This window comes from Mesorhizobium sp. M0514 (genome assembly GCF_040321145.1).
Classification (GTDB): domain Bacteria; phylum Pseudomonadota; class Alphaproteobacteria; order Rhizobiales; family Rhizobiaceae; genus Mesorhizobium.
In genome coordinates, this window is sequence record NZ_JAMYQZ010000058.1 from 1 (window position 1) to 41362 (window position 41362).

General features: G+C 63.2%; 41 protein-coding genes, 1 other RNA gene and 1 pseudogene. 26 read left to right on the forward strand and 17 right to left on the reverse strand.

Features of this window, described 5'->3' with window-relative positions; all coding sequences use genetic code 11:
• Positions 1–863, reverse strand: an 863-nt coding sequence (locus NKI61_RS21860) for an ATP-dependent helicase (RefSeq protein ID WP_352840779.1), incomplete at its 3' end; no start/stop codon positions are given.
• 284 nt (positions 864–1147) lie between these two features.
• Between NKI61_RS21860 and NKI61_RS21865 the strand changes: the two genes are divergently transcribed.
• From NKI61_RS21865 to NKI61_RS21875, 3 genes are all read left to right on the forward strand, one after another.
• Positions 1148–3460: a glucose/quinate/shikimate family membrane-bound PQQ-dependent dehydrogenase gene (locus tag NKI61_RS21865; RefSeq protein ID WP_352840781.1), complete on the forward strand. Its 2313-nt coding sequence runs from the start codon at positions 1148–1150 to the stop codon at positions 3458–3460.
• A 236-nt stretch (positions 3461–3696) separates the two neighbouring features.
• On the forward strand, positions 3697–3900 hold the full coding sequence (locus tag NKI61_RS21870) for a hypothetical protein (protein WP_352840782.1): 204 nt from the start codon (positions 3697–3699) through the stop codon (positions 3898–3900).
• A 182-nt stretch (positions 3901–4082) separates the two neighbouring features.
• The gene (locus tag NKI61_RS21875; RefSeq protein ID WP_352840785.1) at positions 4083–4988 is read left to right on the forward strand and encodes a dienelactone hydrolase family protein; all 906 of its coding nucleotides are present in this window, start codon (positions 4083–4085) and stop codon (positions 4986–4988) included.
• Between the two features lie 3 nt (positions 4989–4991).
• On the opposite strand, the gene NKI61_RS21880 is transcribed toward NKI61_RS21875, so the two are convergent.
• From NKI61_RS21880 to NKI61_RS21895, 4 genes are all read right to left on the reverse strand, one after another.
• Complete coding sequence (locus tag NKI61_RS21880) at positions 4992–5441, reverse strand: response regulator (protein ID WP_023668313.1); 450 nt, start codon at positions 5439–5441, stop codon at positions 4992–4994.
• Entirely contained in the window at positions 5438–6586 is a 1149-nt protein-coding gene (locus NKI61_RS21885; protein WP_352840787.1) for a histidine kinase dimerization/phosphoacceptor domain -containing protein, read from the reverse strand. Before NKI61_RS21885 ends, NKI61_RS21880 begins: the two co-directional genes overlap by 4 nt.
• Positions 6587–6846: 260 nt before the next feature.
• The gene (locus NKI61_RS21890; protein WP_352770225.1) at positions 6847–7044 is read right to left on the reverse strand and encodes a hypothetical protein; all 198 of its coding nucleotides are present in this window, start codon (positions 7042–7044) and stop codon (positions 6847–6849) included.
• A 146-nt stretch (positions 7045–7190) separates the two neighbouring features.
• Positions 7191–7676 (reverse strand): thioesterase family protein, encoded by a 486-nt coding sequence (locus NKI61_RS21895; protein WP_023712460.1) that lies wholly within the window; start codon positions 7674–7676, stop codon positions 7191–7193.
• Between the two features lie 221 nt (positions 7677–7897).
• On the opposite strand from NKI61_RS21895, the gene NKI61_RS21900 reads away from it, so the two are divergent.
• The 3 genes from NKI61_RS21900 (at position 7898) to NKI61_RS21910 (ending at position 13914) form a co-directional block, all read left to right on the forward strand.
• Entirely contained in the window at positions 7898–9307 is a 1410-nt protein-coding gene (locus NKI61_RS21900; RefSeq protein ID WP_023741678.1) for an FAD-binding oxidoreductase, read from the forward strand.
• Positions 9308–9327: 20 nt separating this feature from the next.
• Complete coding sequence (locus NKI61_RS21905; RefSeq protein ID WP_023741677.1) at positions 9328–9807, forward strand: hypothetical protein; 480 nt, start codon at positions 9328–9330, stop codon at positions 9805–9807.
• Positions 9808–9960: 153 nt separating this feature from the next.
• Entirely contained in the window at positions 9961–13914 is a 3954-nt protein-coding gene (locus NKI61_RS21910; protein ID WP_352840790.1) for an AsmA family protein, read from the forward strand.
• Positions 13915–13921: 7 nt separating this feature from the next.
• On the opposite strand, the gene NKI61_RS21915 is transcribed toward NKI61_RS21910, so the two are convergent.
• The 4 genes from NKI61_RS21915 to NKI61_RS21930 all read right to left on the reverse strand — a co-directional run bounded on the left by NKI61_RS21915 (position 13922) and on the right by NKI61_RS21930 (position 15723).
• Positions 13922–14143 (reverse strand): ribbon-helix-helix domain-containing protein, encoded by a 222-nt coding sequence (locus NKI61_RS21915; RefSeq protein WP_023712463.1) that lies wholly within the window; start codon positions 14141–14143, stop codon positions 13922–13924.
• A gap of 13 nt (positions 14144–14156) precedes the next feature.
• A complete protein-coding gene (locus NKI61_RS21920) occupies positions 14157–14351 on the reverse strand; it encodes a DUF4169 family protein (protein ID WP_023667420.1) in 195 nt (64 codons plus the stop codon).
• Between the two features lie 18 nt (positions 14352–14369).
• Positions 14370–14909 carry an SspB family protein gene (locus tag NKI61_RS21925; RefSeq protein WP_023741675.1) on the reverse strand — a complete coding sequence of 180 codons (540 nt, stop codon included), beginning with the start codon at positions 14907–14909 and terminating at the stop codon, positions 14370–14372.
• A 130-nt stretch (positions 14910–15039) separates the two neighbouring features.
• A complete protein-coding gene (locus NKI61_RS21930) occupies positions 15040–15723 on the reverse strand; it encodes a TetR/AcrR family transcriptional regulator (RefSeq protein WP_023690901.1) in 684 nt (227 codons plus the stop codon).
• Between the two features lie 191 nt (positions 15724–15914).
• Between NKI61_RS21930 and NKI61_RS21935 the strand changes: the two genes are divergently transcribed.
• Positions 15915–17120, forward strand: a complete 1206-nt coding sequence (locus NKI61_RS21935) for a multidrug effflux MFS transporter (protein WP_023667417.1) — start codon at positions 15915–15917, stop codon at positions 17118–17120.
• Between the two features lie 212 nt (positions 17121–17332).
• Here NKI61_RS21935 and ssrA read toward each other — a convergent pair.
• Positions 17333–17691, reverse strand: a transfer-messenger RNA (tmRNA) gene (gene ssrA, locus NKI61_RS21940).
• 168 nt (positions 17692–17859) lie between these two features.
• Here ssrA and NKI61_RS21945 point away from each other — a divergent pair.
• The gene (locus NKI61_RS21945; RefSeq protein WP_352840804.1) at positions 17860–18171 is read left to right on the forward strand and encodes a DUF2853 family protein; all 312 of its coding nucleotides are present in this window, start codon (positions 17860–17862) and stop codon (positions 18169–18171) included.
• Between the two features lie 341 nt (positions 18172–18512).
• Positions 18513–19307, forward strand: coding sequence for a thymidylate synthase (locus NKI61_RS21950; protein ID WP_023682098.1), 795 nt, complete (start codon positions 18513–18515; stop codon positions 19305–19307).
• An 11-nt stretch (positions 19308–19318) separates the two neighbouring features.
• Here the strand turns inward: NKI61_RS21950 and NKI61_RS21955 are convergent.
• Positions 19319–19518: pseudogene (locus NKI61_RS21955) on the reverse strand (TOBE domain-containing protein).
• 156 nt (positions 19519–19674) lie between these two features.
• On the opposite strand from NKI61_RS21955, the gene modA reads away from it, so the two are divergent.
• The 4 genes from modA (at position 19675) to NKI61_RS21975 (ending at position 22712) form a co-directional block, all read left to right on the forward strand.
• On the forward strand, positions 19675–20472 hold the full coding sequence (gene modA / locus NKI61_RS21960) for a molybdate ABC transporter substrate-binding protein (protein WP_023735950.1): 798 nt from the start codon (positions 19675–19677) through the stop codon (positions 20470–20472).
• A 15-nt stretch (positions 20473–20487) separates the two neighbouring features.
• A complete protein-coding gene (modB, locus tag NKI61_RS21965) occupies positions 20488–21192 on the forward strand; it encodes a molybdate ABC transporter permease subunit (protein WP_023667413.1) in 705 nt (234 codons plus the stop codon).
• Positions 21189–22301: a molybdenum ABC transporter ATP-binding protein gene (gene modC, locus NKI61_RS21970; protein WP_023741674.1), complete on the forward strand. Its 1113-nt coding sequence runs from the start codon at positions 21189–21191 to the stop codon at positions 22299–22301. Before modB ends, modC begins: the two co-directional genes overlap by 4 nt.
• 69 nt (positions 22302–22370) lie before the next feature.
• Positions 22371–22712 carry a winged helix-turn-helix domain-containing protein gene (locus tag NKI61_RS21975; RefSeq protein WP_023667411.1) on the forward strand — a complete coding sequence of 114 codons (342 nt, stop codon included), beginning with the start codon at positions 22371–22373 and terminating at the stop codon, positions 22710–22712.
• 201 nt (positions 22713–22913) lie between these two features.
• Here the strand turns inward: NKI61_RS21975 and cobF are convergent, their stop codons facing one another.
• A complete protein-coding gene (cobF, locus tag NKI61_RS21980) occupies positions 22914–23687 on the reverse strand; it encodes a precorrin-6A synthase (deacetylating) (RefSeq protein ID WP_352840793.1) in 774 nt (257 codons plus the stop codon).
• A 147-nt stretch (positions 23688–23834) separates the two neighbouring features.
• On the opposite strand from cobF, the gene NKI61_RS21985 reads away from it, so the two are divergent.
• The 6 genes from NKI61_RS21985 to NKI61_RS22010 all read left to right on the forward strand — a co-directional run bounded on the left by NKI61_RS21985 (position 23835) and on the right by NKI61_RS22010 (position 29554).
• A complete protein-coding gene (locus NKI61_RS21985; protein WP_352537727.1) occupies positions 23835–24851 on the forward strand; it encodes a DUF4424 domain-containing protein in 1017 nt (338 codons plus the stop codon).
• Complete coding sequence (locus NKI61_RS21990; RefSeq protein WP_023667408.1) at positions 24851–25369, forward strand: dihydrofolate reductase; 519 nt, start codon at positions 24851–24853, stop codon at positions 25367–25369. Before NKI61_RS21985 ends, NKI61_RS21990 begins: the two co-directional genes overlap by 1 nt.
• Before the next feature lie 145 nt (positions 25370–25514).
• Positions 25515–26630, forward strand: coding sequence for an FtsH protease activity modulator HflK (hflK, locus tag NKI61_RS21995; protein ID WP_023696986.1), 1116 nt, complete (start codon positions 25515–25517; stop codon positions 26628–26630).
• Positions 26630–27607: a protease modulator HflC gene (gene hflC / locus NKI61_RS22000; RefSeq protein WP_352840795.1), complete on the forward strand. Its 978-nt coding sequence runs from the start codon at positions 26630–26632 to the stop codon at positions 27605–27607. Before hflK ends, hflC begins: the two co-directional genes overlap by 1 nt.
• A gap of 4 nt (positions 27608–27611) precedes the next feature.
• Positions 27612–27797, forward strand: coding sequence for a DUF2065 domain-containing protein (locus tag NKI61_RS22005; RefSeq protein ID WP_023668333.1), 186 nt, complete (start codon positions 27612–27614; stop codon positions 27795–27797).
• Positions 27798–28036: 239 nt separating this feature from the next.
• Entirely contained in the window at positions 28037–29554 is a 1518-nt protein-coding gene (locus NKI61_RS22010; RefSeq protein ID WP_352840798.1) for a DegQ family serine endoprotease, read from the forward strand.
• Positions 29555–29597: 43 nt separating this feature from the next.
• Here NKI61_RS22010 and NKI61_RS22015 read toward each other — a convergent pair whose 3' ends face one another.
• Together NKI61_RS22015 and serB are read right to left on the reverse strand one after the other, a co-directional pair.
• Positions 29598–30170 carry a GNAT family N-acetyltransferase gene (locus tag NKI61_RS22015; protein WP_352840799.1) on the reverse strand — a complete coding sequence of 191 codons (573 nt, stop codon included), beginning with the start codon at positions 30168–30170 and terminating at the stop codon, positions 29598–29600.
• A complete protein-coding gene (serB, locus tag NKI61_RS22020; RefSeq protein WP_352840800.1) occupies positions 30167–31054 on the reverse strand; it encodes a phosphoserine phosphatase SerB in 888 nt (295 codons plus the stop codon). The genes NKI61_RS22015 and serB overlap by 4 nt, the downstream gene beginning before the upstream one ends.
• Between serB and miaA the strand changes: the two genes are divergently transcribed.
• Together miaA and NKI61_RS22030 are read left to right on the forward strand one after the other, a co-directional pair.
• Complete coding sequence (gene miaA, locus NKI61_RS22025) at positions 31044–32027, forward strand: tRNA (adenosine(37)-N6)-dimethylallyltransferase MiaA (RefSeq protein WP_352840801.1); 984 nt, start codon at positions 31044–31046, stop codon at positions 32025–32027. The two genes, serB and miaA, sit on opposite strands and share 11 nt — an antisense overlap.
• A gap of 130 nt (positions 32028–32157) precedes the next feature.
• Entirely contained in the window at positions 32158–32949 is a 792-nt protein-coding gene (locus NKI61_RS22030; RefSeq protein WP_023668337.1) for a GGDEF domain-containing protein, read from the forward strand.
• Positions 32950–33173: 224 nt separating this feature from the next.
• Here NKI61_RS22030 and NKI61_RS22035 read toward each other — a convergent pair whose 3' ends face one another.
• A complete protein-coding gene (locus tag NKI61_RS22035) occupies positions 33174–35006 on the reverse strand; it encodes an ATP-binding protein (RefSeq protein ID WP_023668338.1) in 1833 nt (610 codons plus the stop codon).
• Positions 35007–35158: 152 nt separating this feature from the next.
• On the opposite strand from NKI61_RS22035, the gene NKI61_RS22040 reads away from it, so the two are divergent.
• Genes NKI61_RS22040 through NKI61_RS22050 form a run of 3 tightly spaced genes read left to right on the forward strand, consistent with a single transcriptional unit; the run spans position 35159 to position 36575 of the window.
• The gene (locus tag NKI61_RS22040) at positions 35159–35725 is read left to right on the forward strand and encodes a helix-turn-helix domain-containing protein (RefSeq protein ID WP_023668339.1); all 567 of its coding nucleotides are present in this window, start codon (positions 35159–35161) and stop codon (positions 35723–35725) included.
• Between the two features lie 4 nt (positions 35726–35729).
• Positions 35730–36038, forward strand: a complete 309-nt coding sequence (locus tag NKI61_RS22045; RefSeq protein ID WP_023682084.1) for a hypothetical protein — start codon at positions 35730–35732, stop codon at positions 36036–36038.
• 15 nt (positions 36039–36053) lie between these two features.
• Positions 36054–36575 carry a GNAT family N-acetyltransferase gene (locus tag NKI61_RS22050; RefSeq protein WP_023668341.1) on the forward strand — a complete coding sequence of 174 codons (522 nt, stop codon included), beginning with the start codon at positions 36054–36056 and terminating at the stop codon, positions 36573–36575.
• Here NKI61_RS22050 and NKI61_RS22055 read toward each other — a convergent pair.
• Together NKI61_RS22055 and NKI61_RS22060 are read right to left on the reverse strand one after the other, a co-directional pair.
• The gene (locus tag NKI61_RS22055) at positions 36572–38374 is read right to left on the reverse strand and encodes an NAD(P)/FAD-dependent oxidoreductase (RefSeq protein ID WP_023668342.1); all 1803 of its coding nucleotides are present in this window, start codon (positions 38372–38374) and stop codon (positions 36572–36574) included. The two genes, NKI61_RS22050 and NKI61_RS22055, sit on opposite strands and share 4 nt — an antisense overlap.
• Before the next feature lie 138 nt (positions 38375–38512).
• Positions 38513–39403, reverse strand: a complete 891-nt coding sequence (locus tag NKI61_RS22060) for a LysR family transcriptional regulator (protein ID WP_023682083.1) — start codon at positions 39401–39403, stop codon at positions 38513–38515.
• Positions 39404–39524: 121 nt separating this feature from the next.
• On the opposite strand from NKI61_RS22060, the gene tmpA reads away from it, so the two are divergent.
• Both tmpA and tmpB read left to right on the forward strand, forming a co-directional pair.
• Complete coding sequence (gene tmpA, locus NKI61_RS22065; protein ID WP_352840803.1) at positions 39525–40676, forward strand: 2-trimethylaminoethylphosphonate dioxygenase; 1152 nt, start codon at positions 39525–39527, stop codon at positions 40674–40676.
• The gene (gene tmpB, locus NKI61_RS22070) at positions 40673–41257 is read left to right on the forward strand and encodes a (R)-1-hydroxy-2-trimethylaminoethylphosphonate oxygenase (protein ID WP_023707734.1); all 585 of its coding nucleotides are present in this window, start codon (positions 40673–40675) and stop codon (positions 41255–41257) included. Before tmpA ends, tmpB begins: the two co-directional genes overlap by 4 nt.
• Positions 41258–41362: the final 105 nt, after the last annotated feature.

Here is a 41362-nt window from a genome sequence, read left to right on the forward strand (position 1 = left end):
GGCGCGACCTCCCCCATCGAGGGGGAGGTAGGTCTTTGCGCCAGGAGCCGCAGCCACATGTATTGCGCGGTGTTGGTGTCCTGGTACTCGTCGACGAGGATGTATTTGAAGCGCTTGTGGTAGTCCTTCAGCACGTCCGGATTGGCGCGAAAGATGCGGATCGGGTGGCAGAGCAGATCGCCGAAGTCGCAAGCGTTCAGGATCTTGAGCCGCTCCTGATAGGCCTTGTAGAGCTCGCGGCCCTTGCCGTTGGCGAAGCTGCGGGCATCGCCCTCGGCAATGTCGGCGGGGCCTTGGCCCTTGTTCTTCCAGCCGTCGATCATCTGCGCGAACTGCTTGGCCGGCCAGCGCTTGTCGTCGAGGCCTTCGGCCTGGATCAGCTGCTTGATCAGCCGTACGACGTCGTCGGTGTCGAGGATGGTGAAATCGGATTTGAGCCCGGCCAGCTCGGCGTGCCGCCGCAAGAGCTTGACGCCGATGGAGTGGAAGGTGCCGAGCCACGGCATGCCCTCGACGGCTTCGCCGACGAGATGGCCGATGCGCTGCTTCATCTCGCGCGCGGCCTTGTTGGTGAAGGTCACCGCCAGGATCTGCGAGGGGAAAGCCCTGCCGGTGGCCAGGATATGGGCGATGCGGGTGGTCAGCACGCGTGTCTTGCCGGTGCCGGCGCCGGCCAGCACCAGGACCGGGCCTTCGGTGGTTTCCACCGCCAGCCGCTGCTCGGGGTTGAGGCCGTTGAGATAATCGGGCCCGCTGTTGGGGCCGCTGCGGGCCGCCATGGCGCGCGCCGCTATGCCCGACGGGGCCGCGGGCCTCGCATTGGGTTCGTCAAAAAAGGGCATGTCTTCCGCAAAGCCGGACATCTCCCCCGAATGTAGTGATTCGGGAGCGAAAGACCAGAAGTGTCTACGTTTTGTTCTGGTTTGGAAGTGAGATTCTGGGGCGCAGTGCGAATTTCATCGTCCCGACGCCCGACAATGTCGTGGAGGTGCTGCAGCGTGGGAGCGGAATGAAGTCGAGCGTTTGCTCTCGCCTTATGCTGGCAGGGCCAGCTTGACACACGCGGCCTGGGGGAGAAAGCTGGCGACAGGGCAGGGGCGGCTGCCCGTGAGGCGCTGCAAAGCGCATCAGTCGAAGGAGTATCGTCTTGGCTGTCGTCATCACCTCCCTCATCCTGTTCCTCATCGGCCTCGCACTTGGCGGCGGCGGCGTCTGGCTCGCGATGCTGGGCGGCAGCTGGTACTATGTCATCACCGGTCTCGCCTTCCTGATCGCCGCATGGCTGCTCTTCCGGCGCAAATCGACGGCGCTCTGGCTCTACGCGGCGATCGTGCTCGGCACGCTGGCCTGGGCGGTGTGGGAAATCGGCTTCGACTGGTGGGAACTCGGACCGCGCGGCGGCATCATCGTGCTTCTGGCGCTGTGGCTGCTGACACCTTGGGCAAGGCGGGGCCTGACCGGCCCCGACGCGCGAGCGCCGCTCATTCTGGCCGTGCTCGCTTCGCTCGCCGTCGCCGGTTATTCGATGACGGCCGATCCCAAGGACATCGCCGGCGACCTCAGCGCCGACAAGGTGACGCCGACTGCCGATCTCGGCGGCAATGTGCCTCCGGGCGAATGGCATTTCTACGGCCGTACGCAATTTGGCCAGCGCTATTCGCCGCTCGACCAGATCACGCCCGACAATGTCGCCAAATTGCGGCCGGCCTGGACCTACCAGACCGGCGACGTGAAAGGGCCGGACGATGTCGGCGAAACCACCTACCAGGTGACGCCGCTGAAGGTGGGCGATGCGCTCTATATCTGCACGCCGCACAATTTCGCCATTGCCATCGATGCCGCCACCGGCAAGGAGAAATGGCGTTTCGATCCCAAGATCAAGCTCGACAAGGACCGCCAGCACCAGACCTGCCGCGGCGTGTCCTATTATGCCGATGCCAAGATGGCCGCCGGCCAGCCTTGCGCGACACGCGTCTATCTGCCGACCTCGGATGCGCGGCTGATCGCGCTCGACGCCGCCAACGGCCAGGTCTGCCCGTCCTTCGCAGAGGCCGGCACGCTCAATCTGTTGACCAACATGCCGTATCCGAAGTCGGGCTATTATTACTCGACCTCGGCGCCGCTGATTGCGGGCGGCAAGATCATCATTGGCGGCGCGGTCAACGACAATTATTCGACGCAAGAGCCGTCCGGCGTCATCCGGGCCTTCGACGTCGACACCGGCGCCCTGGTGTGGAACTGGGATTCCGGCAATCCGGACCAGACAACGCCGCTGGCTGCAGGCCAGACCTACACCCACAACTCGCCCAACATGTGGTCGACGGCGAGCGCCGACGAGAAGCTCGGCCTGCTCTATGTGCCGCTCGGCAACCAGACGCCGGACCAGCTCGGGATGGGCCGCAGCGCCAATGTCGAGAAGTTTTCCTCCTCGATCACCGCGCTCGATCTGGCCACCGGACAAGTGCGCTGGGTGCGGCAGACCGTGCATCACGACCTCTGGGACATGGATGTGCCGGCACAGCCGACCCTGGTCGACATCACCACCGCTGTCGGCGTCGTTCCGGGCCTGGTTGGACCGACCAAGCAGGGCGACCTCTACGTGCTCGACCGGCGCAGCGGCGAGCCGATCATCCCGATCAAGGAAGTGCCGGCGCCGGGCGGCGCTGTCGAGGGCGATCACACGTCGCCGACGCAGCCGGTCTCGGATCTCTCCTTCAATCCGAGGCCGCTGACCGGCGCCGACATGTGGGGCATCACCATGTTCGACCAGCTGGCCTGCCGGATCGAATTCCAGGGCCTGCGCTACGAGGGCCGCTATACCCCGCCATCGGTGCAGGGCTCGCTGGTCTATCCCGGTAATTTCGGCACCTTCAACTGGGGCGGCGTCGCCGTCGATCCGGTGCGGCAGGTGATGTTCGGCATGCCGACCTATCTGGCGTTCAAATCGCAGCTCATTCCGCGCGACCAGGTGCCGCCCCCGGATGAGGGGCGCGGCAGCGAACAGGGGCTGAACCGCAATGAGGGCGCGCCCTATGCGGTGGTGATGGGGCCGTTCCTGTCGCCGCTCGGCGTGCCCTGCCAGGCGCCGCCATGGGGCTATGTGGCCGGGGCCGACCTCAGAACCGGCAAAATCGCCTACAAGCACCGCAACGGCACCGTCTATGACATGACGCCATTGCCCTTACCGCTGAAGGTCGGTGTTCCCGGCATTGGCGGGCCGATGATCACCGCCGGCGGTGTCGTCTTCCTGGGCGCGGCGGTCGACGACTATCTGCGCGCCTATGACCTGACATCGGGCAAGCAGCTCTGGCAGGCCAGGCTGCCGGCCGGTGGGCAGTCGACGCCGATGACCTACACCGTCGCCGACGGCCGCCAGTTCGTGGTCATCGTCGCCGGCGGCCACGGCTCGGTCGGCACCAAGCCCGGCGACTATGTGATGGCCTATACGCTGCCGAAGTAGCAGCGATGTGACTTAGGTAAGTGATCGGCCCGGCAGATATTCTGGCAATGTCGCGCCGCCCCTCATCTGCCTGCCGGCATCTATACGGGGAGAAGTGCCCGGCAGGGCGATGAGGGGCAGCACCAGCCTTGGTCAGCTTGCGTAAGAGATGGCCTTTGGGGCTGGGCACGGAGCCCAGTACTTCATTGGGAGGCTTCGGCCTGCTGGATCAGCGCGGTGACGGCCGACGCCGGTGGATGCGGACGTTCACCATCCGAGCGGCGGCTGCGGCAGCAGCGGAGCGCATTGCCAGCAAGGCAGCAACAGCAAGCACGAGCGCGCTTGCAAGGATCGGAGTGGACAAGGTCATGGCGTTGTTTCCTTCCCGTCGGGCCGCCGCTACGGGCGAGACCATCATCAGCTTCCTTCCATATTGTGACGGCACCATCGACATTCTCTGAAATGACCAAAATGTGATGCGCGCGTTCGGCGGGGCGGCCGCATCGTTCGATGGCGCAAGCGTCACCCATCCGAGACTGGACCGTGCGAGCTTGCACCCTATCTTGATCCGCGAGTCATCCCGGAGTGACCGCGAGGTCTTCCCGGAGTGACCGTGAGATCATCTCCTAACGAGGAGCACGCCATGACGAAACCCACCGCCGAAGCCGTCAAACCTGCCAAACCTGCCATCACCCAGGCGATGATCGATGCCTATGACGAATACACGCATCTGACGCTCGACCGCCGCCGCTTCATGGAGCAGCTGACCAGGCTTGCCGGATCGGGCGCGGCGGCGGCCGCGATCGCGCCGCTGCTTGCGGCGAATTCGGCGCAGGCGGCAATCGTCGCCGACAACGATCCGCGCGTGAAGGCTGAAGATGTCACCTATTCCGGCAGCAGCGGTGAGATGAAGGGCTATCTGGTCAGGCCGGCGGACCAGTCCGGCAAGCTCGGCACCGTCATCGTGGTGCATGAGAACAGGGGGCTCAACCCGCATATCAAGGATGTTGCGCGGCGCGTTGCGCTGGAAGGGTTCGTGGCGCTGGCGCCGGATTTCCTGTCGCCGCTCGGCGGCACGCCCGCTGACGAAGACAAGGCGCGCGACATGTTCACCAAGCTCGACGCCAGCCAGGTCACCGCCGATGGCCTGGCGACCATCGCCTATCTCAAGGGCGAGAAGGACGGCAACGGCAAGGTCGGTGCTGTCGGCTTCTGCTGGGGCGGCGGCACGGTCAACAATCTGGCGGTCAACGCGCCCGATCTCGCCGTCGGCGTCGCCTATTACGGCATGCAGCCGAAGGCCGAGGATGCGGCGAAGATCAAGGCGGCGCTGTTGCTGCACTATGCCGGGCTCGACGAGCGCATCGACGCCGGCATCGATGCCTACAATAAAGCGCTCGACGCCGCCCATGTCGAATACACGCTCTATGTCTATGACGGCGTCAACCATGCCTTCAACAACGACACCTCGGCCGCGCGCTACGACAAGAAGGCAGCCGATCTCGCCTGGGGACGGACGATCGCTTTCCTCAAGGAGAAGCTGGCGTAGGCTTCAGGCCGCCGACGACGCCCATACGCTTTCATAGGCCGGCGACAGCGTAAAACCGGCCGGCAGCACCGAGACCGGGGGCGGGCGCCGCACGCCCTCCTGCAGATAGCGCAACGCCGACACCAGTCCGTTCATCGTGTAGGGCTTGGCGATGACGCCGATCGCGCCGGCGAAATGGTCGGGGATGCGTTTTGGATTGGCGGTCATGAACACCACCATGGAACGGTTACCCTCGCGGATATGCTCGGCAACCTCGACCCCGGTTGGTCCGTCGGCGAGGTGGATATCGACAAAGGCAATATCGGCATCGGCGGTATCAATCATACCTCTTGCTTCGGCCAACGATGTCGCCCAACCCACAACGCTGTGGCCGGCTTCCTCGACGAGGCTTTCCAGTTCCATCGCCAGCAACGCCTCGTCCTCGACGATCAGGACCTTGAGCGGTTCGTTCATGACAGCTTCCCTTTCTGCTGCGGTTCGTTCGGCATCGAGATGACCACCTTGGTGCCCGGGCCGGCGTCGCGCCATTCGATGTCGGCATGCAACTGACGGGCAAGCGACTTGATCAGCCGCATGCCGAAGGAAGCATCGCCACTGGACTCGGCCATGCCGACGCCGTCATCGGAAACCTCGATGTTGAAGTGGCCGTCGGGTTGGCTCATCTTGATGCCGATGCGCCCCGCGGTGGTGCCGTCCGGCTTTTCCTTGAAGGCATGCTTCAGCGCGTTGGTGACAAGCTCATTGACCATCAAGGCAACAGGCGTGGCTTTTTCGGCCGGAATGACGATGGGTTCGAGGTCCAGCGTCGGCTTGATCTCGGCGCGCCCCGATGCGGTCAGCAGGTCGGTGACCAGATCCCTGGCGAAATCCGAGACATCGAAGCGGCTGACATCCTTTGACTGGTAGAGACGGCGATGCACAGTGCTCAGCGCCTCGATGCGCTCCAGCATGGTGGTCAGGGATCGCTTCGTCGCTTCATCCTTGATTGCCCGGCTTTGCATGATGATCAGCGAGGAGATCATCTGCAGGTTGTTTTTCACCCGATGGTCGACCTCGTGCAGCAGCGTGGTCTGCGCCTCAAGGGCGGCCTCAAGCTCGCGCGTGCGTTCCTTGACAGCCTTTTCGAAGCGGTTCTTGTCGGCGGTGATGCGATCCTCGGAGCGCTTGCGATCGGAGACATCGAGCTGTGAGGCAAAGAAGAACAGGAGTTCGCCTTTGTCGTTGGAAACCGGGCTGATGTAGAGCGCATTCCAGAACGTCGAGCCGTCCTTGCGGTAGTTCAACAGATCGATGGCGATATCGGTTCCCGCTGCTATCGCGTCGCGCACGCTAGCCACAGCTGCCTTGTCTGTCTCTGGCCCCTGCAGGAAGCGGCAGTTCTTGCCCATGACCTCGTCGCGCTCGTAGCCGGTCAGGCGCAGGAACGCGTCATTGGCAAAGACGATCGGATTGTCCGCCTGACGGGGATCGGTGATGACCATCGACATGCGGGTGGCGCGGATGGCAGCCGCGAACGGATCGCCCTTGCCGTGCTCGGCATGCAGATTGTCCGTCATGTGCCATGCGTCGGCCGGTTCCCTGGTCCTTTTCCAGTCCATGCTTTCACTCCAAGCCGTTTTTCAGGGGTCACAACGGCTTAGACGTGGAATTGGTTCAATCTTGATCTTCTTGTCGCAGGCAGCCGTTTGCGAAACCGAATCGCCGGTTGCGCAAACTGTCGAAATGAACGGTTTTTGAAGGTTGTCGGATGTAGCCGATTCGCTGAAAGCAGGGCTGGCGCCGACCTTTGGAAATGATCAGGTCGCAATGGTCCGTGGCGGCGCTCGCCGGTGGCGGCTTTCTCAGAACAGCGGAAACATCAGGCGTGGCCACGCTTCATGCGCGCCTGCTTCAGGATGGCGCGCCAGCGGATCATGTCGAAGGGGATAGGCTCGTTGTTGTTGGCGATATGGAAGATCTCGTTGTTGACGTTCTTCAACGAGCGCCAGAAATCATAGTCGGTGATGCGCGCATCGGCAGCCAGCCTGTCCACCTCGACCTTGATGTCGGTTTTCATCCACGTTCCTCGAACCGCCTGTTGCCCGCCGCCCGCATCGCAACTCGCATGGCACCGTTCTCAAACGGTCCGCTGAGTCGTTCAATGGCTCAAATGGCTTGTTCACGTTAAAACCTTGGTAAGGTTAACGCGGGCGCAGCAGCGCTTCAAGCGGTCCTGCGGCGAATACCGATCGAACGGCCGGCGCGTTCGGGCATCGGCAGTGCAGAGTGGGCGGCGCGCATCGCTTCCACCTTGGCCTGCACGTCGGCGGGGAAGGGCGCGACTTTCGGCCCGGACATGTCGACATGCAGCGACAGGGTTTCGGAAGTGGCGGCGAGCCAGCCATCGACATGGCGGATTTCCTGGTAGGCCCGCAGCCGCTTGTCGTCGTGATCGATCAGCTGGAAGGATACGACGACCTTGTGTTCGAGGTGCAGTTCCTGGACATAGCAAACATGGACTTCGGCCGTGTAGATGGTCAGGCGCCGCTCTTTGACATAGTCCAGCCCCATGCCCATCGCCTCGAACGCCTCATCCGAGCAGCGGTCGAACAACACGTTGTAATAGGCCATGTTGAGATGGCCGTTGTAGTCGATCCAATCCTTCTCGATGTCCATCGGTTTGGAAACGAAGGGGGCAGGGATGGGCATGGAAACTTCCTTGTTCTGGTGCTGGACCGAGTTCAGTGCTGGACAGGCTGCGGCCCGTGAGACTAGAGCGGTTCACCGTCTCGCGGAAACGGCGAACCGCTCTAGTTTTTTGTTGACGCAATCCCGGACGGAAAACCGCTTCACACTTTCCCTGGAATTGCGTCATGTGCATCCATAATCGCATAACAAGCATGGACGCTGGTCCATTCGCGGAGGAATTCATGGCTCTGAGCGACCTCAATCCGGTCGAACGCAACGAGGAAGGCATTGCGGCGGTGCTCGGCATCCTCAAACAGCAGCTCGGCGAACGCTTCCAGACAGGCGCGGCGATCCGCTCGCAGCATGCGCATACCACCACCTATATTCCGGCGCAGGCGCCTGACGGTGTCGCGTTCCCGGAGACGACAGAAGAGGTGCAGGAGATCGTACGTGCCTGCGCCGCGCACCGCGTGCCGGTCATCGCCTTCGGCGTCGGCTCGTCGCTCGAAGGCCATACCAATGCGCCGGGTGGCGGCATCTCGGTCGACACCTCGCGCATGAACCGCATCCTGTCGGTCAACCCCGAGGATCTCGACTGCACGGTCGAGCCTGGCGTAACGCGCGAGGATTTGAATCGGCACCTGCGCGATACCGGCCTGTTCTTCCCCATCGATCCCGGCGCCAATGCTTCGCTCGGCGGCATGGCGGCGACGCGGGCATCCGGCACCAATGCGGTGCGCTACGGCACGATGCGCGAGAACGTGCTGTCGCTGACGGCCGTCATGGCTGATGGCGAGACGGTGACGACCGGCAAGCGGGCGAAAAAGAGTTCGGCCGGCTACGATCTGACGCGGCTTCTGGTCGGCTCGGAAGGCACGCTCGGCATCATCACCTCGCTGACCTTGAAGCTGCAAGGCATTCCGCAGGCGATCTCCGGCGGCGTCTGCCCGTTTCCAAACCTCGAGGCGGCCTGCAACGCGGTCATCGCGACCATCCAGATGGGCATTCCGGTGGCGCGCATCGAACTGGTGAATGGACTGCAGATGCGGGCGATGAAGAATTACTCGAAGCTCGATTACCCCGAGAGCCCGTGCCTGTTCGTCGAGTTCCACGGCAGCGATGCCGGTGTCGCCGAACAGGCCGAAACCTTCGGTGCCATTGCTGAAGACAATGGCGGCGGGCCATTCCTGTGGACGAGCGTCGCCGAGGAGCGCACGAAACTCTGGAAGGCCAGGCACGATGCTTATTGGGCGTCGCTGACGCTGCGGCCGGGCACCAAGGGCCTGTCGACCGATGTCTGCGTGCCGATCTCGCGGCTGGCCGAATGCGTTGCCGAAACCGAGGCCGACATTGCCGAGATGGGCCTGGTTGCGCCGATCGTCGGCCATGCCGGCGACGGCAATTTCCATGTGCTGGTGCTGATGGATGTCAACGACCCCAAAGAGATCGCGCTGGCGGAGAAATTCGTCTCGCGGCTGAACATGCGGGCGATCGCCATGGACGGCACCTGCACCGGCGAACACGGCATCGGCCAGGGCAAGATCGGCTTCCTGCGCCATGAGCTCGGCCATGGTGTCGACATCATGCGCTCCATAAAAAAAGCGCTCGACCCGCAAGACATCATGAACCCAGGCAAGATATTACCTGCATAGCCGAAATGTGAGGAGCGGCAATGGATACCCTGATTATAAGGGCATCGCTTGGCAAGACACTGTTATTGCTGTCGGCCAGCCTCTTCTTTGTCCTGGCCTGCGCTTTCCTGATTTATGTCTCCGAGGACGGCGACACCGCCGGCCTTTGGTGGTGCGTGGCCTTTTTCGGGCTGGTCGCGTTGGTGTTTGCCTGGCAGCTTGTGCGGCCGCAGATTCTGGTGCTGAACGGACAAGGTTTCAGTCTCGGCGGAGGCCTTGTTCGATCGCCCAAGCTGGTCCCCTGGAAGGATATCGAAAGCTTCTTCGTCGTCCATCGCCGGCGCAGAATCGGCAATATGATCGGGTACAATTTCGCACCGGGGGTCAAGAAAAGCTCCGTCATGGGCAGCGTGACCAAAAGCCTCGGCGCCGAAGCCGCATTACCGCAGGGCTGGACATTGTCGCCCGAGGAGATGGTGGTGCTGCTGAACGAATATCGCCGACGGGCGGTGGCGGATTAGTCTGTTGCATGTCGGCCGGCACGCAGTCACAGGCGTCCGAAATCTCTGCTCGTCCAGATACAGAGATCAAGCAACTCTGGATGAATTGCCTCTTTATCGACACGCTGATGCGGGTAGAGTGCGGCTGACTTTCAATCAACCCGTTCGGAGCTGATGCTCGCACGCCTGTTCGTGATCTTCGGTGGCTTGTTTGTGCTGGTGCTGGTTGCGGCGCTGGTGGTGCCGTATTTTGTCGACTGGACCGGGTACCGCGCCCAATTCGAGCGCGAGGCGAGCGCCATTCTCGGCCGCAAGGTGACGGTGCAAGGCGACGCCACGGCGCGGCTGTTGCCGTTCCCCTCGGTGACCTTCTCAAACGTCACGGTCGCCGGCGGCCCCGGCGGCCAGCCGGCAATGACCGTCGAGACCTTTTCGATGGACGCGGAACTGGCGCCGTTCCTGCGCGGCGAAGTGCTGATTTTCGACATGCGGCTGGTGCATCCGAAGGCGACGATCGACATCGCCGATAACGGCACGGTCGACTGGGCGATACGGCCGTCCTCGCCCTTCGATCTCAACCAGATCTCGATCGAGAAGCTGACGGTGACGGAGGGAGAAATTGCGCTCCGCCATGCCGCAGGCGGGCGCAGCCATCTGATTTCCGATATCAATTCGACCATCTCTGCCAAGTCGCTGGCCGGGCCGTGGCGCATGGACGGAACGTTGCTGCTCGACGGACTGCGTTCGACTGTTGCGGCTTCGACCGGCAAGGCCGAAGGCAGCGGCCAGATGCGGCTGAGGCTCAAGGTCGATCCCGATGCCTATCCACTGGTCATCGAAACCGACGGCAATGCCGGCATCGTCAATGGGGCTGCCGTCTATTCCGGCCAGTTCAAGATTTCCGGCAACGACAAGAATTCGGCTACGCTGCGCGGCAGCGATGGTGAGGTTGTCGAGATCAATACGGGCAAGGTCAGCGCCGGCAAGCCCGATCCGGGCTTCCGGCTGAACGGCAAGTTCTCGCTTGATCACCAGAAGCTCGGCGTCGACGAATTCCGCTTCGAGACCGGGCCGCTCGACAATCCCTACACAGCCGACGGCAAGGCTTCGGTCGATCTCGGCCTGAAGCCGAACTTCGCAATCGAGGCCAATGGCGCGCAGGTGCAACTGGACGAGGCGGTGGGTGCTGAAAAGGGCGCCGGCCTGACGCTGGACCAGCGCATTGCCGGGATCGAGCAGGCGCTGCTCGAACTGCCGAAGCCGAGCATCCCCGGCACTGTCGAGGTCAAGCTGCCGGCGGTGGTGGCTGGCGACACCACGGTGCGCGACGTGCATCTCTCGGCCGAGCCGGTCGAGGGCGGCTGGTCGGTGAAATCGCTGGCCGCGACCTTGCCCGGGCGCACGACGCTGGAAGCCAGCGGCATGCTCAGCGTAACGGATCATTTCGGTTTCAGCGGCTCCATGCTGCTGGCGGTGGCGCAGCCTTCCGGCTTTGCTGCCTGGTTGTCCAAAGATGTCGACGAGGCGATCCGCCGGCTGCCGGCCGCCGGCTTCAAGGCCAAGGTGGACCTGTCGGAGAAGCGGCAGGCGTTCAGCGACCTCGAACTGATCCTCGGCAAGTCGAAGTTCACCGGCCGCATCGATTCCAGCCAGCCCGACGACGCCAAGTCCTCGGTGCTGATGCGGCTCGAGGGCGGCGAACTCGATGTCGACGGGCTGACGGCCTTCGCCTCGATCTTCGTCAGCGACAAGGGCGCCAACCGCTTTTCCGACCGTGACCTCGATTTTCAGATCAAGGCAGGGCCGGTCAATGCTGGCGGGCTCACCGCCGACACGGTCGATACCGCGCTCCGGCTCCGCGACGGGCTGCTCGAAATCGACCGGCTGTCGATTGGCGGCCTTGCCGGCGCCTCGATCAGCGCCACCGGCCGGATCAAGGATTTTCCCGCAAGCCCGACCGGCAAGCTCGATGCCTCGGTGGTCGCCGTCGATCTGAAGCCGCTGATCGACATTGCCGCGCAACACTATCCCGACAATCTGATGCTGAAGGGACTGGCTGGCCGCACGGCCGCCTATCCTGAACTGTTCCAGGACGCGCGCGTCGATCTGGTGGCGAGCGCCGCCGACAATGGCGACGGCACCACCGGGCTGGCGGTGAGCGGACAAGGCAAGGCCGGCGGTTCGGCCTTTTCGGCGTCGCTGTCGGGCAAGGGGGCCGTAGGCCAGTTGCTTGACGCGCCGGTGACGCTGACCTTCAACGCCAAAAATCCCGACGCCACGGCGCTGCTGGCGCTCTACGGCCTGCCGGCGCTGCCGCTCGGCATGCTCGGCCAGGCAAGCACCGATATTTCGGCGAAAGGCACGCTCGGCGGCGGCCTGGCGACGAGCTTCAATTTCGCCGCCGACGACTTCAAGGCAACGTTCGACGGCACCGTTGCTCAGACACCGCAAGGCACCACCGCCAAGGGCAAGATCGGCCTCGACGCCTCCGACATCGAGCCTTGGCTGATGACGACCGGCGCCGGCCTGCCGGGCATGGGAACGGGCACCTCGACCTCGCTCAGCGCGGATGCCGATTTCGGCAGTGGCCTGCTGGTGTTGAGCGGTCTCAGCGGATCCATCAACGAGTCGGAGATTTCGGGCGACGTCAACATCGATGCGAAGCAGGGGCTGCCGCATTTTGCCGGTGCGCTGGCGCTCGACGAACTGGACCTCGACCCGATTGCGGTTGCGCTGTTCGGTGACCAGTCGTTCCTCAGCAGCAACGCGAACTGGCCGACGGCGCCATTCAGCCAGAAATCCAGCCTGCCGTTCAGCGCCGATCTCGATCTGACGACGGCGACGCTTGCCGCCGGACCGCTGGCGACAGCCTATGATGCGTCGCTGTCATTGAAACTGGACCAGGAAGGCATCCGCGTTTCGGACCTGAAGGCAAAACTGCTCGGCGGCGCGCTCACCGGATTGTTCGAGTTGAAGAACACAGACGGCACGGGGCTGTTCTCCGGCCAGATGAGGCTTGCCGGCGCCGACCTGGCGACTGTGCTGCCGGCTGCCGGATTGAGTGGCAACGGCGATTTCTCGACAGGGCTGTCGACCAGCGGCAAATCGGTCGACGCGATGATTGCCGCACTCTCCGGCTCGGGCACGGCGGCGCTGAAAGGCCTCACCATTGCCGGCGTCAATCCCGATGCCTTCGGCGCGTTGATTGCCAAGGCCGATGCGATCGGGCGCGACATCGACACAGCAAAGACCGCGGGCTTTGCACCTGAGATCGCTGGCGACGGCAGCTTTGCTGCCGGCGATGCCGACATCGCCTTCACGGTCGCCGGCGGCACGTTGCGGGCACCACCGATCAAATTCGAAAACCAGGCGGCGACGCTGTCTGCCGACATCACGGCCGACCTCAACACCGGCACCGTCGCCACCAAGGGCGCGGTCACCTACAAGCCTGGCGACGAGGCGCTGGTCGGCTCCGATCCGACGGTCAATTTCAGCGTCGATGGGCCGTTCGGGGCGCTGAAAAAGCAGTTCGACAGCGAGCCGCTGGCGCAATTTTTGACCCAGCGCGCGCTGGAAAAGGAGCAGCAGCGGGTCGAGGCGATGCAGGCCGCACTGCTCGAGAAGCAGCGGCTGCGGCGCGAGGTGCGCTATTACGCCGCCCTGCAGACCGAGCGCGACAACGCCGCCGAGGAATTGCGCAAGCAGGAGGAAGCGGCACGGCTCAAAGCCGAGGCCGACGCCAAGGCGAAAGTGCAGGCAGATGCGAAGGCACAGGCCGAAGCGGATGCCAAGGCCAAGGCGGATGCCAAAGCAAAGGCCGATGCCGATGCGAAAGCGCAGGCAGAGGCTGACGCCAAGGCCAAGGCGGATGCGGACGCGAAAGCGCAGGCCGAAGAGCAGGCTGCCGAAGACGCCGCCAAGGCCGAGGACGAACGGAAGAAGGCCGAACAGGCTCGGATCGCTTCGCAGGAAAAAGCCAGGCTGGAGGCCGAGCGCAAGGCTCAGGAGCAGGCGCCGAAGGTCGACCGCTCACTTCCCGGCGTCAGTGACGGTTCGGCCCCGGCGCCGCCGAAGCCCAGGACAAATCCGTTCTCGGTCGACAATTTGCTGAAGTCGCTGGGCAATTAAGAACCATTCAGACGGCGTCGCGCTTGGCCCAGTCCAGCACGTGGAGCCTGAGCGCCGAGGACAGATTGGCATCGCGCGGTCTTGTCTCGTCGATCTCCGCGACCAGGGCAGCAAGGGTCAGCTTGCGCGCGGCGGCGATGGCGACGAGATCGTCATAAAAGGGTTTTTCGAGGGAATAGCTGGTGCGATGGCCGCGGATGGTCACGGAGCGTTTTTCGACCGGGCTCACCGCAGGCGGTCCATCAATCGCCCTGGTCTTCCGGGCGTTCGCGGCGGTGGCCGGCGACGAATTTTTCGGCCTTGTCCGATGTCAGACGGTCACGAGTTCTTTCGGCTTTGGAACGGCCGTGCAGAGCGCGGTTCTCGCCGGCGAGCTTTTCCTTTTCGGTGCGCGCCTTCTGCTTGCGGACCTGGCGAAGGTTGACGATCTCGCCCATGTCGCGCCGTCCGTCCCGCTACTTCTTGCGGAAGGCGTCGAGCGACACGACGTCGGCGCCCTTGCCGGCATCGGCCACGGCGGGCTTTTTCTCCGCCTCAGTGGTAGCTGCCTTCTTCTCGGCCTTCGGCTTTTTCTCGGAGACGATAGCCAAGGGCTCGGCAGCCGGCTGGGCGGCTGCATCGTCTTCCGCCGGGACGTCGGTCTTGACGTCGAATTCGAGTTCGAAATTGACCGATGGGTCGTAGAAGCCGCGTACGGCCGAGAACGGGATTTCCAGCTTCTCCGGCACGTCGGAGAAGGACAGCCCGACCTCGAAGCCGGTATCGGTCACCTTGAGGTCCCAATACTGGAACTGGATGACGATGGTCATCTGTTCGGGATAGCGCTCGCGCAGCCTGGAGGACACCCGCACGCCCGGCGCGCCGGTCAGGAATGTGATGAAGAAATGATGATTGCCGGGAAGGCCGGTGCGCGCGACTTCGGCCAGGACCTTGCGCATGACGCCGCGCAACGCCTCCTGGGCCAGAATGTCGTAGCGGATGTGGTCGTCGGCCATGTGCTGGTCGGGTTCCGTTGAATCGTCCGCATAGCTGTAATCAAGCTTGAGCGCGGCGTAAACCGGATATAGATCGCTGATGCGCCGAAGCGAAGCCCGTAACGGACGATTTGATCGCCGGCTTTGACGTTCAGGCGCTGGCCAGCTGTTTTTCCACCGCTGCCGCTGATCTGCGCTTGCCGAAGGCGCGCAGGAATGTGCGCACGCCGTGGGTCGCGGATTGCAGCACTTCATCTTCCGACGGCATGCCGCCGAGCATGAAGGTGGTCTGCAGTTCGGCATTTGCCAAGGCCAGGAACTGGCGCGCGGCGACATCGGGATCGTCGACCGCGAGATGGCCGGCATGGGCGAGGCGGGCAAAACGGGCGGCAAGTGCGGGCCAGGTCCGGCCCGGCCCCTGGTCGCGCCATTCTGCGAAGAGCTCGGGATAGCGCTCGCCTTCGGTCTGGATCAGCTTGCGCAGGAAGCGTCCGTCGCGGTTGCAGATGCAGTTATGATTCAGGCGCACGGCAAAGCCGATCAGGTCGGCTTCCAGATCCTTCGGCTGGTCTGGGAAAGAGGCGAAGGTGGCGAAGATGCCGGCGTTGCAGCGCTCCGTCAGATCCCGCACCACAGCCATGAAGAGCCTTTCCTTGTCGCGGTGGTGATTGTAGATGGTCTGGCGCGAAACGCCCGCCTCCACCGCGATCAGGTCGATATTGGCGCCGGCAAAGCCTTCCCGGCAAAAGACCGAAGCCGCCGCATCGATAATCGACATACGCTTGGCCTCGTGGCCGCGTGGCGGGAAAATGTCAGGAGAAACGGCAAGCTTCATGGAAATCTATATAGAGGTGATTGACGAATTAGACAAGGCTGTCTAAATTTGTGGACACAATAAATGGGAATGAATTCGCTCCGTAGAGACGAATAATCTCTCTCTGAGCCGTCGGATTTCAACGGGATGGAACGTCCTAGGGTTAGTCGTCGCGTTGGCGGCGCCAACCAGACTTGAAAGAAGCCTTTATCATGAGTCCCAAATTCCTCCGCATCGCGGTCGTGCTCGGCCTGTTGTCCGCTATCGGCCCCTTCGCTATCGACATGTATCTGCCGGCGTTGCCTTCGATCGGCGAGGATCTGCATGCCGGCACCGCCGCCGTTCAGATGAGCCTTTTAATCTTCTTCCTGTCGATGGGCTTCGGCCAGATCGTCGTCGGACCGATCTCCGACATGGTCGGCCGCAAGCTGCCGCTTTACGGCGGCCTTGCGCTGTTCATGGTCGGCGGTATCGGTTCGGCCATGAGCCCGACCATCGAATGGCTGATCGCCTTCCGCTTCCTGCAGGGACTGGGCGCCAGCGCCGGCATGGCGGTGCCGCGCGCCATCGTGCGCGACCTGCACACCGGCACCGAAGCCGCCAAGCTGATGTCGCTGCTGATGCTGGTGTTTTCGGTGTCGCCGATCCTGGCGCCGCTGACCGGCAGCCAGATCATCGAGAATTTTGGCTGGCGCGCCGTGTTCTGGACGGTGACGGGCGCGGCCCTGCTGGCCACCATTCTGCTGGCGACCTCGCTGAAGGAGACGCGGCCGGCGGAAGAACGCGTCGGTTCCTCCTTCGGAACCGCACTCGCCGGCTATCGCTTCCTCATGGGTGATCGCAATTTCCTCGGCCTGGTGGCGATCGCCGGCTTCGGCATCGCCAGCTTCTTCGTCTACCTCTCGAGTTCGTCCTTCATCCTGATCGACCATTACGGGCTGTCGCCTTCCGTCTACAGCGTGTTCTTCTCGATCAATGCGGTCGCCTTCATCGGCATGTCGCAGCTGACGGGACTGCTGTCGGAGCGCTTCGGGCTGAAGCGCGTCGTCTGGGTGGCGGTGACCGGCTATGCCACGACGATGGTGGTGCTGTTCGCAGTCATGGCGACCGGCGTGGACCGGCTCGATGTGATGGCGGCACTGCTGTTCGTCGGCTACGGCTTCCTCGGCCTGGTCATCCCGACGACGTCGGTGCTGGCCATGGAAGAGCATGGCGAGATCGCCGGCACGGCCTCGGCGCTGATGGGCACGCTGCACTTCGCCATCGGTGCGCTGGCGATGGGCGTCGCCGGCATCTTCTTCGACGGCACGCCGCTGCCCATGGTGGCCGGCATCACGCTCTGCGCCGTAATCTCGTTCACGCTGGCCAAACTGACGCTCGGCCGCTCGCGCGAAGCCGTTGAAGCGCCGGCCGAGTAAGCTGACCGCAATCGACCGGAAAGGCCGGGTCATCCCGGCCTTTTTCACGTCTGGGGTAATCCGGCCCCGGCCAGAACCACGGCCTTCGACCGACGCCAGCGGCAAATTGCACCAGCTCATGGCTCAATTTGGTGTAGGCTTCGCGGCCCATCGTCATGCGAAATCCGGCCAGCGGCAGCCGGCATTGAGCGTACGATATCGAGGAGGGGAGAAGTGGAGGTTTCTGTTGCCAGGTACCTCCGAACCCCGCCTAGAAGTGCGAACCTCTAGGGCTTGATTTGAAGCTATCGCACCGCTTACGCGGCGAGACGTGCTTCCGCATAGTTGTCATTTGCAACTACAGGTTTAGCCCGATGACGGTGGTACCATGCCGGGCAAAAGTACGATCTTTACACCTTCGTCGATCCTATTTCGCCCCCAGCAACAGCCGCTCTGATCACAGAGCGGTTCTTGGTGGAGGCGCCGGGTACCGCCCCCGGGTCCGAACGGCTTATTACATCGCCCATTTATCGCCATAGTCGGTCAAGCCGACAAAACGAATATAGGGGGCGGGCGCACAAAATGAAAGGCCGCAATGACACTTCTTGGCCGCACCAAACTGCGGCGCCGAGGGTTGACTCGCGCGCGGTCTCAACCGAAGCTTTGCGATGGTGAGGAGTATCGACCGAGCGCACAAGTTGCGGCAGCGCGCCACAGCCCTCATCGATCGGATCCCGTGGCGCCGACATGGGGAAATTTGATGGCCGATTATCTCGCAGACGTGAAGAAATACGACGCCGCCGCAAATGCCGATGTGGTTGCCAAGATTATGAAACATCTGGGCATCGCGCTGCGCAACCGCGATTCCTCGCTGGTATCCTGCACCGACCCCAAGGAATTGGAGCGCGTCAAGACCAACTGGGTTGCCAAGAAACTCGGCGTGACCGACGGGGCGAAAGCCGACTCAGCGATCGAGAAGACCTGCAAGGCGTTGGCCGCCGACAGCTCCAAGAGCCGCGTGACTTTCTACTATCTGGTCGCCAAGGATCTGGGCAAGCTCGGCTCTTTGTAGAGATTATTGCCGATAGGCAGAGCGCGCGTTTGATTTTGCTCCTCACCGGAGGTCAGCACCGCCCCTCATTGCCCTGCCGGGCATTTCTCCCCGTATAGTGACGGGGAGAAATGGCTGACCGCAGCCTTGGCTCTCTCTCTCGAACAAGCTTGTGATTGGCGAAACCGCTGATGACAGCGCCCCTCTCCCCGTCCCTATACGAGGAGAGGATGCCGGCAGGCAGGTGAGGGGCAGCGCCACCTCTTGAGAGATGGGGCAAGCCGCGTTCTGGTCCCTTTTGCTGTGTTCGGCCGGCGGCCAGTCGGTTATGATGGCGGTAACCCCGAATCGAGGCGAAGCCGATGCGCCAGTATCTCGACCTTTTGCAGCATGTGCTGGACAATGGCGCCGATCGTGGCGACCGCACGGGCACCGGCACGCGTGGGGTGTTCGGGTACCAGATGCGCTTCGACCTGTCGCGCGGCTTTCCCGTCACCACCACCAAGAAGCTGCATCTGAAGTCGATCATCCATGAACTCCTGTGGTTCCTGGCCGGCGACACCAACATCAAATACCTTAGAGATCATGGCGTTTCGATCTGGGACGAATGGGCCGACGAGAATGGCGATCTCGGCCCGGTCTATGGCAAGCAGTGGCGCTCCTGGCCGGATGGCCATGGCGGGTCGATCGACCAGATTGCCAATGTTCTGAAGGAGATACGCAGAAATCCGAATTCACGCCGGCTGATCGTTTCGGCGTGGAACCCGGCCGAAGTGGAGGCGATGGCGCTGCCACCGTGCCACTGCCTGTTCCAGTTCTACGTCTCGGAGGGCAAGCTGTCCTGCCAGCTCTACCAGCGCTCGGCCGACATTTTTCTCGGCGTACCCTTCAACATCGCTTCCTACGCGCTGCTGACCTTGATGGTGGCGCAGGTGACCGGGCTGAAGCCCGGCGAGTTCGTCCATACGCTGGGCGATGCGCATCTCTATTCCAACCATTTCGAGCAGGCGCGCGAGCAATTGCGTCGCACGCCCAAGGCGCTGCCGACGCTGTGGATCAATCCGGAAGTGAAGGACCTGTTCGCCTTCCGCTTCGAGGATTTCCGGCTGGAAAACTATTTTGCCGACGCGTCGATCAAGGCGCCGATCGCGGTCTGATCCGCCCACCTTCAATCAATGCCGACCATGACGCCCGATGCCTTGATCACGGCATAGGCCTGCTTGCCTTTTTCGAGCTCGAGATCGGCAACGGCCTCGTTGGTGATCGAAGCGGTGACGACTGAGCCGCCGACATCACCGCGGACAGGCGAGGTGCTTTGGCGATCTCGACGATCGTTCCCTTGAGGATGTTGCGGGCGCTGATCTTCATCGGAGTTCCTTTCCGGGATTTCGGTGCACGTCCAAACCACAACAATCATGCCGAACATACGCTTTCGCAGGAGGCGGCCTTCCCTTGTTATATTCATCCAGATATATCGGTCGGCAGGAGTCGAGCCAGCAGATTTCAAGCCCAGGGAGAGTTTTCATGTTGGGGCACAAAGGTTTTGGTTTGAGGGCGATCGCGATTGGCGGCTTTGCCGTAGCTCTGATGGCCGTGATGCCGGCGGCTCACGCGGGAGACAAGGTGATCGTGTTTGCCGCAGCCAGCCTCAAGGACGGGCTCGACGCCGTCACCAAGGCCTGCGAAGCCGATGTCGGTGAAGCGGCGACCGTCTCCTACGCCGCGAGCTCGGCGCTGGCCAAGCAGATCGAAAGCGGGGCGCCCGCCGATGTGTTCATCTCGGCCGACCTCGACTGGATGAAATATCTCTCCGACAAGAAACTGACCAAGCCGGACACCGAGGTGAAACTGCTCGGCAACCACATCGTGCTGGTGGCGCCGAAGGATTCCAAGGTCGAAACCAGGATCGAGAAAGGCTTCGACCTCGCCAAGCTGATCGGCGACGGCAAGCTCGCCATGGGCGACGTCAAGGCGGTGCCGGCCGGCAAGTATGGCAAGGCGGCACTTGAATCGCTCGGCGTCTGGTCGTCGGTCGAAGGCAAGGTGGCGCAGGCCGAGAATGTGCGCGCCGCGCTGAAGCTGGTTTCAACGGGCGAGGCCGCGCTCGGCATCGTCTATGCCACCGACGCGCATGCCGACAAGGGAGTCAAGGTGGTCGGCACCTTCCCGGAGGATTCGCACCCGCCGATCATCTATCCGGTTGCCCAGACCACCGATTCGAAGGACAAGGATACCCCGGCTTTCCTGAAGTGCCTGCAGTCCGCCAAGGCGGTGGAGCTGTTTAGGGATCAGGGTTTCACCGTGCTCACGCCGAGCAATTAAGGTAGCGGCTGACGCATGAACTGGCTGCTGGACCTCACTCCCGACGAATGGAATGCGGTCCGGCTGTCGATCAAGGTGGCGACGGTGGCGATGCTGTTCAGCCTGCCGCCGGGCATCTTGATGGCGCTTTTGCTGGCCCGCGGAAAATTCTGGGGCAAGACGCTGCTCAACGGTGTGGTTCACCTGCCGTTGATCCTGCCGCCGGTGGTGACAGGTTATCTCTTGCTGCTTACCTTCGGCCGGCGCGGGCCGGCGGGAGCGTTCCTGGCCGAGCATTTCGGCATCGTCTTCTCGTTTCGCTGGACCGGCGCCGCACTGGCCTGCGGTATCATGGGCTTTCCCCTGATGGTGCGGGCGATCCGGCTGTCGATCGAGGCGGTCGACCGCAAAATGGAGGCAGCGGCGGGAACGCTCGGCGCCAACCCGATTTGGGTCTTCGCCACCATCACGCTGCCGCTGATCCTGCCCGGGCTGATCGCCGGCTCGATCCTGTCCTTCGCCAAGGCGATGGGCGAGTTCGGCGCCACCATCACCTTCGTCTCCAACATTCCCAACGAGACGCAGACGCTGCCTTCGGCGATCTACACCTTCACGCAGGTGCCTGGCGGCGATGACGGGGCGCTCAGGCTGACGCTGATCTCCATCGTCATCTCGATGGCCGCATTGGTCGCCTCGGAAGTGCTGGCGCGGCGCGTCGGCCGGCGGATGGACATCGAATGAGCGTGCTGGTGGACATCAGCCATCGGCTCGGCGGTTTCGCCGTCGACGCGCGTTTCGAAAGCGCCGGGCGGCTGACGGCGCTGTTCGGGCCATCGGGCTCCGGCAAGACGACGCTGATCAACGTGATCGCCGGCCTGATCCGGCCGACCAAGGGCCGTATCGCGGTCGACGGCTGTGTGCTGGTCGACACCGATGCCGGCATTTTCGTGCCGAAGCACAAGCGCCGGATCGGCATGGTGTTCCAGGACGCGCGGCTGTTTCCGCATATGAGCGTGGCCGGCAATCTGCGCTATGGCCGCTGGTTCACGCCACCGGCGGAGCGCTATGCGGATGTCGACGCGGTCGTCGAACTGCTCGGCATCGGTCCTCTGCTCGACCGGCGACCGGCAAAGCTCTCGGGCGGCGAGAAGCAGCGCGTGGCGATCGGCCGGGCGCTGCTTGCCAGCCCGAAACTGCTGTTGATGGACGAGCCGCTGGCCTCGCTCGACGATGCGCGCAAAGCCGAGATCCTGCCCTATATCGAGCGGCTGCGCGACGAGACCAAGCTGCCCATCGTATATGTCAGCCACTCCGTCGCCGAGGTGGCGCGGCTGGCCAGCGACGTGGTGGTGATGGCGCAAGGCAAGGTCGCTGCCTCAGGCCCGACCGGCGCGATCATGCAACGGCTCGAATTGCTGCCGGCGGAGGAACGCGGCGAGGGCGGCGCGGTTCTCGACACCAAGGTGCTGCGCCATGACGAGATCTTCGGGATGACCGTGCTCGGCTCGGCGGCGGGGGAAATCCGGGTGCCGCAATTGGCGGTCTCGGTCGGCGCGCCTGTGCGCATCCGAATCCGCGCCCGCGACGTGATGATCGCCACCGAACAGCCGAAAGGTCTCAGTGCGCTCAACATCCTGCCGGGCGCCATCGTCGCAATCGGCTCGGGCGAGGGGCCGACGGTCGAAATCGGCATCGACTGCAATGGCGCAACCGTGCTTGCGCGCATCACCGAACAATCCAGGCAGGTACTGAACCTTCAACTCGGCGGCAAGGTGTTCGCGGTGATCAAGACGGTCAGTTTCGACCGTGCCAACACCGGCGCCGGGCTGCCGGCCGAAGCGGATGGCTGATAGCCGCTATATCGTTTTGGAATAGCGCTATGGGTCGAGAGGGGCTAGTGTGACTGTGGAGGACAAGAGATGCCGTCGCTGAGCCTGCGGATAAATCTCGATCCGGACGGGCGCATAGGTCCGGGCAAGATCGAATTGCTGGAGCAGATCGCCACTTTCGGCTCGATCTCGGCTGCGGCACGCGGCATGGAGATGTCCTACAAGCACGCCTGGGATCTGGTGGAAGATATGAACCGTGTGTTCGGCAAGCCACTGGTCGCGGCGCAGACCGGCGGCAAAAAGGGCGGCGGCGCACAGCTGACCTCAGTTGGCCTTGCAGTTGTCAGCCGTTTTCGCGCTATCGAGCGCGCTGCGGCGGCAGCGGCGGCCACGCATATGGACGCCTTGCAGGCGGAGATTGATGCTGGGTGAGGGTTGAAGCTTGCGATCCGTCACAACCCCCTCTGTCCTGCCGGACATCTCCCCGCAAGGGGGGAGATCAGCTCGCCCGTAGACGGGCGCTAATCTGTTAGGCGATTGGCGAAATCCTCCGTGACGGCCAATCTCCCCACTAGAGGGGGAGATGTCCGGCAGGACAGAGGGGGGCGCGAAGGAACTCGACCTTTGAGCGCGCTATTCCTCGGGCTCTGCTGCTTTACGCAGCAGATAGGTGTCCATGATCCAGCCCTTTCTTTTCCGGGCTTCTTCTCTCGTCCTCTCAATCTCCTCGCCGACATCACCCAGGCGACCGGAAACGATGATCTCATCGGGTGTGCCGAGATAGGCGCCCCAATGGATGATCAGATCCTTGTCTGCCAGCGTGTTGAAGGCGCATTTGCCGTCGAGCATGACCACGGCGCTGCCGGCATTGTGCGGCATGCCTTGTTCGGCGAGGCGGCGGCCGGTGGTGATCAGCACGGGGTCGCCGATGCGGTTCAGCGCCATCTTGTGGCCGGCGGCTAGCGCCTGGACGGCGGTGATGCCGGGAATGACCTCCAGTTCGAATGCGACATTGCCCCTCAGTCGTACGCGCGCGAGGATGCGCAGCGCGCTGTCATAGAGCGAGGGGTCGCCCCAGATCAGGAAGGCGCCGCAGCCGTCCTCGGCAAGTTCGTCGCGGACTAGGCTCTCATAGATCTGGGCGATGGCCTCGTGCCAGTCATCGACGGTCGAGCGATAGGAAGGCGCCGGCTCGGCGCGCACCGGCACGTCGAACTCGACGCGGCGCGATTTCGGATTGCTGACGAAACGGTCGCAGATATGGCGGCGCAATTCGGCAAGGTCGTTCTTCTTCGCCCCCTTGTCGGGGATAAACAGGACGTCCGCCCGGTTTAGGCCTGATATGGCCTGCACGGTCATATGGTCGGGATTGCCGGCGCCGATGCCGATGACGAGAAGCTTGCGCATGACGCGAACTCCTGCCCGATCGAAACCTGTTAGTCCAGACCGCCGATTGGCGTGTCCAGACACTGTGGCGTCCTGCTGGGAGACGGAAGGCTTTGAAACGCCACATTGAAACGGCTAGGGTCGCGGCATTCTTGGCGAGGGGCTTCGATGTTGCAATATGTTCTGTTCGTAGCGCTGGCGCTTTTTGCCGTGCCCGCGCTGGCCAATGATACGACCGCCGAACTCGGCACAGGTGGCCTGATCCTGTCGCGTAGCGACGCGGTGTCGATGCAAAGCGAGGATCTCTATATCTCGCCGGAAAAGATCACGGTCGACTACGTCTTCCACAACAACACCGACAAGGATGTAAATGCCATCGTCGCTTTTCCGCTGCCGGACATCGAAGGCAATCCGGAGGAAATGCCGGCCATCCCGGAAAACCAGAGCGACAATTTCCTTGGCTTCGAGGTGACGATCGACGGAGCGCCGGCAAAGCCGCAGCTCGAGCAGAAAGTGTTCGCTGTCGGCATCGATATCGGCGCCGATCTGAAGGCGCAGAACGTGCCGTTCAATCCGTTCGGCGATGCGGCCAAGGCGGCCCTGGCGAAGCTGCCGAAAACGGTCGCCGAGGATTGGGAAAACCGCGGCATCATCATCGAGGATACGGGCAGCGACGGTACCGAGGCGAACAAGGTCTATACGCCGTGGTGGCAGTTGCGCTCGACCTATTGGTGGCGCGCGATATTTCCGGCCAACAAGGATGTCCACGTCTCGCACCGCTACAAACCGAGCGTCGGCGGCACGTCATCGGTGAGTTTCTTCTATGACGGCAAGTTCACCGAGGGCAGCCAGTACACGACCTACAAGACCCGCTACTGCATGGACGACAGCTTCGAGAATGCGGTGCGGCAGGCCGCCAAGGCCGACGGTTATCCGCATTTTTACGAGAACCGCATAGCCTATATCCTGACCACTGGCGGCAACTGGGCCAATGGCAGCATCGGCAAGTTCAAGCTAACCGTCGACAAGGGCAATCCGAAAGCGCTGATCTCGTTTTGCGGCGACAATGTCAAGAAGGTCGGGCCGACGACCTTCGAGACGGCGGCGCAGGATCTCTATCCCGAGCACAACATCGACATATTGCTTTTGGAGCCGTCGGATGACGGCGCCGGGGGGGCCAACTGATGGACGTCGCGATCTATGTCGCCATTGCGCAGAACGGCGTCATCGGGCGCGACGGCGGCTTACCGTGGCGGCTGTCCACCGATCTCAAGCGCTTCAAGGCCGATACGATGGGCAAGCCCGTCATCATGGGCCGCAAGACTTATGAAGGCATCGGCCGGCCGCTGCCGGGCAGGTTGAACATCGTGGTGACCCGCGACAAGGCCTGGCGCGCCGAGGGCATCGAGGTAGCGCACTCCCTGGAGGCCGCGATCCAGCTGGCCACGGTGCGCGGGCGTTGCATGGCCGGCGTCGACGAAATCTGCATCATCGGCGGCGGCGAGATCTATGCGCAGGCGCTGCCGCTGGCAGACCGGCTGCACGTCACCCATGTGCTGGCGGCGGTCGATGGCGACGCGCATTTTCCCGACATCGATCCGGATTTGTGGCGCCTTGTCAGCGCTCAGGACGTTCCGGCCGGTGAAAAGGACAGCCATGCGACGCGCTATTCGGTTTACGAGCGACGCCGCGGCGTGCATTGAGACGATAAAAGGGTCGCGAACGTCCAAAACGGACATGCTCGGCAGCGGATCGCGTTGAAAGCGCATCGCGGCATCCCTATAGAAGAACAACTGGATTTTGCGCCGCAACGCCGGCGCCGAGGGAATTCCAAGCGAAAGGACATTCATGCCCTGGAACGACAAGAGCGGCGGTGGCGGCGGCCCATGGGGTGGTGGCGGCGGCAACAATCAGGGACCCTGGGGGCAGGGACCGAAGGGGCCCAGCGGCCCGCCGGGGTCACCTCCCGATCTCGAAGACATCATCCGCCGCGGCCAGGACCGGCTGCGGCGCGCGCTGCCCGGTGGCGGCGGCGCCAGCCCGGCCGTGTTTGCGCTGATCGCAGCGGCTCTGATCGTGCTGTGGGCGTTCAAGGCGGTCTACACCGTGCAGCCGGACGAGGTTGCGGTCGAGCTGCGCTTCGGCAAGCCGAAGGCGGAGCTGTCGCAGCCAGGTCTGCATTTCCATTGGTGGCCCGTCGAAACCGTCGAGACGGCCAACATCGCCGAACAACTCGTCGATATCGGTGGTGGCGGCGCGACGAGCGGCAACTCGTCGGGGCTGATGCTTACCGGCGACCAGAACATCGTCAACGTCCAGTTTTCGGTGGCCTACCAGGTCTCCGATCCCCGGGCCTATCTGTTCGACGTCTCCGACCCAGAAGGCATGCTGCAGCAGGTCGCAGAGAGCGCCATGCGCGAAGCGGTCGGCCGGCGACCGGCCCAGGACATCTTCCGCGACGACCGTCAGGGCATTGCGGCGTCGGTGCGTGAAATCATCCAGACGACGCTGGACGGCTACAAGGCCGGCCTGAACGTCAACGCAGTTTCGATCGAGGACGCGGCGCCGCCGCGTGAAGTGGCCGACGCGTTCGACGAAGTGCAGCGCGCTGAGCAGGACGAAGACAAGTTCGTCGAGCAGGCCAACCAGTATTCCAACCAGAAGCTTGGCCAGGCGCGTGGCGCCGCGGCGCAGATCCGCGAGGACGCGGCAGCCTACAAGAACCGTGTCGTCCAGGAAGCCGAAGGTGAGGCGCAGCGCTTCATCTCGGTCTATGACGAATACGCCAAGGCGCCCGACGTGACGCGCCGGCGGCTTTATCTGGAAACGATGGAGAAGGTGCTGAAGGATTCCAACAAGGTGATCGTCGAACAGGGCAATGGGCAAGGGGTCGTTCCCTATCTGCCGCTGCCGGCACTGCAACCGAAGGCGCCGCCGCCTGCGACCACGGGAGGAGCCCAGTGATGGCCAATCGTCTTCCCATCATCGCGGTCATCGCGGCCGTGCTTCTGTTCCTGCTCTACTCCTCGGTCTTCGTGGTCAACGCGCGCCAGCAGGCGCTCGTGCTGCGGTTCGGCGAGATCGTCGACGTCAAGAATGAACCCGGCATCTATTTCAAGGCGCCTTTCGCCTTCTTCGACGCCGACAGCGTGCAGTTGATCGAAAACAGGGTGCTGCGCTTCGATCTCGATAACATCCGCGTCCAGGTTTCGGGCGGCAAGTTCTATGAGGTCGACGCTTTCATCGCGTACCGCATCTCGGATCCGCGGGTGTTCCGCTCAGCCGTGTCCGGCCAGATCACACTGGCCGAAGCACGACTGAGGACGCGTCTCGATGCGGCGCTGCGCCGTGTCTACGGTCTGCGCGACTTCGAGGCGGCGCTCTCGGAAGAGCGGGCCGTGATGATGCGCGAAGTGCGCGATCAGCTTCGGCCCGACGCCACCTCGCTCGGCCTGCAGATCGAGGATGTGCGCATCCGCCGAACCGATCTGACGGCTGAGGTTTCGCAGCAGACCTTCGACCGCATGAAGGCCGAACGTTTGGCCGAGGCCGAACGGCTGAGAGCGCGCGGCAAAGAGGCCGCGCAGCGCATCACCGCCCGCGCCGACCGCGAAGTGGTGGAAATCGTCGCCGAGGCGCGCAAGGAATCGGAAATCCTGCGTGGTGAAGGTGAAGCCCAGCGCAGTGCGACCTTTGCCGACGCCTACAAACGCGATCCGGCGTTCTTCGACTTCTACCGGTCGATGAATGCCTATGGCACGGCGCTGGACAACTCCGGGACGACGATGGTGCTTTCGCCGAACTCGGAGTTCTTCCGCTTCTTCCGCAATCCGGACGGTACGGACGCGAAGCCGGCGACACCTGCGGCTCCGGCGACGACACCTGCGGCTCCGGCGACGGCACCTGCCGCGCCGGCTGCACAACCTGCACCCGCCCAGTAGGGCGGTGCAGGATTTCCTTGCGGCCATAGGCCTGGTCCTCGTCGTAGAGGGTCTGGTCTATGGCGGCTTTCCCGGCCTTGCCAAACGTCTTGCCGGCGAAGTGCTGTCGACGCCGGAAATTGCGCTGCGCATCGTCGGGCTGGTGGCGATCGCCATCGGCGTCGGCATCGTCTGGTTGGTGCGTGGCTGAGGACCGCTGATCTGCAATTCCAGGAAAGTGTGAGCGGTTTTCCGTCCGGAATTGCGTAAAAGCAAAGGGATTGAACGGTTCGCCGTTTCCGCGAAACGGCGAACCGCTCTAGGGTGTAACGGAGGATTTATCCTCCTGATGTGGCCATAGCCGCAAACGTGCCGTATTTCTTGCCAACATGACGCGACGCGGCGTTTTGCCGAAGCGCTTTTTCTTTTCAGCAATCCGGGAGGCTTTCGATGACATCCAACACCCTTCTGCGCGCGGCGCGGCGGACGTTCATCGCAGGTGCTGCGGCACTTATGGTCGGCGCGCTTGCCGTTCCGGCTTTCGTGACGCCGACGGTGGCCGCGGACGGACCGGCTTCGGTTGCCGACCTCGCCGAAGGCCTGCTCGGTGCGGTGGTCAACATCTCGACCTCGCAGACCGTGAAGGGCACGGAAGGTCCGGGCGCGGTGCCGATGCCGCAGCTGCCGGAGGGTTCGCCGTTCCAGGATTTCTTCGACGACTTCTTCAAGAACCGTGGCGGCGACAAGGATGGCGGCGCGCAAAAGGTGCAGTCGCTGGGCTCCGGCTTCGTGGTCGACGCCGAGCAAGGCATTGTCGTCACCAACAACCACGTCATCGCCGATGCAGACGATATCGAGGTGAATTTCTCCGACGGCGTGACGCTCAAGGCGACGCTGGTCGGCACCGACACCAAGACCGACGTGGCGGTGCTCAAGGTCGACCCGAAGGGCCACAAGCTGACGGCGGTGAAGTTCGGCGATTCCAACAAGATGCGCGTCGGCGACTGGGTGATGGCGATCGGCAATCCGTTCGGCCTTGGCGGCACGGTGACGGTCGGCATCGTCTCGGCCCGCAACCGCGACATCAATTCCGGCCCCTATGACGACTTCATCCAGACCGACGCCGCCATCAACCGCGGCAATTCCGGCGGACCGCTGTTCAACAGCCTGGGCGAGGTTATCGGCATCAACACGGCGATCATCTCGCCGTCGGGCGGCTCGATCGGCATCGGCTTCTCCATCCCGTCGCAGCTTGCCTCGGGCGTCGTCGACCAGCTGCGCCAGTTCGGCGAGACCCGTCGCGGCTGGCTCGGCGTGCGCATCCAGCCGGTGACCGACGACATCGCCGAGAGCCTCGGCATGGCGACCGCCAAGGGCGCGCTGGTAGCCGGCGTCATCAAGGGCGGACCGGTCGACAACGGCACAATTCTCGCTGGCGACGTCATCATCAAGTTCGACGGCAAGGACATCCATGAAATGCGCGACCTGCCGCGCGTCGTGGCGGAAAGCCCGGTCGGCAAGGCGGTCGACGTGATTATCGTGCGCAAGGGCATCGAGCAGACGGTGAAGGTGACGCTCGGCCGGCTTGAGGACGGCGAGAAGGTTGCCGCCGGTGAGGACGGCACTACCGATGAGGACAAGGGCGGCGACAAGGCGCCCGCGGTCTCCACGGCCTCGGTGCTCGGCATGACCGTCGGCGAGCTCAATGACGACACACGGAAAAAATTCGGCATCGCGGCCGACGTCTCCGGCGTCGTCATCACCGACGTCACCAAGGATTCGGCCGCCGCCGAGCGCGGCATCCAGGCCGGCGAGGTGATCACCGAAATCGCCCAGGAATCGGTCGCGACCCCGAAGGACGTGATGGACCGGATCGGCGCGCTGAAGGAGCAGGGCCGCAAGAATGCGCTCTTGATGCTGGCGTCCAAGACAGGCGAGTTGCGCTTCGTGACGATCCGGATGGATTGAGTCCGGAAAGCCCCATAACCGATTGTCTTCAGGGAAAGGGCGGCTAGCGAGCCGCCCTTTTTCGTGCCTGCCAGTCCGTGCGCGACAGTTTGTAGAGGACATGCCGCTTGAGGTGCGGGTGGCTGTCAGGGATGGATGGGTGGTCGAAATCGCGAGCCGGGTCAGGGCTCATGCCAAGACGCTCCATGACGGCCGTCGAGCGGCGGTTGGCCGCGACGGCGAAGGAGACGATCTCGTCGCGGTCAAGCGTTTCGAAGCCAAAGGCGAGCCAGGCTTCGGAGGCCTCCGTGACATAGCCCTTGCGCCAGAATTCCGGCGCCAACCGCCAGCCGATCTCGATCGTATCGGAAGGCAGGGACGGCACGTGATTGGTCTTTAAGAGACCGACGAAGCCGATGCATTCCCCAGTCGCGGCGATCTCGGCGGCGGCAAAACCAAAGCCGTCCTCGGCGATCCAGCCCCGAAACTCGTCCATCTTGGCATCCGTCTCGGCGCGGTCGCGGCGGAACGGAAAGAATTCCATCACCCGCTCGTCCGAATTGATGCGGTGGAAGAGTTCGCGATCGCGGTCTTCCCAGTTGCGCAGGATGAGGCGCTCGGTGCGCATCGGTTTCATTGGGCGAACTCTTCCTGGCGGTAGCCCTGGAGATAAAGCAGCGCGGTGAGATCGCCATGGTCGATGCGGACCTTGGCTTCGCCAGCAACGGCCGGCTTGGCGTGGAGCGCGACACCGGTGCCGGCCAGGCGGATCATGTCGAGGTCGTTGGCGCCGTCGCCGACCGCAATCGCATCGAATGGCGTCAGGCCGAGGCGGGCCGAGATATCGTTCAGCGCATCGGCCTTGGCGGCGCGGCCGAGGATCGGCTCGGCGACCAGGCCGGCAAAGCGCCCGTTCTCCTCGATCAGGCGGTTGGCACGGTTTTCCTCGAAGCCGAGCATGGCGGCGACACGGCTGGTGAAGACGTCGAAGCCGCCGGAGACAAGCGCCGTCCAGGCGCCATTGGCGCGCATCGTCTGCACCAGAGCGCGGCCGCCCGACGCCAGCGTCAGGCGGTTCGCGATGATGCGGTCGACGACGGCGGCATCGAGGCCTTTCAGCAGCGCCACGCGTTCACGCAGCGCCGGCTCGAAAGCGATCTCGCCGTTCATCGAGCGTGCCGTGATGGCGGCAACGCGGTCCTTGACGCCGATCTCGTCGGCGAGTTCGTCGATGCATTCCTGGTCGATCATGGTTGAATCCATATCGGCAAGCAGGATTGTCTTGCGGCGGCTTCCGGCCTGCTGAACGATCACGTCGACCGGCTCTGAACCAAGTGCTGTGCGCAAGGCCGCACTTGCCTCAGCGGCTTCTGCCCCCTCGGGCAACACCAGATCGCAGGCGACGCCTTCGCCCAGCCAGCGAACAGCGCTTGCGCCGACCGACCGTGAGGCCATATTCGCAAGCGAGGCCGACATCGCGCGGCGGACGGGGTGAGACACAAGCGTGGCAATGAGCGGCATCGAGACTTCCAAGCAGCTAGGCGAGGGCGGGCAGGCGGGCGAGGGCCGCGTGAAGAACGCGACCCTGATAGCCGGGCCGACCGCCAGCGGCAAGTCGGCGCTGGCGCTCGATCTCGCCGAGCGCAAGGGCGGTGTCATCGTCAACACCGATTCCATGCAGGGCTATTCGGTGCTCGATGTGCTGACGGCGCGGCCGAATGCCGCCGACCTCGCCCGCGCGCCGCACTATCTCTATGGCCATGTGCATCCCTCCACCGCCTATTCCACCGGCGCCTGGCTGCGCGACGTGATGAAGCTGATCGATGACGGCACGCTCGCCCGACAGCCCGATGACGCCGGCTTTGAACGTCCGGTGATTTTCGTCGGCGGCACCGGGCTCTATTTTCGCGCACTTGCCGAGGGCATCTCGCAAATGCCCGACATTCCGCAGCAGGTACGCGACCGCTGGCGCTACGAGTTAAAGGAGCAAGGCGCAGCCAAGCTGCACCGCATCCTGATGCATGAGGATTCGGCGGTCGCCATGCAGCTGAAGTCGACCGACGGCCAGCGCATCGTGCGGGCGCTGGAGGTGCTCGACGCATCCGGCCGCTCCATCCTAGAATGGCAGGCAGCGCGCGGCCGGCCGCTGATCGACAGCGACAGCGCTCGGTTCTTCGTTATCGAGCCGGACCGCGCCCCCCTTGTCGAGCGGATCGAAACAAGGTTCGACCGCATGCTCGATCTCGGCGCGCTCGATGAGGTCAAACGGCTTGCGGCGCTTGGCCTCGATCCCGACCTGCCGGCGATGAAGGCGATCGGCGTTCGCGAACTTTCGGCTGCCATGGCGGGTGACATCAGCTTTCCTCAGGCCATCGAGCGCTGCAAGGCAGCGACGCGGCAATATGCCAAACGGCAAACGACGTGGTTTCGCCATCAGCTGGGACCGGAATGGCTGAGATTGCAGCCCGGCGGCCGCTTGCAAACCGCGATTTGATTTTTGTGCTGCCAATACAATTAAAGAAACAGAAGTAGGAATGAACATTCCCGCTCCGGTTGTCTGGATTAACCGTCCGTAAGGCGCCGGCATGCCATAGATCCGGCGGGTACTTTGCAACGGGAAGCAGATGCGTTTCCACAAGGCGGAATCCGCATTTTTCGTCTTTATTTTCGTGATCCTGGCCGCAGGCCTGGTGACGCTTTATGCCTATGGTCAATTGCAGTTCATCGCGGTCGGTCACGATACGACTTCCCGGGTCGAGAGGATCGCCTATCTCAACACGCTGCTGTTTGTCACCGGGGTGCTGCTGGCGACAGCGCTGTTCTTCGGCGTGTTCTTCATCTACCCGCTGATCCGTAGGCAGGCCACGGAAGAGGGCAAGCTGCGCGCCATGACGGTTTCGCTCAGCGCCCGCTCGGAAACGCTGCAGCATGCGGCATTGACCGACGGCCTTACCGGCATGCAGAACCGGCGCTACTTCGATGATGCGCTGAAGGAATATCTCGAGGAATTCCGCCGCATCGAAAAGCCCGTCGGGCTGATGATCCTCGACCTCGATCATTTCAAGCAGGTCAACGACACGCATGGCCACGATGTCGGCGACGAGGTGCTTAGGGCAGTCGCCAATTGCCTCAAAGGCATGACGCGCTACCACGATGTGGTGGCGCGGCTTGGGGGCGAGGAGTTCGCCGTCGTCACGCCCAACATGGATGCGGAGTTGTTGGGGAAGTTCGCCGAACGCATCCGCAAAGCGATTGCCAACATGTCGGTGCTGTCAGGCAATGTCCGCCTCAAGATCACCACCAGCGTCGGACTAGCCGTCTGGGATCGGAAGGAAACCGCCGAGGAATTCTACCGCCGCGCCGACCGCCAGCTCTACGAGGCGAAGAGGCAAGGCCGCAACCGCGTCTGCGCCTAAAATCCCGAAGAAGAATTCATGAGGCCGGTTGCCTGACGTGGCTTTCTCGACTTCCGGTGCTCACGGACTAAATGTCCGCTCCGCTCCGGCTTCTCGAAAGCCACGCCATTCAATCCGGCCTGATGAATTCCCTTTCGGGATTTGCCCAAGCGGGCCAACGAAGCCGAGCCCTGGCGCTCCGGCGGCTTCTCAATTGGCCGGCAAAAAAGTCGCTACGCTGAAGGTCAATCGTTCTGCGGGCGCATGCCGAAGGTTGTGGGCTTGAGGCCATAGCGCAGGTCGAAATCGTCGTCGGGCTGGACGCGCTGTGCGGTGGCCGGCTTGCGGTAATCGGGATCGCCGGCCTGGCGGCCGGAGTCCACGACCTCGGCGAAGGCCATCTGCTGCTGCGGTTTCGGGACGTTGCGCAGCCGCTCGACGATGGCGGCGAGATCGACGTCGTTGCCGTCCTGCGAGAACTCGTCCTGCTCTCGCTTGGCGGTGCCGGGGATCAGGTTCTCCGCCAGTTTCTCGAACTTCAGCCGCATGGTCGTCGCCACGCCTTCACCGAAGGCGATGGCTTCGCGCTGGCCCATGGAGGACAGAAAGGCCAGCGTCGAGGCGGAGGAATCGGCGATCGCCGAGCGGATGATTGCCTGGTCCTGCTCGTTGGCCAGCCGCATGGCGAAGAAGGTCGAGCATTGCGACAGGATGGTCGGATCGAGTTCACCCGGGCGCTGGGTGACGACGCCGAGATAGCAGCCATATTTGCGGCCTTCCTTGGCGATGCGCGACAATGCATGCCTTGTCGGGGCGAAGCCGAGGCGCGGATCGGCCGGCATATAGCGGTGCGCTTCCTCGCACAGCAGCAAAAGCTTCAGCCGGCCCTCGCTCCACAGCGCAAGGTCGAAGGCCAGGCGCGCCAGCACCGAACAGACGGAGTTGACCACTTCGGACGGCATGCCGGCCATCTCGAAACAGGTCACCGGGCGGCCATGATGCGGCACACGGAAAATATTGCCGATCGTCTCGTGGATCGTGTCCTCGATCAGCCGCGAATTGAACATGAAGCGATAGCGTGGGTCGGACGCGGCGGACTCGATGCGCGTCTTCAGCGATTTCAGCGTCGGGCGGTCGTTCTTGCTTTCCAGGAGGCCCATGCGCTCGTCGATCTGCTTGATGAGATCGACCATGCGGTAGGGCACCGGCGTGTCGGCGGTCAGCGCATCGCTGCCGCGGCGCACGTAAGAGCCTGAATTGGGATTGCGATAGAGGTTCTTGGCGGCGGGGATCAGGTCGCGCAGGACATCGACTTCTTCCGGCACGACCTCTCGGCCGCGAAACAGCACTTCGGCGAATTCTTCAAGCCTGAACATCCAGAACGGCAGGTCAAGCGTCTTGGAATCGACCCGGACGCAGAACTCAGGCAGGGATGCCGCGAATTCATTGTGCGGATCGAGAATGAGGATTCGCAGATCGGGCCGGGCGGCGATCGATTTGCGCAGCAGCAGCGAGATGGCGGTGGATTTGCCGACGCCGGTTGTGCCGACAACGGCAAAATGGCGCGCCAGCGTGTCGTCGATGGCGATGTTGGCGTCGATCGACTCATCCTGCGACAGCGTGCCGATGGTGATGGAATGACGCCCGGCGAGATCGTAGACCGCCTGCAGGTCACGGGTACGGATGCGGTGCGCTATGGCGCCGATATGAGGATAGGTGGTGATGCCGCGGTCGAACACCGGTTTGGCGCCGGGCTCCGCGCCGTCGCGCACTTCGCCGATTAGTTCGACGCTGACTTCGATGGGATTTTGTCCCTCATTGCTCCAGGCGCGATCCGACTTGCCGATTTCGTAGACCAGACCAACGGTGCGCGATGTCCCGAGATTGATGGAGATCATCTTGCCGACGGTCCACAGGCCGGTGACCGCGCCTTCGATGTCGTCGGCATAGGCGCTGATGGTGGCGCGCGCACCGTCGCACTGCACGACGTTGCCGAGAATGCGCTTGTCGCTCTGCTCTGCGCGGCGGCGCTCCTGCGAGGTCGGTTCGCCGACGGAGGCTTCGCGCTCGACAAACATACGATCCGATCCCCATTCTCGTGGAGCGTCGATCCTACACAGACGGGGTTAAGGTGGCGTGATGCGGGATGGTGTAGCAGGGGTTAACCGGTCAGCGAAAATTCAACCGGCCGGCCTCTTTTCCGAATCCAAATATTCGATATATTGGACGAATGACTGATATAGCGAATGACATGTCGGCCACGATAGGCAGACGAATCCACGCCGAAAGAGCCTTGCGGGACTGGTCGTTGGCCGACCTGGCGAACCGCTCCGGCGTCTCCAAAGCCATGCTCAGCACTATCGAGCGCGGCATGACCAGCCCGACGGCCGCGCTGCTGGTGCGCATCGCCGCTGCTTTCGGCATGACGCTGTCGACGCTGATAGCACGCGCCGAGCAGCAAGGTGGCGGCCTGCTGCGCGAGAGTGAGCAGCCGGTTTGGCGCGACCCCGGTACGGGCTATGTCCGTCGGCATCTGTCGCCGGTTTCCGACACGCCGCTCGAATTGATCCGGGTGCAACTGCCGGCTGGCGCCAGTGTGAGTTTCCCGGCGGCGTCCTATGCCTTCATCAAGCAGCAGATGTGGCTGATCTCCGGGCGACTTGAGTTCACCGAGGGTGATATGGTGCATAGTCTCGAGCCCGGCGACTGCCTGGCGCTCGGCGCGCCGTCGGACTGCACGTTCCATGCCGTCGGACCGCAGCCGGCCGACTATCTGGTTGCGCTGGTCAGGGGCTGAAATCGTGGCAAGACGTCCCAAGCGCTCCGACAATGGCGGACCGCCGCTCGATGATTACAAGGGCCCGCCATGGGGCAAGGGCGATCCCTACATCTTCCTGGCCTGGCAGGCAGCGCATGCCAAGGCGTGGAAGGCGCCAAGCCGTGACGTGATGCTGATGCGCATGGAAAAGGCCGAGCGGCTTGGCCTGACCTATGAGGAATACACGCTCGAAATCCTCGAACGCGGGCTGCATCTGCAGCCGAAAGACACCGATCGCATCGCCGCGATCAAGGCGAGACGAAAGCGGCGCCGCGTCGCGCGTCTGGATTAGCAAGGGAAAGTGCAGGTGAGTCCCATCGAAATCAGGTCGCTGACTGCGGAAACACGCGACATGCTGGCCGACCTCCTGATCGAGACGGTCGCGGCCGGCGGCTCCGTCAGCTTCATGCATCCCTTATCCAGGCAAGCGGCGGAAACCTTCTGGAGCAACTCGTTGATGGCAGCAGAGAGAGGTGAAAGAGCGGTGCTGGGTGCTTGGTATGGCGACGCGTTGATCGGCACCGTCACCTTGCTGCTCGACTTTCCGGTCAATCAGCCGCACCGGGCCGAGATCGCCAAGCTCATGACCCGCGTCGAACACCGCGGCAAGGGCATAGCGAGCCGGCTGATGCGGGCGGCCGAAACGCTCGCCGTCGAGAAAGGCCGCACGCTTCTGGTGCTGGACACCGCAACCGAGGAGGGCGCTTCCGGCCTTTACGAAAAACTCGGCTTCACGCTCACTGGCGAAATACCGGACTTTGCCCTGAAACCGCATGGCGGGCTGACCGGCACGCTCATCTACTGGAAGCGCATCGGCGGCGCTGCCTAAGCCTTGTGGTGAACCTCTTGCAGCGCGTAGACCGGCGTCGCGATGCCTTCCATGCGCGCCTTCAGCTGCAGCGCCAGGAACTGGGAGTAATGGCGCGACTGGTGCAAATTGCCGCCATGGAACCACAGCGCCTCCTGCTGCGTCGGCTTCCACATGTTGCGCAGCTCGCCTTCCCAGGGGCCTGGGTCCTTCGTGGTGTTGGAGCCGAGGCCCCAGCATTTGCCGACCTTGTCGGCGACCTCCCGTGAGATCAAATCGGCCGCCCAGCCATTCATCGAACCGTAGCCGGTGGCGTAGACGATGAGATCGGCCGGCAGTTCCGATCCATCGCTGAGCAGGACCGAATGCTCCTTGATCTCCTTCACGTCGACACCGCTTTTCAGCTTGATCGACCCGTCGATGATCAGGTCGGAGGCGCCGACATCGATGTAATAGCCCGAGCCGCGTCGCAGATATTTCATGAAAAGGCCGGAGCCGTCGTCGCCCCAGTCGAGCATGAAGCCGGCCTTCTCCAGGCCTTTGTAGAAGTTGGCGTCGCGCTTCTTCATCTCGGCATAGGCCGGAATCTGGAATTCGTGCAGGATCTTGTAGGGCAGGGAGGCGAAGACGAGGTCGGCCTTGGCTGTGGTCATGCCGCTCGCAACCGCCTTTTCCGAATAGAGCGAGCCCAGGCCGATCTCCATCAGCGTGTCCGACTTGACGATGTGCGTGGTCGAGCGCTGCACCATGGTGACGTCGGCGCCGGCCTCCCAAAGGGCTGCTGCAATGTCGTGGGCGGAGTTGTTCGAGCCGATGACGACAGCTTGTCTGCCGACATAGGCATCGGGTCCCGGATGCTTCGAGGAGTGATGCTGGTCGCCCTTGAATGTGTCCATGCCCTTGAAGTTCGGCATGTTGGCCTTGCCGGATTGCCCCGTGGCCAGCACCAATTGTTTCGGCTTCAGCGTGATGTCCTTGCCGTCGCGGCGCACCACCACCGTCCATTCCTTCTTGCTGTCGTCATAGACAGCGCTCATGGCCTCGGTCGACGACCAGTAGTTCAGCTCCATTACCTTGGCGTACATTTCCAGCCAGTCGCCGATCTTGTCCTTGGGCGCGAAGACCGGCCAGTTCCTGGGAAAGTCGATATAGGGCAGATGGTCGTACCAGACCGGATCGTGCAGGCAGAGCGATTTGTAGCGCTTGCGCCAGCTGTCGCCGGCCCGTTCGTTCTTCTCGACGATGATGGTCGGCACGCCGAGCTGCCGCAGCCGCGCGCCGAGCGCGATGCCGCCCTGGCCGCCGCCAATGATGAGCGTATAGGGCTGCGTCTTGAAGCCGAGCTCGGCGGCCTCCTTCTCGCGCTCCTCCTTCCAGGTCGGGCGGTTCTTGCCATGGCCGTGCTTGGCGCCGAGCGGGCGGTCGAAACCGGCCGGCTCCTCATGGCCCTTCAGCTCGACCATGGTGGTGAGCAACGTCCAGATCTTGCCGTCCTTCAGCCGGATGTGGCCGAAGCCGCGCGCCACAGACGTTTCGAAACTGATCCAGCCGTCGAGCAGGCCATCGTTTTCAGTGGCGTCCTCGCCCCTGGCGATCGCCCAGTTCGATGGGTTGGTTTTGGCCAGCTGGCTCACCAGCATGTCGCGCACCTGGTCACGGCCTTCCATGGTCTTGATGTTCCAGGTGAAGCTGACGAGATCGCGCCAAAAACAATCCTCCTGAAAGCAGGCGACCGCCTTGTCGATGTCACCGGCGGCGAGTGCCGCGCCGAAGCGATCGAGCAGGTCGGAAAGCTTCTTGTTGGGGGCCTTGTCGAGCATTGAATTTCCTCCGCGATTTTTCTTGGCCGCCTGTAGCGAGCGGAACCCTGCCGAAGCTTGACGTCCGGCCTGGCGCAGTATCGCGACAAATTATGCGCCGCGTCACGTCGTCCAATAGTTTGCCGCGTATTCAGGGGCTTATCGGGAAATCGGGACGCCGAAGACCGTTGCGAACCAGCGGCGGACCGCTTCTTCGGCCGGGCTCAGATGCGCGCCCGAAGGTGCGGTCAGATAGTGGCCGGCACCGCTCGACAGCGTAAAGCCGGACAGGGTAACGAGAGATCCTTCGCGCAGTGCCGCGTCGGCCAACGGTCGCGATCCCAGCACCATGCCGGCGCCGTGCTTCGCCGCCTCCAACGCGGTAACGAAACTGTCGAATTTGTGCGTGGGCCCGAGCGCCGGCTTCATCCGGGCGACGGCGAACCATTCGCCCCACATTTCCCGCGCGCCGACCACTGTAAGTCTCGGCAATCCTGTCCAATCCTTGGCCTTGGCGACATTTGGCGACGCCATCGGCGTTAAGGTTTCGCGGGTGAGGCGGTCGGCCTGCCGTCCGGCAAAGGAGCCGGAGCCAATGCCGAATCGGATGTCGAGACCCACAAAGCGCTCGCCGTAATCGGCCGGTGTGTGGATGGTCTCGATCTGCAGCTGGACGAAGGGCAGGTCCTTGGCCATTTGCGGCAGCTTCGGCGCGATCATCAGCACGGCAAACGAGATCGGCGAGCGTATCGTCACGCTCTGGACGGTCTTGGGTTCGAACAACTCGCGCGTGCTGTTGGCGATCACGGCAAAGGCCGATTGCAGATGCGGCAGGTAGGCGGCACCCTCCGGCGTCAATTCGACGCCGCGCGCCAGGCGGATGAACAGCGGCTGCTTCAACCGCTCTTCGAGAGAACGGATGTGCTGGCTGACCGCAGCCTGGGTCAGGCCAAGCTCGGCCGCGGCGGCGGTGAAATTCGACAGCCGCGCGGCGGCCTCGAAACTCCGCAGCCAGTCGAGCGGCGGCAAGGGCAGGGTTGTTTGAGGCATAAACCGTTTATGGCCTTTGGCCGCAAAATGATAATTTGAGTTATGCCTTCGACATCATCACGATGCAACCGGAAACCCTGCGGAGTTGGCTGCGGGGCGCAGCGGACAGGAACGGATCTCCATGCTTACCCAGGCGCTGATCGGCGACGAAGGAAGAACGATCGACCTCGGTTGGAAGGACGGCGCGCGCACTCGCTTTCACGCCATGTGGTTGCGCGACAATGCGCTCGACGACAAGACGCGCAGCGCCGGCAACGGCCAGCGGCTGATCACCATTCTCGACATTCCGGCGCAAACGCGGATCGGCGCAGCCGCGATCAAGGGCGATGCGCTTGAAGTCAGTTTCGAACCGGAGGGAAAGACGGTGCGCTTTCCTGCGGCATGGCTGAGCGCCAATGCCTATGACCGCGATGCCGCCCGACAGCCCGGCTGGACAGGCGAGGGCACCGTGCGATGGACCAGGGCCTCTATGCAGAATTCGGTGCCGCGCGCCGGCTATGTCGCGGCCAGCCGCGACCGCGCCGTCTTGCGGCAATGGCTGTCGGCGGTGAAGACCTACGGCTTCGCGGTGATGGACGATCTGCCGGCCGAATCCGGGGCGCTGTGCAAAGTGTCCGATCTGTTCGGCTATATCAGGGAGACCAATTACGGCCGCTGGTTCGAGGTGCGCGCCGAGGTCAATCCAACCAATCTGGCCTACACCAATCTTGGCCTGCAGGCGCATACCGACAACCCCTATCGTGATCCGGTGCCGACCTTGCAGATCCTGTCGTGTATCGAAAACACGGTCGAGGGCGGCGAATCCAGCGTCGTCGATGGTTTTGCCGTGGCGGCCGCGCTGCAGGCCGAAAACCACGAAGGCTTCCGGCTGTTGAGTTCATACCCGGCGCGCTTCGAATATGCCGGCTCGTCGGGCGTGCGATTGCAGGCCAAGCGGCCGATGATCGAGCTCGGGCCGGATGGCGAACTCATCGCCATCCGCTTCAACAACCGCTCGCTGGCGCCGACCGTCGATGTGCCGTTCGCGGAGATGGAGGCCTACTACGCCGCCTATCGCCGGTTTGCCGAACTGATCGAGGATCCGTCCTTCGAAGTGACCTTCAAGCTCGAGGCGGGCCAGGCCTTCATCGTCGACAACACCCGCGTCATGCATGCCCGCAAGCAGTTCTCCGGCGCCGGCAAGCGCTGGCTGCAGGGCTGCTACGCCGACAAGGATGGCCTTTTGTCGACGCTGTCGGCGATCGAACACGAATTCAAGGAAGCAGCGGAATGAGCAGCCAGGATTTGAACGCGAGCAACATCGTCGAATTCATCGCCGATATTTTCGAACGCCGAGGGGCTGAATCCTATCTCGGCGAACCCGTCACCATGTCGGAGCACATGTTGCAGGGCGCCTGGTTCGCCGAAAAGGACGGCGCGCCCGATGTGCTGGTGGCGGCAGCACTGCTGCACGATATCGGCCACTACACCAGCGAGTTCGGCACCTATTCGCCCGACGATGTCGAGGACAAGCATCATGACGAAGCCGGCGGCGAGGTGCTGGCGCCGTTCTTTCCACCGGTGATCGTCGAATGCGTCAGGCTGCATGTCGCGGCCAAGCGCTACCTCTGCGCTACCGACCCCACCTATTTCGGCAGGCTGTCGCAGGCCTCGGTCCACACGCTGTCGCTGCAAGGCGGGCCGATGAATGCCGAAGAGGTGGCCGAGTTCCGCAAGAACCCGTTCCACGAGGAAGCGGTGCGGGTTCGCATCTGGGACGAGGCCGGCAAGATCGCCAACATGAAGACCCGGGCATTTCGCGACTACATGCCGCTGCTGCAGCGGGTTGTCCGCGACTTCGCCAATCGCGCCTGATCGCAATCCGGGGAAGGAACGGCATATGCACCGTTTCGACGGCAAACATGCGCTAACCGTATGCCGCCGCAGACTTGCCGCGAGCGTCTGCGTGCGCAGGCGCTC

Excerpts from the sequence above, each read along its gene's own strand:
- NKI61_RS21930 (WP_023690901.1), bottom strand. The coding sequence starts at position 15,723 with ATGAAGCTTGCCGTTTCTCCTGACATTTTCCCGCCACGCGGCCACGAG.
- NKI61_RS21985 (WP_352537727.1), top strand. The coding sequence starts at position 23,835 with ATGTTGCAATATGTTCTGTTCGTAGCGCTGGCGCTTTTTGCCGTGCCC.
- tmpB (WP_023707734.1), top strand. The coding sequence starts at position 40,673 with ATGAGCAGCCAGGATTTGAACGCGAGCAACATCGTCGAATTCATCGCC.
- NKI61_RS21910 (WP_352840790.1), top strand. The coding sequence starts at position 9,961 with ATGCTCGCACGCCTGTTCGTGATCTTCGGTGGCTTGTTTGTGCTGGTG.
- NKI61_RS22010 (WP_352840798.1), top strand. The coding sequence starts at position 28,037 with ATGACATCCAACACCCTTCTGCGCGCGGCGCGGCGGACGTTCATCGCA.
- NKI61_RS21905 (WP_023741677.1), top strand. The coding sequence starts at position 9,328 with ATGGATACCCTGATTATAAGGGCATCGCTTGGCAAGACACTGTTATTG.
- NKI61_RS21895 (WP_023712460.1), bottom strand. The coding sequence starts at position 7,676 with ATGCCCATCCCTGCCCCCTTCGTTTCCAAACCGATGGACATCGAGAAG.
- NKI61_RS21920 (WP_023667420.1), bottom strand. The coding sequence starts at position 14,351 with ATGGGCGAGATCGTCAACCTTCGCCAGGTCCGCAAGCAGAAGGCGCGC.
- hflC (WP_352840795.1), top strand. The coding sequence starts at position 26,630 with ATGGCCAATCGTCTTCCCATCATCGCGGTCATCGCGGCCGTGCTTCTG.
- NKI61_RS21945 (WP_352840804.1), top strand. The coding sequence starts at position 17,860 with ATGGCCGATTATCTCGCAGACGTGAAGAAATACGACGCCGCCGCAAAT.
- hflK (WP_023696986.1), top strand. The coding sequence starts at position 25,515 with ATGCCCTGGAACGACAAGAGCGGCGGTGGCGGCGGCCCATGGGGTGGT.
- NKI61_RS21925 (WP_023741675.1), bottom strand. The coding sequence starts at position 14,909 with ATGGCCGACGACCACATCCGCTACGACATTCTGGCCCAGGAGGCGTTG.
- miaA (WP_352840801.1), top strand. The coding sequence starts at position 31,044 with ATGAGCGGCATCGAGACTTCCAAGCAGCTAGGCGAGGGCGGGCAGGCG.
- NKI61_RS21870 (WP_352840782.1), top strand. The coding sequence starts at position 3,697 with ATGCGGACGTTCACCATCCGAGCGGCGGCTGCGGCAGCAGCGGAGCGC.
- NKI61_RS22035 (WP_023668338.1), bottom strand. The coding sequence starts at position 35,006 with ATGTTTGTCGAGCGCGAAGCCTCCGTCGGCGAACCGACCTCGCAGGAG.
- NKI61_RS22055 (WP_023668342.1), bottom strand. The coding sequence starts at position 38,374 with ATGCTCGACAAGGCCCCCAACAAGAAGCTTTCCGACCTGCTCGATCGC.
- NKI61_RS22030 (WP_023668337.1), top strand. The coding sequence starts at position 32,158 with ATGCGTTTCCACAAGGCGGAATCCGCATTTTTCGTCTTTATTTTCGTG.
- NKI61_RS21900 (WP_023741678.1), top strand. The coding sequence starts at position 7,898 with ATGGCTCTGAGCGACCTCAATCCGGTCGAACGCAACGAGGAAGGCATT.
- NKI61_RS22060 (WP_023682083.1), bottom strand. The coding sequence starts at position 39,403 with ATGCCTCAAACAACCCTGCCCTTGCCGCCGCTCGACTGGCTGCGGAGT.
- tmpA (WP_352840803.1), top strand. The coding sequence starts at position 39,525 with ATGCTTACCCAGGCGCTGATCGGCGACGAAGGAAGAACGATCGACCTC.
- NKI61_RS21875 (WP_352840785.1), top strand. The coding sequence starts at position 4,083 with ATGACGAAACCCACCGCCGAAGCCGTCAAACCTGCCAAACCTGCCATC.
- NKI61_RS21935 (WP_023667417.1), top strand. The coding sequence starts at position 15,915 with ATGAGTCCCAAATTCCTCCGCATCGCGGTCGTGCTCGGCCTGTTGTCC.
- modA (WP_023735950.1), top strand. The coding sequence starts at position 19,675 with ATGTTGGGGCACAAAGGTTTTGGTTTGAGGGCGATCGCGATTGGCGGC.
- modC (WP_023741674.1), top strand. The coding sequence starts at position 21,189 with ATGAGCGTGCTGGTGGACATCAGCCATCGGCTCGGCGGTTTCGCCGTC.
- modB (WP_023667413.1), top strand. The coding sequence starts at position 20,488 with ATGAACTGGCTGCTGGACCTCACTCCCGACGAATGGAATGCGGTCCGG.
- cobF (WP_352840793.1), bottom strand. The coding sequence starts at position 23,687 with ATGCGCAAGCTTCTCGTCATCGGCATCGGCGCCGGCAATCCCGACCAT.
- NKI61_RS21880 (WP_023668313.1), bottom strand. The coding sequence starts at position 5,441 with ATGAACGAACCGCTCAAGGTCCTGATCGTCGAGGACGAGGCGTTGCTG.
- NKI61_RS21885 (WP_352840787.1), bottom strand. The coding sequence starts at position 6,586 with ATGGACTGGAAAAGGACCAGGGAACCGGCCGACGCATGGCACATGACG.
- NKI61_RS21990 (WP_023667408.1), top strand. The coding sequence starts at position 24,851 with ATGGACGTCGCGATCTATGTCGCCATTGCGCAGAACGGCGTCATCGGG.
- NKI61_RS21890 (WP_352770225.1), bottom strand. The coding sequence starts at position 7,044 with ATGAAAACCGACATCAAGGTCGAGGTGGACAGGCTGGCTGCCGATGCG.
- NKI61_RS21950 (WP_023682098.1), top strand. The coding sequence starts at position 18,513 with ATGCGCCAGTATCTCGACCTTTTGCAGCATGTGCTGGACAATGGCGCC.
- serB (WP_352840800.1), bottom strand. The coding sequence starts at position 31,054 with ATGCCGCTCATTGCCACGCTTGTGTCTCACCCCGTCCGCCGCGCGATG.
- NKI61_RS21975 (WP_023667411.1), top strand. The coding sequence starts at position 22,371 with ATGCCGTCGCTGAGCCTGCGGATAAATCTCGATCCGGACGGGCGCATA.
- NKI61_RS22040 (WP_023668339.1), top strand. The coding sequence starts at position 35,159 with ATGACTGATATAGCGAATGACATGTCGGCCACGATAGGCAGACGAATC.
- NKI61_RS22015 (WP_352840799.1), bottom strand. The coding sequence starts at position 30,170 with ATGAAACCGATGCGCACCGAGCGCCTCATCCTGCGCAACTGGGAAGAC.